Origin of the sequence: Flavobacterium silvaticum (genome assembly GCF_012911565.1) — a bacterium.
Taxonomy (GTDB): Bacteria; Bacteroidota; Bacteroidia; order Flavobacteriales; family Flavobacteriaceae; genus Flavobacterium; species Flavobacterium silvaticum.
In genome coordinates this window covers 403700-461370 of sequence record NZ_JAAMPU010000108.1, presented here as the reverse complement: position 1 = coordinate 461370, position 57671 = coordinate 403700, and the positions used below count along the sequence as shown (strand labels likewise).

58 protein-coding genes and 1 pseudogene (2 of these 59 running past the window's edge) are annotated in these 57671 nt (G+C 43.4%); 47 read left to right on the top strand and 12 right to left on the bottom strand.

The window, feature by feature from the left end; genetic code table 11:
* Positions 1–6, bottom strand: the start of a protein-coding gene (locus G6047_RS16280; RefSeq protein WP_169528682.1) for a replication-associated recombination protein A. It extends 1272 nt beyond the left edge of the window; the window shows 6 of its 1278 coding nt (coding positions 1–6); the start codon lies at positions 4–6; the stop codon falls past the left edge of the window.
* Positions 7–169: 163 nt separating this feature from the next.
* Here G6047_RS16280 and G6047_RS16275 point away from each other — a divergent pair, with 163 nt between their 5' ends.
* The gene (locus G6047_RS16275) at positions 170–937 is read left to right on the top strand and encodes a rhomboid family intramembrane serine protease (RefSeq protein ID WP_169528681.1); all 768 of its coding nucleotides are present in this window, start codon (positions 170–172) and stop codon (positions 935–937) included.
* 164 nt (positions 938–1101) lie between these two features.
* On the opposite strand, the gene rlmB is transcribed toward G6047_RS16275, so the two are convergent.
* The 4 genes from rlmB to G6047_RS16255 all read right to left on the bottom strand — a co-directional run bounded on the left by rlmB (position 1102) and on the right by G6047_RS16255 (position 8445).
* Positions 1102–1836, bottom strand: a complete 735-nt coding sequence (gene rlmB, locus G6047_RS16270; protein WP_169528680.1) for a 23S rRNA (guanosine(2251)-2'-O)-methyltransferase RlmB — start codon at positions 1834–1836, stop codon at positions 1102–1104.
* Between the two features lie 70 nt (positions 1837–1906).
* Positions 1907–3373: a SusD/RagB family nutrient-binding outer membrane lipoprotein gene (locus tag G6047_RS16265; protein ID WP_169528679.1), complete on the bottom strand. Its 1467-nt coding sequence runs from the start codon at positions 3371–3373 to the stop codon at positions 1907–1909.
* 1 nt (position 3374) lies between these two features.
* The gene (locus G6047_RS16260) at positions 3375–6593 is read right to left on the bottom strand and encodes a SusC/RagA family TonB-linked outer membrane protein (protein WP_169528678.1); all 3219 of its coding nucleotides are present in this window, start codon (positions 6591–6593) and stop codon (positions 3375–3377) included.
* A 184-nt stretch (positions 6594–6777) separates the two neighbouring features.
* Complete coding sequence (locus G6047_RS16255) at positions 6778–8445, bottom strand: BamA/TamA family outer membrane protein (protein ID WP_235946575.1); 1668 nt, start codon at positions 8443–8445, stop codon at positions 6778–6780.
* 223 nt (positions 8446–8668) lie between these two features.
* Here G6047_RS16255 and rpsL point away from each other — a divergent pair, with 223 nt between their 5' ends.
* The 33 genes and pseudogenes from rpsL to rplQ all read left to right on the top strand — a co-directional run.
* A complete protein-coding gene (gene rpsL / locus G6047_RS16250) occupies positions 8669–9052 on the top strand; it encodes a 30S ribosomal protein S12 (RefSeq protein ID WP_169528676.1) in 384 nt (127 codons plus the stop codon).
* A gap of 107 nt (positions 9053–9159) precedes the next feature.
* Entirely contained in the window at positions 9160–9636 is a 477-nt protein-coding gene (gene rpsG / locus G6047_RS16245) for a 30S ribosomal protein S7 (RefSeq protein WP_169528675.1), read from the top strand.
* Positions 9637–9642: 6 nt separating this feature from the next.
* Positions 9643–11799 carry an elongation factor G gene (fusA, locus tag G6047_RS16240; protein WP_169528674.1) on the top strand — a complete coding sequence of 719 codons (2157 nt, stop codon included), beginning with the start codon at positions 9643–9645 and terminating at the stop codon, positions 11797–11799.
* A gap of 11 nt (positions 11800–11810) precedes the next feature.
* The gene (gene rpsJ, locus G6047_RS16235) at positions 11811–12116 is read left to right on the top strand and encodes a 30S ribosomal protein S10 (protein ID WP_169528673.1); all 306 of its coding nucleotides are present in this window, start codon (positions 11811–11813) and stop codon (positions 12114–12116) included.
* An 85-nt stretch (positions 12117–12201) separates the two neighbouring features.
* Positions 12202–12921, top strand: coding sequence for a glycosyltransferase family 2 protein (locus tag G6047_RS16230; protein ID WP_169528672.1), 720 nt, complete (start codon positions 12202–12204; stop codon positions 12919–12921).
* Positions 12922–13251: 330 nt separating this feature from the next.
* A complete protein-coding gene (gene rplC, locus G6047_RS16225; protein ID WP_169528671.1) occupies positions 13252–13869 on the top strand; it encodes a 50S ribosomal protein L3 in 618 nt (205 codons plus the stop codon).
* Complete coding sequence (rplD, locus tag G6047_RS16220) at positions 13869–14498, top strand: 50S ribosomal protein L4 (RefSeq protein WP_169528670.1); 630 nt, start codon at positions 13869–13871, stop codon at positions 14496–14498. Before rplC ends, rplD begins: the two co-directional genes overlap by 1 nt.
* A gap of 7 nt (positions 14499–14505) precedes the next feature.
* Complete coding sequence (gene rplW / locus G6047_RS16215) at positions 14506–14796, top strand: 50S ribosomal protein L23 (RefSeq protein WP_169528669.1); 291 nt, start codon at positions 14506–14508, stop codon at positions 14794–14796.
* A 12-nt stretch (positions 14797–14808) separates the two neighbouring features.
* Entirely contained in the window at positions 14809–15633 is an 825-nt protein-coding gene (rplB, locus tag G6047_RS16210; protein WP_169528668.1) for a 50S ribosomal protein L2, read from the top strand.
* A gap of 6 nt (positions 15634–15639) precedes the next feature.
* The gene (gene rpsS / locus G6047_RS16205; protein WP_169528667.1) at positions 15640–15918 is read left to right on the top strand and encodes a 30S ribosomal protein S19; all 279 of its coding nucleotides are present in this window, start codon (positions 15640–15642) and stop codon (positions 15916–15918) included.
* A gap of 6 nt (positions 15919–15924) precedes the next feature.
* The gene (gene rplV, locus G6047_RS16200; RefSeq protein ID WP_169528666.1) at positions 15925–16338 is read left to right on the top strand and encodes a 50S ribosomal protein L22; all 414 of its coding nucleotides are present in this window, start codon (positions 15925–15927) and stop codon (positions 16336–16338) included.
* 6 nt (positions 16339–16344) lie between these two features.
* Positions 16345–17109: a 30S ribosomal protein S3 gene (gene rpsC, locus G6047_RS16195; protein ID WP_169528665.1), complete on the top strand. Its 765-nt coding sequence runs from the start codon at positions 16345–16347 to the stop codon at positions 17107–17109.
* A gap of 25 nt (positions 17110–17134) precedes the next feature.
* A complete protein-coding gene (gene rplP / locus G6047_RS16190; protein WP_169528664.1) occupies positions 17135–17560 on the top strand; it encodes a 50S ribosomal protein L16 in 426 nt (141 codons plus the stop codon).
* A gap of 14 nt (positions 17561–17574) precedes the next feature.
* Positions 17575–17766 carry a 50S ribosomal protein L29 gene (rpmC, locus tag G6047_RS16185; RefSeq protein WP_169528663.1) on the top strand — a complete coding sequence of 64 codons (192 nt, stop codon included), beginning with the start codon at positions 17575–17577 and terminating at the stop codon, positions 17764–17766.
* A 12-nt stretch (positions 17767–17778) separates the two neighbouring features.
* Positions 17779–18039 (top strand): 30S ribosomal protein S17, encoded by a 261-nt coding sequence (gene rpsQ / locus G6047_RS16180; RefSeq protein WP_169528662.1) that lies wholly within the window; start codon positions 17779–17781, stop codon positions 18037–18039.
* A 2-nt stretch (positions 18040–18041) separates the two neighbouring features.
* Positions 18042–18410: a 50S ribosomal protein L14 gene (gene rplN, locus G6047_RS16175; protein WP_007803649.1), complete on the top strand. Its 369-nt coding sequence runs from the start codon at positions 18042–18044 to the stop codon at positions 18408–18410.
* 11 nt (positions 18411–18421) lie between these two features.
* Entirely contained in the window at positions 18422–18736 is a 315-nt protein-coding gene (gene rplX / locus G6047_RS16170) for a 50S ribosomal protein L24 (RefSeq protein WP_169528773.1), read from the top strand.
* Positions 18736–19287, top strand: coding sequence for a 50S ribosomal protein L5 (gene rplE / locus G6047_RS16165; protein WP_169528661.1), 552 nt, complete (start codon positions 18736–18738; stop codon positions 19285–19287). The genes rplX and rplE overlap by 1 nt, the downstream gene beginning before the upstream one ends.
* A gap of 3 nt (positions 19288–19290) precedes the next feature.
* Positions 19291–19560, top strand: coding sequence for a 30S ribosomal protein S14 (gene rpsN / locus G6047_RS16160; RefSeq protein WP_169528660.1), 270 nt, complete (start codon positions 19291–19293; stop codon positions 19558–19560).
* Positions 19561–19702: 142 nt separating this feature from the next.
* The gene (gene rpsH, locus G6047_RS16155; RefSeq protein WP_169528659.1) at positions 19703–20101 is read left to right on the top strand and encodes a 30S ribosomal protein S8; all 399 of its coding nucleotides are present in this window, start codon (positions 19703–19705) and stop codon (positions 20099–20101) included.
* A 19-nt stretch (positions 20102–20120) separates the two neighbouring features.
* Positions 20121–20663, top strand: coding sequence for a 50S ribosomal protein L6 (gene rplF, locus G6047_RS16150; protein WP_169528658.1), 543 nt, complete (start codon positions 20121–20123; stop codon positions 20661–20663).
* Between the two features lie 11 nt (positions 20664–20674).
* Positions 20675–21028 carry a 50S ribosomal protein L18 gene (gene rplR, locus G6047_RS16145; RefSeq protein WP_169528657.1) on the top strand — a complete coding sequence of 118 codons (354 nt, stop codon included), beginning with the start codon at positions 20675–20677 and terminating at the stop codon, positions 21026–21028.
* Between the two features lie 5 nt (positions 21029–21033).
* Entirely contained in the window at positions 21034–21558 is a 525-nt protein-coding gene (gene rpsE / locus G6047_RS16140) for a 30S ribosomal protein S5 (protein ID WP_169528656.1), read from the top strand.
* A gap of 11 nt (positions 21559–21569) precedes the next feature.
* Positions 21570–21752, top strand: a complete 183-nt coding sequence (rpmD, locus tag G6047_RS16135; protein ID WP_169528655.1) for a 50S ribosomal protein L30 — start codon at positions 21570–21572, stop codon at positions 21750–21752.
* A 9-nt stretch (positions 21753–21761) separates the two neighbouring features.
* Positions 21762–22214 (top strand): 50S ribosomal protein L15, encoded by a 453-nt coding sequence (rplO, locus tag G6047_RS16130; RefSeq protein WP_169528654.1) that lies wholly within the window; start codon positions 21762–21764, stop codon positions 22212–22214.
* A gap of 13 nt (positions 22215–22227) precedes the next feature.
* Complete coding sequence (secY, locus tag G6047_RS16125; RefSeq protein ID WP_169528653.1) at positions 22228–23568, top strand: preprotein translocase subunit SecY; 1341 nt, start codon at positions 22228–22230, stop codon at positions 23566–23568.
* Positions 23569–23571: 3 nt separating this feature from the next.
* Positions 23572–23787 carry a translation initiation factor IF-1 gene (infA, locus tag G6047_RS16120; RefSeq protein ID WP_007136545.1) on the top strand — a complete coding sequence of 72 codons (216 nt, stop codon included), beginning with the start codon at positions 23572–23574 and terminating at the stop codon, positions 23785–23787.
* A gap of 11 nt (positions 23788–23798) precedes the next feature.
* Positions 23799–23915 carry a type B 50S ribosomal protein L36 gene (gene ykgO, locus G6047_RS16115; protein WP_002987490.1) on the top strand — a complete coding sequence of 39 codons (117 nt, stop codon included), beginning with the start codon at positions 23799–23801 and terminating at the stop codon, positions 23913–23915.
* A gap of 2 nt (positions 23916–23917) precedes the next feature.
* Positions 23918–24292 carry a 30S ribosomal protein S13 gene (gene rpsM, locus G6047_RS16110; protein WP_169528652.1) on the top strand — a complete coding sequence of 125 codons (375 nt, stop codon included), beginning with the start codon at positions 23918–23920 and terminating at the stop codon, positions 24290–24292.
* Positions 24293–24301: 9 nt separating this feature from the next.
* Positions 24302–24685: a 30S ribosomal protein S11 gene (rpsK, locus tag G6047_RS16105; protein WP_169528651.1), complete on the top strand. Its 384-nt coding sequence runs from the start codon at positions 24302–24304 to the stop codon at positions 24683–24685.
* A gap of 95 nt (positions 24686–24780) precedes the next feature.
* On the top strand, positions 24781–25386 hold the full coding sequence (gene rpsD / locus G6047_RS16100; protein WP_169528650.1) for a 30S ribosomal protein S4: 606 nt from the start codon (positions 24781–24783) through the stop codon (positions 25384–25386).
* Positions 25387–25408: 22 nt separating this feature from the next.
* On the top strand, positions 25409–26401 hold the full coding sequence (locus tag G6047_RS16095; protein WP_169528649.1) for a DNA-directed RNA polymerase subunit alpha: 993 nt from the start codon (positions 25409–25411) through the stop codon (positions 26399–26401).
* 32 nt (positions 26402–26433) lie between these two features.
* A pseudogene (gene rplQ, locus G6047_RS16090) lies at positions 26434–26907 on the top strand (50S ribosomal protein L17); the annotation flags it as partial.
* A 369-nt stretch (positions 26908–27276) separates the two neighbouring features.
* On the opposite strand, the gene G6047_RS16085 reads toward rplQ, so the two are convergent.
* Together G6047_RS16085 and G6047_RS16080 are read right to left on the bottom strand one after the other, a co-directional pair.
* On the bottom strand, positions 27277–27810 hold the full coding sequence (locus G6047_RS16085) for a hypothetical protein (RefSeq protein ID WP_169528647.1): 534 nt from the start codon (positions 27808–27810) through the stop codon (positions 27277–27279).
* 400 nt (positions 27811–28210) lie between these two features.
* Positions 28211–30097 (bottom strand): T9SS type A sorting domain-containing protein, encoded by a 1887-nt coding sequence (locus tag G6047_RS16080; RefSeq protein WP_169528646.1) that lies wholly within the window; start codon positions 30095–30097, stop codon positions 28211–28213.
* Positions 30098–30491: 394 nt separating this feature from the next.
* Between G6047_RS16080 and carA the strand changes: the two genes are divergently transcribed.
* Positions 30492–31592, top strand: coding sequence for a glutamine-hydrolyzing carbamoyl-phosphate synthase small subunit (gene carA / locus G6047_RS16075; RefSeq protein ID WP_169528645.1), 1101 nt, complete (start codon positions 30492–30494; stop codon positions 31590–31592).
* A gap of 12 nt (positions 31593–31604) precedes the next feature.
* Here the strand turns inward: carA and G6047_RS16070 are convergent, their stop codons facing one another.
* Both G6047_RS16070 and G6047_RS16065 read right to left on the bottom strand, forming a co-directional pair.
* Positions 31605–32474, bottom strand: coding sequence for a hypothetical protein (locus G6047_RS16070; RefSeq protein ID WP_169528644.1), 870 nt, complete (start codon positions 32472–32474; stop codon positions 31605–31607).
* Complete coding sequence (locus tag G6047_RS16065) at positions 32474–33904, bottom strand: MBOAT family O-acyltransferase (RefSeq protein WP_169528643.1); 1431 nt, start codon at positions 33902–33904, stop codon at positions 32474–32476. The genes G6047_RS16070 and G6047_RS16065 overlap by 1 nt, the downstream gene beginning before the upstream one ends.
* Positions 33905–34209: 305 nt before the next feature.
* Between G6047_RS16065 and eno the strand changes: the two genes are divergently transcribed.
* The 11 genes from eno to G6047_RS16010 all read left to right on the top strand — a co-directional run bounded on the left by eno (position 34210) and on the right by G6047_RS16010 (position 53662).
* On the top strand, positions 34210–35502 hold the full coding sequence (gene eno / locus G6047_RS16060) for a phosphopyruvate hydratase (RefSeq protein WP_169528642.1): 1293 nt from the start codon (positions 34210–34212) through the stop codon (positions 35500–35502).
* A 309-nt stretch (positions 35503–35811) separates the two neighbouring features.
* On the top strand, positions 35812–37776 hold the full coding sequence (locus tag G6047_RS16055; RefSeq protein ID WP_169528641.1) for a tetratricopeptide repeat-containing sensor histidine kinase: 1965 nt from the start codon (positions 35812–35814) through the stop codon (positions 37774–37776).
* Between the two features lie 25 nt (positions 37777–37801).
* On the top strand, positions 37802–38563 hold the full coding sequence (locus G6047_RS16910) for a LytR/AlgR family response regulator transcription factor (RefSeq protein ID WP_169528640.1): 762 nt from the start codon (positions 37802–37804) through the stop codon (positions 38561–38563).
* 56 nt (positions 38564–38619) lie between these two features.
* Positions 38620–41682, top strand: a complete 3063-nt coding sequence (locus tag G6047_RS16045; protein WP_169528639.1) for a DUF7619 domain-containing protein — start codon at positions 38620–38622, stop codon at positions 41680–41682.
* A 3-nt stretch (positions 41683–41685) separates the two neighbouring features.
* Positions 41686–44316 carry a T9SS type A sorting domain-containing protein gene (locus tag G6047_RS16040; protein ID WP_169528638.1) on the top strand — a complete coding sequence of 877 codons (2631 nt, stop codon included), beginning with the start codon at positions 41686–41688 and terminating at the stop codon, positions 44314–44316.
* Between the two features lie 240 nt (positions 44317–44556).
* Positions 44557–45840: a citrate synthase gene (locus tag G6047_RS16035; protein ID WP_169528637.1), complete on the top strand. Its 1284-nt coding sequence runs from the start codon at positions 44557–44559 to the stop codon at positions 45838–45840.
* Positions 45841–46038: 198 nt separating this feature from the next.
* Positions 46039–47772: an autotransporter outer membrane beta-barrel domain-containing protein gene (locus G6047_RS16030; protein ID WP_169528636.1), complete on the top strand. Its 1734-nt coding sequence runs from the start codon at positions 46039–46041 to the stop codon at positions 47770–47772.
* Positions 47773–47774: 2 nt separating this feature from the next.
* Entirely contained in the window at positions 47775–50738 is a 2964-nt protein-coding gene (locus tag G6047_RS16025; protein WP_169528635.1) for a T9SS type A sorting domain-containing protein, read from the top strand.
* 84 nt (positions 50739–50822) lie between these two features.
* The gene (locus G6047_RS16020) at positions 50823–51740 is read left to right on the top strand and encodes a dimethylarginine dimethylaminohydrolase family protein (protein WP_169528634.1); all 918 of its coding nucleotides are present in this window, start codon (positions 50823–50825) and stop codon (positions 51738–51740) included.
* A 195-nt stretch (positions 51741–51935) separates the two neighbouring features.
* Positions 51936–52871, top strand: coding sequence for a citrulline utilization hydrolase CtlX (gene ctlX, locus G6047_RS16015; protein WP_169528633.1), 936 nt, complete (start codon positions 51936–51938; stop codon positions 52869–52871).
* The gene (locus G6047_RS16010) at positions 52871–53662 is read left to right on the top strand and encodes a CPBP family intramembrane glutamic endopeptidase (RefSeq protein WP_169528632.1); all 792 of its coding nucleotides are present in this window, start codon (positions 52871–52873) and stop codon (positions 53660–53662) included. The genes ctlX and G6047_RS16010 overlap by 1 nt, the downstream gene beginning before the upstream one ends.
* On the opposite strand, the gene G6047_RS16005 is transcribed toward G6047_RS16010, so the two are convergent.
* From G6047_RS16005 to G6047_RS15995, 3 genes are all read right to left on the bottom strand, one after another.
* Positions 53652–54758 carry an OmpA family protein gene (locus G6047_RS16005; protein WP_169528631.1) on the bottom strand — a complete coding sequence of 369 codons (1107 nt, stop codon included), beginning with the start codon at positions 54756–54758 and terminating at the stop codon, positions 53652–53654. The two genes, G6047_RS16010 and G6047_RS16005, sit on opposite strands and share 11 nt — an antisense overlap.
* A gap of 52 nt (positions 54759–54810) precedes the next feature.
* Complete coding sequence (locus G6047_RS16000) at positions 54811–56043, bottom strand: hypothetical protein (protein ID WP_169528630.1); 1233 nt, start codon at positions 56041–56043, stop codon at positions 54811–54813.
* 99 nt (positions 56044–56142) lie between these two features.
* Complete coding sequence (locus G6047_RS15995) at positions 56143–57042, bottom strand: DUF6607 family protein (protein WP_169528629.1); 900 nt, start codon at positions 57040–57042, stop codon at positions 56143–56145.
* Between the two features lie 111 nt (positions 57043–57153).
* Between G6047_RS15995 and G6047_RS15990 the strand changes: the two genes are divergently transcribed.
* Positions 57154–57671 carry the start of a TonB-dependent receptor plug domain-containing protein gene (locus G6047_RS15990; RefSeq protein ID WP_169528628.1) on the top strand. 1648 nt of this gene lie beyond the right edge of the window, so only the first 518 of its 2166 coding nucleotides appear in the window; the start codon lies at positions 57154–57156; its stop codon lies off the right edge, out of view.

Below are 57671 nucleotides of genomic sequence, written 5' to 3'. Positions count from 1 at the left end.
TTCCAAAAAAAAATATTTATTGATTATTTTTATTATTTACTGAGGCGTGGAATAAACAATAAAAATAAATAATAAACTATCGACTTTTATGGCGCCTGACAAAATTGCACTACTTTTTATTTGGTCATTTTTTTGACAGGCCCCTATGCCAAACCAAACTGTTTACGCCATGAACGAAAATTATTTTAAGTATACGCCTTCAGTAATCTTATTTCCATTACTGTTCACCGGTTTTTTGTGGCTGGTGTTTTTTGTGGAAGATTGGTTCAACTTCGATTTACATTTTCTGGCCATTTTACCACGAAGCGTACAAGGCTTGCCGGGAATTTTCACAAGTGCTTTTTTACACGGAAGTCTGAGCCATATTGCCAATAATTCTGTTCCGCTGTTTGTGTTGATGGCGGCGCTGATTTATTTCTACCGAGAAGTCTCGCTCAAGGTTGTTTTTTTGGGGATTTTGTTTTCGGGTGCTTTTACGTGGATTTTTGGCCGGCAGGACTATCATTTGGGTGCCAGCGGACTCATTTATGTGTTGTTCAGCTTTATTTTCTTCAAAGGGATTTTTACTAAATATTACCGGCTGGTAGCACTTTCACTTGCTGTGATTTTGAGTTACGGCGGAATGATCTGGTATGTTTTTCCGGGAGTCGAAGAACAGATTTCATGGGAAGGACACTTAGGCGGATTCCTTGCCGGACTGGTTTTCGCTTTCGTTTTCAAGACCCCTGAGTATAAAGAGATGCTCAAATATGATTGGCAAAAACCTGATTTCAACCCGAAAGAAGATGCCTTTATGAAACGATTCGACGAGAACGGGAATTTCGTGAATCCGCCGCCGCCTGAGCCCGAAATTTTGGATGATGAGCCTGTCAGTACAGATCCTTTCAGGGTTATTTATACGTTTGTTCCGAAGGCAAAGGAAGATTCGGAAACCTGATTGCCTAGCCCCGATGCGAGCGGTTATCCTTTTTGCCGCGTTCTTGAGCGCAAAAAGATAGTAGCGGGCCAGCGGGAAAAAGCTCCAAAATAATCAGATAAACTAATCGGTTATAGCCTCAAGACAGGTTTGCCATAAAAATAAAAATAACAATAAATAATAAATTAGCCTCTTTGGCGGACGGCCTCATAAAGGAAAGCCCCGCAAGCCACCGAAACATTGAGCGACCCGATACTCCCAAACATGGGCAATTTTGCCTTTTCATCTACAATTTTAAGCACGGACGGATTGATTCCGCGGTCTTCAGAACCCATGATGATGGCGACGGGTTCTTTGAAGTTGATGTCGTAAATGCTCGATTCCGTCTTTTCGGTTGCGGCCACGGTCTTTATGCCTGAACCCTGAAGGTAAAAAATGGCATCTTTTATATGTTCGACTTTGCAGATGGGAACATTGAAAACGGCTCCCGCAGATGTTTTTACCGTGTCACCATTCACAGGAGCGGAACCGGCTTTTTGGACAATAATGCCGTTGACACCAGTACATTCGGCGGTTCTGATGATAGCTCCAAAGTTACGCGCATCGCTGAGTTGGTCGAGGATAAGGAACAATGGCATTTTTCCGGATTCGGTAACTTGTGTTATTAATGATTCCATGTCGTGGAACTTAACCGGGGAAATGGTAGCTACGGCACCCTGGTGATTGAGTTTCGTGAACCGGTTCAGTTTTTCAACAGGCACGTAAGAGAAATTGATGTTCTCTTTTTTGATGGCTTTGTGTAAGTCCCGCATCAGGTCGCCCTGAGCGTCTTTCTGTATAAAAACCTTGTCGATTTCCTGTTTGTTGCGGATGGCTTCGAGTATGGCACGTATGCCGAATATATGCTGTTCGTTTTCCATGAGGCAAAGGTAGGATAAAAAAAACCATCGGTTGATGCCGATGGTTTTTCAATAAAAACTAACTCAAACATTAGTCTGTAACTACATCCCAGAAAACATGGATACGCATACGGTCAATACCTCCAATAGCTTCTACTGCTGCCTGGTAGTTGTCCGTATTGACGGTTTGTTCGTTGATTGGGTAATACAAACGTTTTGGAATTTCTCCATCGGCTGCGGTTGAGGCGTTGGATGGGGCTTCGAGTTGCGGATAATCGAGGCGGCGATATGAATTCCATGCTTCACTTGGGCGATTAAAAAACGCATACCACATTTGCATTCCTATTTTTTGCTTGAAATCTCCGTCAGCAGTCGCATAGGCAACATCCGTACGCGCAAGATATGTATCTGCCCCGCTAACTCCCCAAAATTCAAAACTTTGCGTAATCGCTTGGTTGTAATAGAACTCATCTGAATTTCCTACACTGAAGCCACGGGCGGCCGCTTCGGCAAGATAGAAACTTATTTCTGTAGCTTCGATGAGTTGAGCCGGTAAGTCCGGTTCTTTCAAAACATCGCCAATTTGTGCAAATTCGCTCGTGGGAGTATTTAAAGCACCCAGAACTCCTCCCACAAAATCACCATCTCCATTAGGTGCAAAATACACATTCAGCCTTGGGTCTTCTTTTTCTTCAAGTGCTGTAAGAAATACTCCATCAGCTACAAAATCTATGCGTCCGCTCGCAACAAGTTCATTGTAAAGTGCACTGTAATTTGGAGCCGAAGCCGGATACCTGAAAGCTGCATTCTCGGAATTTGCCTGAATTACACCACCTGTAACGGCAGATTCAATAGTGCTTTGAGCCAATGCCGGGTTTACGTCGGAAAGATTCAACCCGAGTTTCAACTTAAGCGAATTTGCGAATTTTATCCATGAAGCAATGTCACCTTCATAGATATATTCGCCCGTGGCAAATGAAGGCTGGGAATCGTCGAATGCGGCGATATCGGCATTCAGTCTTTCGATAAGTTGAGGATAAATATCGGAATCGTTATCATATGCAGGAAGTTTATCCTGTGGGTTAAGAGCCTCTGTATACGGAATGTCACCATATGTATCTACCAGCACCTGGAATGCATATACCTGTAAAATATCGATGATAGCAAGCTTATTGGTACGTTGGATTTCCCATGCGGCGGGATCAATTTCATCCGGAGCTTCCTGGGTTTCGATATATTCTTTGGACGACTGGAGATTTCCAAGTACATCGCGGAATAGTTCGTTCCAGAAATTATCGGTTACCAAGCGGCTTGCAAAACTGAAGCGTGACTCCGTATTATACGTAGTCTGTGCCCAATAATGGTCAAAATAGCGCATTGGGTTCAGGTTTACACTTGGGGTTGACACAATGTCGGCCAGTTGCTTCTCTGCGTTTGTAAGCAATGTTTCAGGTGGCACTTCATAAAATGCATCCTGATTGTCGTTATCGCCCTCGTTAAATTCGCATGAAGCAAACAGCAAACTTGCTGCGAAGGCACTATATAATATCTTTTTCATGTCAGAAGTTGAGTTTTACATTCATGGAATATACTTTTTCGGAAGGCATTACCCCAGATTGGTAGCCTTGGATGTTTCCGGATGAGTTCCCGGCTTCGGGATCGGCATACGGGAGATTTTTGTGTATGATCCAAAGGTTGTTTCCCGTCAGGCTTACAGATAATCCCTGTAAAAATGTACGTTTGAGTACTTCGGCGGGGAAACTGTACGTAAGGGCCACTTCACGGAGTTTAACATAAGAGGCATCATAAATAAAGGCTTTTGTAGGGCGTGTGCCGTTTCCGAACGCCCCACCTGCATAAGAAGCATCGATCCTGACGTCATTCGGCTGTCCTGTTGTTTCGTTGACTCCGGGTAAAATGATACCTCCTGAATCTGCACCATCGGTCAATGGGCTTCTTACAGGATTGCCCAAGTCGTTATTGCCGACAGTTTCTCTGTACAATCCTGTGTACAATCCGTAATCCTGATCTAGTGAGAATAAATCCCCTCCTTTTTTTACGTCGATCAAAACACCGAGAGAAATTCCCTTGTAAGAAAAACGATTGTATAATCCGCCAATCCAGTCGGCTTGGATGTTTCCGATAACTTTATCATCTGCCGTAAGATAATATCCGTCATCACCGACAAGTTTATTCCCGTTATCGTCATACACGTAATCGGTGCCACGCAACGTTCCGTAAGGTTGGCCAACGGTTGCATTCAGTGAAACGCCATCCTGGAATGTGGCAAGCTGGAGATTCGAACGGCCTTCATCTAATTTGATCAGTTCGTTCTTGTTTTTAGACCAGTTTGCCGTGATGCTCCATTCGAAATCCCTGTATCTTACCGGAACTACCGTAAGCGAAACTTCTACTCCTTTATTCTGGAGTTCACCTGCATTGATTTGTGACGTGGAAAATCCGGTCGAAGTAGATTGTGGGACGTTGATGATCTGGTTTAATGTATTTGATTTGTAAATAGATGCATCAATGCTTATGCGGCGTTTGAACATAGCCAGTTCCACACCGAATTCTGTGGTTTTTTGTTTCTCAGGCTTCAGTTTGTCGAATTCAACAAATACGGAACTGTTTCCAAATGACGGATAGCTGTCAACAAGGCCATTGTTATTTCTCGCACCCAAGCGCCCGTAGGCCGGATCATTACCGACAACAGCGTAATTTGCCCGGATTTTTCCTAGTGAAAGCCAATCTTTTTTGATGAATTCGGAGAAAACCAAACTTCCGCCAAAGGAGTAATAATCGTACGTGTTGTTATTCACAGGAAGTGCCGATGAGCTATCTACGCGATATGTACCCTCAACGAACAGCGTCTGCTTCCAGTCTAACGAAGCCTGTCCGTAGACCCCGAATTTTTTATAGTTCAGTTCTTCTTCTTCTGGCGCGACAAATACATTTGAATTTGATAATGTATAGATTCCTGCCGCCGCAAGGCCGCCGGTTGTAGAACCTTCAAAAGAATCCACCTTAGCTTTTATAAAAGTTGTTCCGGCCAGGAATTTTGCACCTATTGATTCAGAGAATCTGGTATCATACGTCAAAATGAAATCATATGTCGTCTGAAGGAAATTGCGGGTGTATAAATTGTATCCGCTGGTTTCGCTGAGTTGCTGCAGTCCGAATTCTTCCGCATGGCTTCCTACGGCTTTGCGAAGTTCTTGGCGGTCATTGCTTGATTCAACGGTTACACGTGCCAAAGCATTGAATCCTTTGAAAATATCATAACTGATATTTCCGCCGCCAATGAAACGGTTGCGGTCATCTGAAGAATAATTTTCATACCGATCCCAATAAGGGTTGTTCCAGTAATATGGATTAAATTTTCCGGCAGTAGGGTCTTCATAATTCCAGGTGGCGTTAGTGCCTTCCCGGAAATAGGAATCGCGAAGTTCAAGTATATCGACGTTAGTTGGCCACCATTGCCGGAATCCTGTCATGAAGTTATCGCCATAACCAACATTGTTACGTCCGATTACGGTTTGATCTGAATATGTGAAAAAAGCAGTAGTACGCAATTTTTCATGAAGTTGACGACTGAAATTTCCATTGACCGTGTTCTTGTTCAATTGACTGTTTGGCAACGTCCCTGTTTCGTAGTTGTTGGTAAAGCCGAAATTATAAGTTCCTTTATCGTCACCTGAATTTATATTTACACTATTGACGGCTCCGAATGATTTGCGAAAGAACTTCGAAGGGTCATTTTTAGCTGCAGTCCATGGGGTTGCCTGTCCGAAATTTGGGTTTCCGGGATCGAATGCATTCCAATTGTACACGTTGAGAGACGGGTCATAGGCAACTCCGTAAGAAGCATCGTCACCTGTTGGAGTAATGAAGCCGGTTTCTTCGTCCCCGTAAAAACTGTCCGGTCCTGCGTATCCCTGTCCATATTCCTTTTGATATTTCGGAAAGGTGGACCGGTCTATCATACCCATAGATGTCGTGGTACTCAGGCTGATGCCAATGCCGGAATTCTGTTTTCCTTTCTTGGTTGTGATCATTATGGCACCATTTGCGGCTTGGCTTCCATAAAGAGCCGTTGCGGCAGCACCTTTAAGAACCGTAATCGACTCAATGTTATTCGGGTCAATATCAGATGCGGAGTTACCAAAGTCAAACCCGTCACGGCCTCTTGCGGCATCGGTAGTATTCAGGTTTGTGTTTGTAATTGGCACACCGTCGAGAACTAAAAGAGCCTGGTTGTTTCCGCCAATACTTTTTGTCCCCCGTAAAACAATATTGGTCGAACCGCCAAAGTTTGAGTTTTTTCGCACTTCAAGTCCTGCAACTTTACCGGAAAGACTGTTGGTGAAATTGTTTGTCGGGGTCTGGTTAATTTGCGTGGCATCTAACTTTTGAGAAGAATAACCGAGGGATTTTTTATCCCTTGAAATGCCCAGTGCAGTGACGACAACAGTTTCAAGTTGAACAGAATCGTCTGCCATAACAACATTTAACGTGGAATTTGCTGCCGAAACCTCCTTGGCCTGCATGCCGATAAATGTAAAAACGAGAATATCTGTTGTTGCTGCGGCAATAGTGAATTTACCGTCAATGTCTGTCATGGAACCTGTTGTGTTCCCTTTAACCACAATACTTACTCCCGGAAGCGGAAGGCCCGAATTGTCCTTAACCACACCAGAAACGGTGCGCGTTTGTGCAATAGCCAGCTGTGTGAGTAAAACAGCAAGCAAAGCAAGATAATTTTTCAATTTTGCTCTCATAATTGTTGAGTTAGTTAGAGGGCAAAAATAGAAAAAAGAGTTAAATATTAAGATTAATGTGGGAATAATGTAATATTTGATGAATTATTTGCAACAAAAAACCTTATTATTAGAAAAAAATTCAATGTTAAGATATTGTAAAGAATTGATTTCCAATATATTATGCATGCATAATAGTTGCCGATTAAAAGTTTGCTTTTAACGATAATTGGACTACAGAATTTGAGAGTTTTATGGTCTGATCGCCAGTGCTTCCGTTCGCATAGACTAAATTCAAAAGCCCAGTTTTGGTCAATAATCCAAATCCGAAACCGAGCCCGAGCAAACGTCCGGAGTTGCCTGTGGCATCATCTGCATAATATCCGTAATCCAAAATGGAATGCACATATAAATTGGGGGCAAGGATATATCTGTATTCGGTCAAAATAGAAGTCAACGCATTGCCTTGCAGACTGTTTTCATTGAATCCGCGAATGGAATTTATCCCGCCGAACCTGTATAATTCACTGATCGTGTAATCAGAACTGGCCAGGTAAAAATCCTGGCTTCGTATGTTGACGAGGTTCTTTTCATTGAGGTAGAAATTATGTCTCAAATCTGCTTCTGCGAACAATTGAGTATCTTTTTGCAAGTTGGATTTGCGTGATCCGATTCCTGTCTTTAAGGTCAATCTGGTCTTTTCCGGAAACAGGAATTCAGATGATTTATAATTCACATAACTTGTGCCTACAGTAAGGAATTGATTGTTGTAATCGTTGATCGAGAAGCTGTTTTGGTTCTGGATGTCGCTTGATTCCGTCGCTTGATAGCCTAAATAAACGCGGGTGTTGTAATTGAAAAAATAACCGAGTTCCGCCGATGTTTTTGTATTCTGGAACGTGCTGTCCTGTTTGAAAATATTCAGCTGCGCCCGGATTCCGAAACGCGATTTGAAAATATACGGCAATTCCAGGCTGACATTGAATGTGCGTTGTTCCTTCCCGTCGCTTTTCCAATAGAGATTGAATTCTTCCCCGGTATTGACAAAATTCACAAGTTGCAGGTCGAGATAACCGCTGAAAACAATTTTGGCATTTTCATCGTCGTTGGCAAAACCTATAAGTCCGTCGAACCGGCTTGGCTTTGATTTTTCGAGATAGACAAAAACCTTCGTGGTATCTGTCGTAAACAAAATCTCGGGATATTTTACCTGATTGATGAATCGGAACTTATTGAAATCTGTGTACAATTCCTGAAGTGTCTGCTGATTGAACGTACGGTTTTTATACAATCGCTTGATGGCGCGTTTGTGGCCTTCGGGAAATTTATCATATCCCTGAATCACAATATCATTGAACACGCGGGTTTTTCCGGGATCGATATCCAGATCGGCGAACAATTCATTTCCATGTTGTCGAATGTTCGAGAGTTTTATTTTTGCGAGTGAAAAACCGGTGCGTTCCAACAGCTTTAATTTGGAATCGAGCAGGTTTTCGAGAGATGCGGGAGTCGCAATTAAAGTGTCTTTTTCACCGGCAAAAAGGTTCTTTTGCAACTCAGGGTTCTTACCTATATATATATGTATGTTTTTGGTCCGATTGCCAAAGTTGTATATATAGGTAAAAGTGCTGTCGGAAGTTTTTGTGGACGATTCCAATTTGGCATTGAAAAAACCGATGTGTTGTAAGGCCGATGGAATCTTGAGTGCTTCGGCCTCAAGCGTTTTGGCATTCGGGAATTCCCGCACGTATCCGATGGAGTCGATGATGGCCGTTTCTTTTTCAGTCTGGCCGATGGCATTAAGTTTCAGTTGCTGGCTTCGCGAAGAAGTTGCAATGCAGAATGCAAGGATCAGGAAAGCCAATTTTTTCAAACGGATGCAGGTTGGGAATTGATAACGCAAAATACATCGGTTTCAGATAATTCGCGCCAAAAGATTTGCCTCAGTCATTTCGTGTGTTTGCTAAATGTTTGACTGGCAGACAGACCGGATTGAAAATTAATAAATTATGATTTGTTTCATTGATTTTTATTGCTACATTTGCAACCCCGTAAAAAGCGGGATTATTAGAACAAGAAAATTTTAGTAGTACATTATGCCAACAATTCAACAATTAGTAAGAACTGGAAGAACCCAGATAACTAAGAAGTCTAAATCGGTTGCTTTGGATTCATGTCCTCAAAGACGTGGAGTATGTACGCGTGTTTACACTACAACACCTAAAAAGCCAAACTCTGCCATGCGTAAAGTAGCGCGTGTACGTTTGACTAACGGTAATGAAGTGAACGCTTACATCCCTGGAGAAGGACATAACCTCCAAGAGCACTCGATAGTATTAGTTAGGGGCGGAAGGGTAAAAGATTTGCCAGGAGTTCGTTACCACATTGTACGCGGCGCATTAGACACTTCAGGTGTTGCAGGCCGTACACAACGTCGTTCGAAATACGGAGCAAAACGCCCGAAAGACGCAAAAAAGTAATTTAAAATTTTGACGAAAGACAAAAGACGAAAGACAAAGGACTTCGGTTTCGCGTTTCTCGTTCGTCATTAAGACACTCGTCGTTCGTCTAAAAAAAACTTTAAGAAATGAGAAAAAGACAGGCCAAGAAAAGACCTCTTTTACCGGATCCGCGTTTCAACGACCAGTTAGTAACACGTTTTGTGAACAACTTGATGTGGGACGGTAAAAAATCAACCGCTTTCAAAGTATTCTATGATGCAATCGACATCGTAGAGGCTAAGAAGCAAGATGCTGAAAAGACATCACTCGAAATCTGGAAAGATGCTTTGACCAATGTTATGCCGCACGTAGAAGTACGTAGCCGTCGTGTTGGTGGAGCTACATTCCAGATCCCAATGCAGATTCGTCCAGATCGCAAGATCTCTATGGCGATGAAATGGTTAATCCTTTATGCACGTCGCCGTAACGAGAAATCGATGGCCCAAAAGCTGGCTTCTGAAGTCCTTGCTGCTGCAAAAGAAGAAGGAGCTGCTGTTAAAAAACGTATGGATACTCACAAAATGGCAGAAGCTAACAAAGCATTCTCTCACTTTAGATTCTAATCGGAAATGGCAAGAGACTTAAAATTTACTAGAAATATCGGGATCGCTGCACACATTGATGCGGGTAAGACCACGACAACTGAGCGTATCCTATTTTACACCGGAAAGTCACACAAAATTGGTGAAGTGCACGATGGTGCTGCAACCATGGACTGGATGGCGCAGGAGCAGGAGCGTGGTATCACGATTACCTCTGCTGCGACAACCTGTGAATGGAACTTCCCTACAAACCAAGGTAAGCCAACTGCTGATAGCAAATCTTACCACTTCAACATTATCGATACCCCGGGACACGTGGACTTTACCGTAGAGGTAAACCGTTCGCTTCGTGTATTGGATGGTCTTGTTTTCCTTTTCTCTGCTGTTGATGGTGTCGAGCCACAATCTGAGACTAACTGGAGACTTGCTGACCAGTACCGCGTGCCACGTATGGGCTTCGTGAACAAGATGGACCGTCAGGGATCTAACTTCCTGGGAGTTTGCCAACAGGTTCGCGACATGTTGAAATCAAATGCTGTCGCTATCACATTGCCAATCGGTGAAGAAGCAGACTTTAAAGGGGTTGTTGACTTGGTGAAGAATCAGGCTATCGTATGGCATGATGAAACCCAGGGAGCTACTTTCGATATCGTCGAAATCCCGGCTGACATGGTTGACGAAGTAAAACAATACCGTGATATCCTTATCGAAGCGGTTGCCGATTACGACGAAAACCTGCTTGACAAGTACATGGAAGATCCGGAATCTATCACAGAAGAAGAGATCAACAATGCGTTGCGCGCTGCAACTATGGACATGGCTATCATACCGATGATCGCTGGTTCTTCTTTCAAAAACAAAGGAGTTCAGTTCATGCTTGATGCCGTTTGTAAATATTTGCCTTCTCCATTGGACAAAGAAGGTATCCAGGGAATTTCTCCTGACGATGCCGATTTGTTAGAGGAAGACCAAACCAAAATCTTGCGTCGTCCAGATGTAAAAGAGCCTTTCGCAGCTTTGGCATTTAAGATCGCAACCGATCCTTTCGTAGGTCGTCTGGCTTTCTTCCGTGCGTATTCAGGACGTCTTGATGCAGGTTCTTATGTATTGAACACGCGTTCAGGTAACAAAGAAAGAATTTCGCGTATCTACCAGATGCACGCCAACAAGCAAAACCCAATCGAGTATATCGAGGCAGGTGATATTGGAGCTGCTGTCGGGTTTAAAGATATTAAGACCGGAGATACATTGTGTGATGAAAAACACCCGATTATCCTCGAATCCATGAAATTCCCTGATCCGGTAATCGGTATCGCGATCGAGCCTAAAACAAAGGCTGACGTTGATAAAATGGGTATGGCTCTGGCTAAACTGGCCGAAGAAGATCCAACGTTCACCGTTCGTACAGACGAAGCTTCAGGTCAAACGATCATTTCTGGTATGGGTGAGCTTCACCTTGACATCCTTGTTGATCGTATGAAGCGTGAGTTCAAAGTAGAAGTAAACCAGGGCGAGCCTCAGGTTGAATATAAAGAAGCTTTCACTAAGGCAGCTCAGCACAGAGAGGTTTACAAGAAGCAATCCGGTGGTCGCGGTAAATTCGGTGACATCGTATTCAAACTGGAGCCTGCTGACGAAGTTGACGGTAAAGTTCCTGTAGGATTGCAGTTCATCAACGCTGTTAAGGGGGGTAACGTTCCTAAAGAATATATCCCATCTGTTGAAAAAGGTTTCCGCGAAGCTATGAAAGCTGGTCCTTTGGCTGGTTATCAGGTAGACAGCTTGAAAGTTACTTTGCTCGACGGATCTTTCCACCCTGTGGATTCGGATGCACTTTCTTTTGAATTGGCTGCTAAACTTGGATACCGTGAAGTAGCGAAAGCTGCAGGAGCCGTAATCCTTGAGCCAATCATGAAGATCGAGGTTATCACTCCGGAAGAAAACATGGGTGATATCGTAGGTGACTTGAACCGTCGTCGCGGTCAGGTGAACGACATGGGTGACCGTAACGGTGCGAAAACCATTAAGGCAGATGTGCCTCTTTCTGAAATGTTTGGATACGTGACAACCTTGCGTACACTTTCTTCAGGACGTGCAACATCTACAATGGAATTCTCTCACTACGAGGAAACTCCTTCGAACATCTCCGAAGCTGTAATCAAAAAAGCAAAAGGTAACGCCTAATTCTTAAGAAAATGAGTCAAAAAATCAGAATAAAACTGAAATCTTACGATCACATGCTCGTTGACAAATCGTCTGAGAAGATCGTAAAAACGGTAAAGAGCACTGGCGCTGTCGTTACAGGACCTATTCCTTTGCCAACGAACAAAAAATTGTTTACCGTATTGCGTTCCCCGCACGTAAACAAGAAAGCCCGCGAGCAGTTCGAAGTAATGTCTTATAAAAGACTTATCGACATCTACTCTTCTTCATCAAAGACAATCGACGCTCTTATGAAACTCGAATTGCCTAGCGGTGTAGAAGTTGAGATCAAAGTCTGATACTTTTTATATGCAAATAAAACAAATGACCGATTTAACGATCGGTCGTTTGTCGTTTAATTAAGACCTAACTTTAAAGCGATACATGGCTTTTTCCAAACTTTCTATTATCATTCCCGTTTATAACGAAGGGAAGACGGTATATAAAATTCTTGACAAGATAAAGCAGGTCGAATTGATTGGCGGTCTTTCCAAAGAGATAGTTATTGTTAATGATTGTAGTAAAGATGACACTGCAATGGCTATCAGGACATACATGGAAATGAATCCGGATTTGCCTATATGTTTTTTCGAACATGAAGTAAATCGCGGAAAAGGTGCGGCCCTTCGTACCGGTATCGAAAAGTGTACAGGCGATGTTGTCGTGATCCAGGATGCAGATCTTGAGTATGATCCGGGAGAATATAATCTGTTGCTGAAACCAATCCTCGATGATGTTGCCGATGTTGTCTACGGAAGCCGTTTTATGGGAGGCAAGCCACACAGAATACTCTTCTTCTGGCACAGCATCGGGAACAAATTCCTCACGTTCCTCAGTAATATGCTTACCAATCTGAATCTTACCGATATCGAAACCTGTTACAAGATTTTCAGGGTCGAGATTATAAAAAGCGTCAAATTAAAAGAGAACAGATTTGGTTTTGAACCGGAAGTAACGGCGAAAATTGCCCGGATTCCAGGTTTAAGGCTCTATGAAATTGGAATAAGTTATTACGGACGGACATTTCAGGAAGGAAAAAAAATCAATTGGAAAGACGGTTTCAGGGCTATCTACTGTATACTCAAATACAATATTTTCAGATAAACTATCGGTTAGAAATTGCTCTTTTGGAACAAAGGAAGCAAGGTTTGTAACTAAGGGGTTTCTCACTTCTTAATCGGAATTTAAATTTCTGAAAGTCAATAACTAAACCGATGATTTCTATTGTTTTAGGTGCGTCTTGCTATTTGGTTTCAAACACTTGTTTTCGCTGGTTTAAATCCAAATCGACAAATAATTGAAGTTCAGAAATTTATTTATTAGCAAGATGTTAGAATTATATTTGGTTTAATACAATGTAATCTCTACATTTGCACGCTCAAAAAATAGCGTATTGGCTATTTGAAAATCAATGTTTAATAATAATTAGTATTTATGTCTGGGTTAATTGGTAGAAAAATCGGCATGACCAGCATCTTCGACGAGAACGGGAAAAACATTCCTTGTACCGTGATCGAAGCTGGCCCGTGCGTGGTTACCCAAGTCAGAACCAACGAGGTCGACGGGTATGAAGCGTTGCAACTTGGTTTCGATGACAAGACTGACAAACATTCCACAAAAGCGGCCGCAGGTCACTTTAAGAAAGCTGGAACGGTTGCCAAGAAAAAAGTCGTTGAATTCCAGGATTTCGCAACTGAGCAAAAATTGGGTGACATCATCGATGTTTCCATTTTTGCAGAAGGTGAATTTGTAGACGTTCAAGGCGTTTCAAAAGGTAAAGGATTCCAGGGTGTTGTTAAGCGTCACGGTTTTGGCGGGGTAGGACAGTCTACCCACGGTCAGCACAACCGTTTGCGTGCACCGGGTTCTGTGGGAGCTTCCTCTTATCCGTCACGTGTATTCAAAGGAATGCGCATGGCAGGTAGAACAGGAGGTGTAAATGTTAAAGTTCAAAACCTAAGAGTATTGAAAGTCGTTGCCGACAAAAACCTGATCCTTGTTAAAGGTGCGGTTCCGGGACACAAAGACTCTTATTTAATTCTTCAGAAGTAATGGACGTAAAAGTTTTAAATATCAGCGGAAAAGAAACAGGCCGTTCAGTAAGTCTGGATGCATCTGTTTTCGGTATAGAGCCTAACAAGCACGCGGTATATCTTGACGTGAAGCAGTACCTGGCCAACCAACGTCAGGGAACGCACAAAGCGAAAGAGCGTGCAGAGGTTACCGGATCTACTCGTAAGATCAAGAAACAAAAAGGAACAGGAACGGCTCGTGCGGGATCTGTAAAATCACCGGTTTTCAAAGGTGGTGGTACTATTTTCGGCCCACGTCCTAGAAGTTATTCTTTCAAACTGAACAAAAACCTGAAGCGTCTGGCTCGTAAGTCGGTGCTGTCTCAGAAAGTTCAGGAAAGCAATCTGGTAGTCCTTGAAGATTTCAATTTCGATGCCCCGAACACAAAGAATTTTATTAATGTTTTGAAAGCCTTAGGGTTAGAAAACAAAAAATCGTTGTTCGTCTTGGGTGATGCAAATAAAAATGTATATTTGTCGTCCCGGAATTTGAAAGCCTCTAATGTCGTAACATCATCAGAATTAAGCACTTACGCTATTTTGAATGCAAATAATGTTGTGCTTTTGGAAGGTTCTTTGGAAGGAATTGTAGAGAATTTAAGCAAATAAGAACGAGATGAGTATCATAGTAAAACCAATCGTCACCGAAAAAGTAACCCGCCAGGGAGAGCTTTCAAACCGTTTCGGTTTTGTGGTAGACAAGAAGGCTAACAAGGTTCAGATTAAGAAAGCGGTTGAGGCTGCTTACAATGTGACTGTTACCGAAGTCAACACCATGAACGTTCGTCCGGACCGCACGACAAAATACACCAAGAGTGGATTGATCAGCGGAAAAACCAACGCTTACAAAAAAGCGATAGTCCAGGTTAAGGACGGAGAAACTATCGATTTTTATAATAATATCTAATTATAGGCAAACATGTCAGTTAGAAAATTAAAACCTATTACCCCGGGCCAGCGATTTAGAGTTGTGAATAGCTTTGACACTATCACGACTGACAAGCCGGAACGCTCATTGTTAGCGCCGATAAAAAACTCAGGAGGTAGAAATAGTCAAGGAAAAATGACCATGCGTTATACAGGCGGTGGTCACAAGAAAAGGTATCGTATGATCGATTTCCAACGTACTAAGGAAGGTGTTCCTGCTACTGTGAAATCAATCGAATACGATCCGAACAGAACTGCGTTCATTGCTTTGTTGTTTTATGCAGATGGAGCCAAGACGTATGTAATTGCTCAAAACGGATTGCAGGTTGGTCAGACAGTAGTGTCTGGTCCGGATGCGCAGCCGGAAATCGGAAACACGATGCCGCTTAGCAAAATTCCTTTGGGAACTGTTATCTCTTGTATCGAATTGCGCCCAGGACAAGGAGCTGTTATCGCTCGTTCGGCAGGTACATTCGCACAATTGATGGCTCGTGACGGAAAATATGCTACAATCAAAATGCCTTCAGGAGAGACTCGTTTGATTCTTTTGACTTGTTCGGCTACGATTGGTGCCGTTTCCAACTCTGACCACCAATTAGTCGTTTCAGGTAAGGCTGGACGTTCACGTTGGTTGGGCCGTCGTCCTCGTACGAGACCAGTTGCCATGAACCCTGTTGATCACCCGATGGGTGGTGGTGAAGGACGCTCTTCAGGAGGTCACCCACGCTCACGTAAAGGTCTTCCGGCTAAAGGTTACAGAACCCGTGCTAAGGCTAATCCGAGCAATAAGTATATTGTAGAACGCAGAAAGAAATAATAAGAAATGGCACGTTCATTAAAAAAGGGACCTTTCGTTCATTATAAGTTAGAAAAGAAAGTTCTGGAAAACGTCGAAAAAGGAAACAAAGGAGTGGTGAAGACCTGGTCTCGCGCTTCAATGATTACTCCTGATTTCGTTGGGCAGACTATCGCAGTCCACAACGGCCGCCAGTTCGTTCCGGTATATGTTACTGAGAACATGGTAGGTCACAAACTGGGTGAATTCTCACCAACACGGTCTTTCCGTGGTCACGCAGGTGCTAAAAACAAAGGTAAAAAATAAGAAGTCATGGGAGTTCGTAAAAGAGAAAGAGCAGAAGCCATCAAAGAAGCTAACAAGTCGTTGGCCTTTGGTAAACTGAACAATTGCCCTACTTCACCTCGCAAAATGCGCCTGGTAGCTGACCTCGTAAGAGGACAAAAGGTAGGGAATGCACTGAATATTTTAAGATTCAGCCAAAAAGAAGCGTCACGCAAACTTGAGAAACTGGTTCTTTCGGTTCTTGCCAACTGGCAGGCGAAAAACCCTGATGCAAGTATGGAAGATGCAGGGCTGTTCGTAAAAGAGATCCGCGTAGACGGAGGAATGATGCTGAAGCGTCTTCGTCCTGCACCACAGGGTCGTGCACACAGAATCAGAAAACGTTCCAACCACGTTACTGTGGTTTTGGGACAGACCGATAACACACAAGTTAATTCATAAGTAAGCATGGGACAAAAGACAAATCCAATCGGGAATCGCCTTGGTATCATCAGGGGTTGGGATTCTAACTGGTACGGAGGAAACGATTACGGCGATAAATTGGCCGAAGATTACAAAATCCGTAAGTACGTTCATGCTCGTTTATCGAAAGCTAGTGTGTCAAAAGTGATCATCGAGAGAACTTTGAAGCTTGTAACCGTTACTATCACCACTGCCCGTCCGGGTATCATCATCGGGAAAGGCGGCCAGGAGGTAGACAAGTTGAAAGAGGAACTTAAGAAAATCACCGACAAGGAAGTTCAAATCAACATCTTTGAAATCAAAAGACCGGAACTGGATGCTTTTTTAGTTGCATCAAGCATCTGTCGTCAAATCGAAAGCCGTATTTCTTACCGTCGTGCTATTAAAATGGCCATTGCTGCTTCTATGCGTATGAACGCTGAAGGTATCAAGGTTCAGATTTCAGGACGTTTGAATGGTGCTGAGATGGCGCGTTCCGAGAATTTCAAGGAAGGTCGTATTCCGTTGTCAACTTTCAGAGCTGATATTGATTATGCTTTGGCAGAAGCTCACACGACTTACGGTCGTATGGGAATCAAAGTATGGATCATGAAAGGCGAGGTTTACGGAAAGAGAGATCTTTCTCCGCTTGTAGGTATGGACAAACAACAAAAAGCAGGCGGTAAAGGCGGCGATGCTCCACGTGGAGAGCGCAGGTCTAACGACCGTCGTGGTGGAGACCGTCCAGGTGGCCCTCGTAAAAGAAAGTAATTAACTTAAGACTTAAGTAGAAAAAATGTTACAGCCAAAAAGAACCAAGTACCGCAAGGTACAGAAGGGCAGAATGAAAGGTCTGGCTCAACGCGGGCACGAACTTTCAAATGGTATGTTCGGAATTAAATCGGTGCATGAGGATGGAATGTTCCTGACTTCACGCCAAATCGAAGCAGCCCGTATCGCGGCAACCCGTTACATGAAGCGTGAAGGACAGCTTTGGATTAAGATTTTCCCGGACAAACCTATCACTAAGAAACCTCTTGAGGTACGTATGGGTAAAGGTAAGGGTGCCGTTGAATATTGGGCAGCCGTTGTAAAACCAGGAAGAATCATGTTTGAAGTAGGTGGAGTTCCATTGGCAGTTGCCAAAGAAGCACTTCGTCTTGCTGCACAGAAACTTCCGGTGAAGACCAAATTCGTTGTTGCAAGAGATTTTGAATCATAATCTGATAAAGAAAAATGAAACAATCTGAAATAAAAGATCTTTCTGCAGCACAGTTGCAAGAGAAACTTGGAGAGACTAAAAAGGCTTACGCAGATATGACATCGGCACACGCTCTTTCTCCAATTGCCAACCCGCTTCAAATTCGCAGCCTCAGAAGAACAGTTGCAAGACTGAATACTGAGATCGCTAAAAGAGAGCAACAATAATCTGCCCGAAAGATGGAAGAAACAAGAAATTTAAGAAAAGAAAGAATTGGTGTTGTGACGTCAAACAAAATGGACAAGTCTATTGTTGTGGCGCAGACTACGAAAGTAAAACACCCATTATACGGTAAGTTCGTGTTAAAGACTAAAAAGTTCCATGCACACGACGAAACAAACGACTGCAACGTTGGTGACACGGTACGTATCTCTGAGACACGTCCATTGTCAAAGACCAAATGCTGGAGATTAGTTGAAATTATTGAAAGAGCTAAGTAATTATGGTACAACAGGAATCAAGATTAAAAGTAGCAGACAACACCGGGGCAAAAGAAGTTTTGACTATCCGTGTGTTGGGCGGAACGAAACGTCGTTACGCTTCTGTAGGTGATAAGATCGTTGTATCTATCAAGGATGCCACTCCGAACGGAAACGTGAAGAAAGGCGCAGTATCGACAGCTGTTGTTGTCCGTACCAAAAAAGAGGTAAGAAGAGCCGATGGTTCTTACATCCGTTTCGACGACAATGCATGTGTTCTTTTGAACGCTGCAGGCGAAATGAGAGGAACCCGTGTTTTTGGACCGGTAGCAAGAGAACTTCGTGAAAAACAATTCATGAAAATCGTTTCACTGGCACCTGAAGTGCTTTAATTCGTACAATGATGACAAAACTGAAAATTAAATCAGGAGATATCGTTCGCGTTATCGCAGGTGACCACAAAGGTTCTGAAGGCAAAGTTGTCCGTGTTTACAAACTGACAAACAAAGCTATCGTAGAAGGTGTGAACCTGGTTTCAAAACATACCAAGCCAAGTGCAAAAAGCCCTCAGGGTGGTATCGTTAAAAAAGAAGCTGCCCTTCATATTTCCAACCTGGCGTTGGTAGATGCGAAATCAAAATCAACTACTAAAGTTGGATACCGCATGGAAGGTGACAAGAAAGTTCGTTTTTCTAAAAAATCAAATCAGGTAATCTAATGGCTTATTCACCAAGATTGAAACAGGAGTACAAAGACCGTGTTGTCTCTGCCCTGAAAGAAGAATTCGGTTACAAGAACGTAATGCAGGTTCCTAAACTTGAAAAAATCGTTCTTAGCCGTGGCGTAGGTGCTGCTGTGTCAGATAAGAAACTGATCGATTATGCAGTAGACGAGTTGACGAAAATCACTGGTCAGAAAGCAGTTTCCACTATCTCTAAGAAAGACGTTGCTTCTTTCAAACTGAGAAAAGGAATGCCGATTGGTGCTAAAGTTACCCTACGCGGAGAAAGAATGTATGAATTCCTTGATCGTCTGATCACTGCCGCTTTGCCGCGTGTTCGTGACTTCTCTGGAATCAACGCTACTGGTTTCGACGGACGCGGAAATTACAACCTCGGAGTTACCGAGCAAATCATTTTCCCGGAAATCGACATTGACAAAGTGAACAAAATCTCTGGTATGGACATCACGTTCGTGACATCTGCCCAAACCGACAAAGAGGCAAAATCACTTTTGGCTGAACTAGGATTACCATTTAAAAAGAACTAAGACATGGCTAAAGAATCAATGAAAGCCCGCGAGGTAAAGCGCGAAAAAACGGTTGCAAAATACGCTGAGAAAAGAAAAGCTTTGTTAGAAGCTGGAGATTACGTAGGTTTGCAAAAATTACCGAAAAACGCTTCTCCTGTTCGTATGCACAATCGTTGCAAATTAACCGGAAGACCACGTGGTTACATGCGCCAATTCGGCATCTCCCGCGTTACTTTCCGCGAGATGGCGAACCAAGGTTTGATACCGGGTGTTAAGAAAGCCAGTTGGTAATTTTATTTGAAAAAGATTAAATTTTTATTGTAAGAGAGTAATTTCTTACAATAAAAATTTCTCTTATTGAAAAAGAGTTTTAATTGGATACAGGTTCGTCTGATGTGGTGTCAGCGAAAACCGTTTCCGCAATTTTATATTCATGTATACAGATCCAATCGCGGATTACTTAACGCGTGTTCGTAATGCAGTTGCAGCGAACCACAAAGTAGTTGAAATCCCCGCTTCTAACTTAAAGAAGGAGATCACCAAGATTCTGTTTGACCAGGGTTATATCCTGAGCTACAAATTCGAGGAGGACAAAGTCCAGGGGACAATCAAAATTGCTCTTAAGTACGACAAAGACACTAAAGAGCCGGTTATCAAAGATATCCAGAGAATCAGTAAGCCAGGTTTGCGTAAATACGCCGGTGCTTCGAACCTTCCACGAATCCTTAACGGATTGGGGATTGCAATCGTTTCAACTTCCAGAGGTCTTATGACGGGAAAACAAGCGAAGCAACTCAATGTCGGTGGTGAGGTAATTTGCTACGTATACTAATCTATAAAAACGAAGAACGATGTCAAGAATTGGAAAAAGTCCTATCGCGATCCCGTCTGGAGTTACTGTAGATGTAGCAAACGGAGTCGTAACTGTAAAAGGTAAAAATGGTCAGCTTGCTCAGGAGTTTGCTGATATCGATGTTAAAATCGAAGATGGCCAGGTCGTAGTTGAGCGTTCAACCGACGATAAAGACCAACGTTCAAAACACGGTTTGTACCGCGCTTTGATCAACAACATGATAACCGGTGTTTCAACCGGATTCACAAAAGAACTTGAATTGGTAGGTGTAGGTTACCGTGCGTCCAACGCCGGACAAAAACTTGATCTTGCTCTTGGATTCTCTCACAACATCGTTATGGACATTGCTCCGGAGGTAAAAGTTGAGACAATCTCTGAAAAAGGTAAGAACCCTATCATCAAACTTACTTCCCACGACAAACAGCTTTTGGGTGCCGTTGCCGCTAAGATCCGCGGGTTCCGTCGTCCTGAGCCGTACAAAGGAAAAGGTATCAAGTTCGTAGGAGAAGTATTGAGAAGAAAAGCAGGTAAATCAGCTTAATAAACAGCATTATGTCATTAACTAAATCTGAAAGAAAACAGAGAATCAAGTTCCGTATCCGTAAAATCGTGAACGGTACTTCCGCTAAGCCGAGACTTTCCGTGTTCAGAAGCAACAAGGAAATTTACGTTCAGCTTATCGACGACGTGAATGGTGTGACTTTGCTGGCTGCATCTTCAAGAGATAAAGGCTTTGATGCCAAAGGGACAGCTATCGAGGTAGCTAATGCCGTTGGTAAATCAGTTGCCGAGAAAGCACAAAAGGCAGGTATATCAGAAGTTACCTTCGATCGCGGAGGAAACCTGTACCACGGCCGTATTAAATCACTAGCAGAAGGCGCGAGAGAAGCCGGGCTTAAATTCTAAGAATCATGTATCATACATACAAAAACGTAGAACTGGTTAAGCCAAGCGGACTCGAACTGAAAGACCGTCTGGTAGCTGTTAACCGTGTAACCAAAGTGACAAAAGGTGGCCGTGCCTTCGGATTTTCGGCTATCGTTGTCGTTGGTGATGAGAACGGTGTCGTAGGACACGGTTTGGGTAAATCAAAAGATGTCTCTGAAGCAATCGCGAAAGCGGTGGAAGATGCCAAGAAAAACCTCGTGAAAATCCCATTGTCCGGACAATCTGTTCCGCATGAGCAAAAAGGTAAATTCGGTGGAGCGCGCGTATTTTTGATGCCAGCGTCCCACGGTACAGGAGTTATTGCCGGTGGTGCGGTTCGTGCCGTATTGGAGTCGGTAGGAATCCACGATGTACTTTCGAAATCTCAAGGATCGTCTAACCCGCACAATGTGGTAAAAGCAACTTTCGATGCTTTGCTACAGATGAGAAGCGCTTACACTGTTGCTAAACAACGTGGTGTTTCTCTTGAAAAAGTGTTTAAAGGATAATTTCAGGAATCATGGCTAAACTAGTAGTAAAACAAGTACGCAGTCAAATCAACTGCCCTAAAACGCAGAAACTCGGCCTTGAGGCTTTGGGTCTTCGTCGTCTGGGACAAACGGTTGAGCACGAGTCGAATCCTGCAATCCTCGGGATGATCAATAAAGTTAAACACCTGGTTTCCGTTACGGAATCCAAATAACCCATAGTTATGAATTTAAGTAACTTACAACCTGCAGAAGGTTCAACCCACAACCAGAACAAACGCGTCGGACGCGGTGAAGGTTCAGGTAAAGGCGGAACTTCCGCACGTGGTCACAAAGGGGCCAAGTCCCGTTCAGGTTATTCACGTAAAATTGGTTTCGAAGGAGGTCAGATGCCTTTGCAACGCCGTGTGCCTAAGTTCGGTTTCAAGAACATCAACCGTGTGGAATATCAGGGAATCAACCTTGATACGCTTCAGGCTTTGGTAGATAACAACGTGGTTACAGATACTGTAGATTTCGCTACAATCGTATCAAGCCGCCTTGCTACTAAAAATGAAGTGGTAAAAATCCTTGGACGTGGTGAATTGAAAGCCAAACTAAAAGTAAGCGCTCATAAGTTTACTGCTTCCGCTAAAGCTGCCATCGAGGCTGCTGGTGGTGAAGCGGTAGAATTGTAATCGAAACGAAACGATGAAGAAATTTTTTGAATCAATAGCTAACGTTTGGAAGATTGAGGAACTGCGTAACCGTATCACGTTTACGTTGGGCCTGCTTCTGGTGTACCGTTTTGGTGCTCACGTTACACTTCCGGGGATAGATCCTACCCATTTGGCTGCTTTGACAAGCCAGACTAAAGACGGTATCGCATCTATCCTTGACATGTTCACCGGAGGTTCGTTTTCAAAAGCTTCAGTTTTCGCTCTGGGAATCATGCCGTACATTTCGGCATCGATCGTAGTCCAGCTCATGGGAATCGCAATTCCTTACCTGCAGAAATTGCAGAAAGAAGGAGAAAGCGGACGTAAAAAACTGAACCAGATCACGCGTTGGCTTACTATCGCCATCACGTTGGTTCAAGGTCCTGGTTATATCTATAACCTGCACCGTACGCTTCCTGCAGATGCATTCCTTATGCCGTTGGATTCGTTCTCATTCCTTTTCTCATCTGTGTTGATCCTTACAACAGGGACCATCTTCGCGATGTGGCTTGGAGAGAAAATTACCGATAAAGGTATCGGAAACGGTATTTCACTTTTGATCATGGTTGGAATCCTTGCGCGTCTGCCGCAGGCTTTCCTTCAGGAATTTACATCTACAATCACCAATAACGGTGGTGGGCCGATGATTCTTGTTATCGAAGTAATCGTTTGGTTGCTGGTAATCATATCCTGTGTATTGCTTGTAATGGCAGTCCGTAAGATTCCAGTACAATATGCGAGAAGAACCGTTTCAGGCGATTTTGAACAGGATGTCAACGGAAACCGTCAGTGGATTCCTTTGAAACTGAATGCAGCCGGTGTAATGCCGATCATCTTCGCCCAGGCGATTATGTTTATCCCTGCAGCTTTGGCCGGATTGTCCCAATCGGACACTTCACAAACCATTGCAGGTGCATTCAGTAATATGTTCGGATTGTGGTATAACCTTGTTTTCGCTTCATTGATTATTTTGTTCACGTATTTCTATACCGCAATCACGGTTCCGACCAACAAAATGGCCGATGACCTTAAGAGAAGCGGTGGTTTCATTCCAGGCATCCGTCCGGGAGTTGAAACTTCAGATTTCCTTGACAAGATCATGTCATTGATTACGTTCCCTGGTTCTTTATTCCTGGCGCTGATTGCGATTTTCCCTGCGATTGTCGTAAATCTTGGAGTACAACAGGCTTGGGCTATGTTCTTCGGAGGTACTTCACTGATCATTATGGTAGGTGTTGCCATCGATACGATTCAACAAATCAATTCATACCTGCTCAACAAGCATTATGACGGTTTGATGAAAAGCGGTAAAAACAGAAAAGCGGTAGCTTAATATATGGCGAAGCAATCAGCAATAGAGCAGGACGGAAGCATCATCGAAGCATTGTCGAATGCGATGTTCCGTGTTGAATTAGAGAACGGCCACATCGTGATCGCTCACATCTCGGGAAAAATGCGTATGCACTACATCAAGTTGCTTCCGGGCGACAAGGTGAAACTCGAAATGAGCCCTTACGATCTGTCCAAAGCAAGAATAACTTATAGATACTAAAGCTACTAGATATGAAAGTAAGAGCATCAGTAAAAAAGAGAAGCGCAGAGTGCATCATTGTGCGCAGAAAAGGAAGATTATACGTAATCAACAAAAAGAATCCTAGATTCAAACAAAGACAAGGTTAATTATGGCAAGAATAGCAGGGGTAGACATCCCAAAAAACAAGAGAGGCGTTATCGCTTTGACCTATATCTTCGGTATTGGTAAAAGCCGTGCTGCTGAAATCCTGGCTAAAGCCGGAGTTAGCGAAGACATTAAAGTTCAGGACTGGAACGACGACCAGATCGGAGCAATCCGTGACGCCGTTTCTTACTACAAGATCGAAGGTGAACTTCGTTCTGAGACGTCTTTGAACATTAAGCGTTTGATGGATATCGGTTGTTACCGTGGCATTCGTCACAGAGCTGGACTTCCACTCCGTGGTCAACGCACTAAAAACAACTCACGTACCAGAAAAGGTAAGCGTAAAACTGTTGCGAACAAGAAGAAAGCAACTAAATAATAAGTAGAAATGGCTAAAGCAACAGCAAAAAAACGTAAAGTTATAGTAGAATCTACTGGAGAAGCTCACGTAAGTGCTACTTTCAACAACATCATCATTTCTTTGACAAACAAGAAAGGTGAAGTTATTTCCTGGTCATCGGCCGGTAAAATGGGCTTCCGCGGTTCTAAGAAGAACACGCCTTACGCAGCTCAGATGGCCGCTGAAGATTGCAGCAAAGTTGCAATGGAAGCAGGTTTGAAGAAAGTGAAAGTGTATGTAAAAGGACCAGGAAACGGACGTGAATCCGCTATCCGTTCTTTGCATAACTCAGGAATTGAAGTGACAGAGATCATCGACGTTACCCCAATGCCGCACAACGGTTGCCGTCCTCCAAAGAGACGTCGCGTATAATTTTACAATTAAAGTAGTAAGTATAATCGGATAGCGCCGATGGTTATCGGAGGATCAGACCTGAATTCATAACCGCGCATCCAAAAAATTTAGAAATGGCAAGATATACTGGTCCACAAACTAAAATCGCCCGTAAATTCGGCGAGGCGATCTTCGGAGACGATAAGTCGTTCGAGAAAAAAAATTACCCACCGGGACAACACGGCCTGGCGAAAAAAAGAGGTAAAAAATCTGAATATGCAGTACAGTTGATGGAAAAGCAAAAAGCGAAGTACACGTACGGTATTCTTGAAAAACAATTCCGTGGATTGTTTGAAAAAGCGGCTGCTTCACGTGGTGTTACCGGTGAAGTATTGATTCAGCTTTGCGAGGCACGCCTTGACAATGTGGTTTTCCGTATGGGAATCGCGCCTTCAAGAAGAGCTGCCCGCCAAATCGTTTCCCACCGTCACATCACCGTGAACGGGGAATTGGTAAACATCCCATCCTATCACTTGAAAGCAGGTGACAAAGTTGCCGTTCGCGTGAAATCGAAATCTGTCGAAAGCATCGTGAACTCTCTTGCAGCTTCATCTCATGTTTATGAGTGGATCACCTGGAACAACGATACTCAAGAAGGTACGTTCGTTTCTGTTCCTGCACGTGTTCAGATCCCTGAAAACATCAAGGAACAACTTATCGTCGAATTGTACAACAAATAATAAAAACTGAGGAGTCCAAATTATGGCAATATTCAATTTTCAGAAACCTGACAAGGTTATCATGATCGATTCAACCGATTCAGAGGGCAAATTCGAATTCCGCCCGCTGGAACCTGGTTACGGATTGACTGTTGGTAACGCTTTGAGAAGGGTGCTGCTTTCCGCTTTGGAAGGTTATGCGATCACTTCGGTACGCATTGAAGGTGTAGATCACGAGTTTTCTACCATTTCAGGCGTAGTTGAAGATGTTACCGAGATCATCCTAAATTTAAAGCAGGTTCGTTTCAAGCGTCAGATCGAAGACGTGGATAATGAATCAGTAACGGTTTCGGTTTCAGGAAAAGACCAGCTTACTGCCGGTGATTTCCAGAAGTTCATTTCAGGTTTCCAGGTATTGAACCCGGAGTTGGTTATCTGCAATATCGATAGCAAAATCAACCTGAACCTTGAGCTGACCATCGAAAAAGGCCGTGGCTACGTTCCTGCAGAAGAGAACAAAAAGCAAAATGCACCAATCGGAACCATCGCTACAGATTCCATCTTTACTCCGGTAAAGAATGTGAAATATGCTATCGAGAACTTCCGTGTCGAGCAGAAGACCGACTACGAAAAACTGGTTTTCGAAATCAAGACAGACGGTTCCATCGCACCAAAAGATGCGTTGACCGAAGCTGCCAAAGTTTTGATCCACCACTTCATGTTGTTCTCTGACGAACGCATCACGCTTGAAGCAGACGAAATTGCACAGACTGAATCTTACGACGAAGAGTCATTGCATATGCGTCAGCTTTTGAAAACCAAACTTGTAGACATGGACTTGTCCGTACGTGCTTTGAACTGTTTAAAAGCAGCCGAAGTAGATACACTTGGCGACCTGGTTTCCTTCAACAAGAACGACCTGATGAAATTCCGCAACTTCGGTAAAAAGTCACTTACGGAACTTGATGAGCTTGTAGCCAACAAGAACCTGACCTTCGGAATGGATCTTAGTAAATATAAATTAGATAAAGACTAGTCCGGCACGTCCTGGATTAAATACGAATAGTAATGAGACACGGAAAGAAATTCAATCACCTAAGCCGCCAGACCGGCCACAGAAAAGCGATGTTGGCAAATATGGCTTGCTCTCTGATCGAGCACAAGCGTATCAACACGACCGTTGCCAAGGCAAAAGCGCTTAAGGTTTTCGTTGAGCCGCTTATCACCAAATCCAAAGAAGATTCTACGCACAATCGTCGTATCGTTTTCGCTTACCTGCGCAACAAATATGCGGTAACGGATTTGTTCCGCGACGTAGCTGCAAAAGTAGCTGACCGTCCGGGAGGTTATACACGTATCATCAAATTGGGCAACCGTTTGGGAGATAACGCTGATATGGCTATGATCGAACTGGTAGACTTCAACGAACTGTACAACGGAGGTAAGAAAGAAGTGAAGAAGTCAAGAAGCCGTCGTGGTGGAAAAACTTCTGGAACTGCTGCTGCTCCTGCCGCTAAAACTGAAGCTGCTCCGGCTGCTGAAGTGGAAGAAGTGGAAACACCTGAAGCTGTAGTTGAAGAAACTCCAGTAGCCGAAGCTCCTGCTGAAACTGCAAGTGAGGCGACTCCTGAGGCTCCGGCTGCAGATGACACCGACAAAAAAGAATCTGCTGAGTAATTCCGGCAATTCAGATAGAAAGGGACAAGCGAAAGTTTGTCCCTTTTTTTATGATTTCTTCGGATAACTTTCGCTGGTTTGTTTTAGTTCGTTCGAACCAAGTCGATTGATTTATTTTCAATCCGGCTTTCGGGATTCGCGAACAGAAAGAAGATTCGGACCGCACTGTGTTGTCGATAATCTAACCATTGCCGGATCTATCTGATTGTAATCTGTTTTATCCCTTGGCACTTTTTACGCTTTCCCATCTTCTGGGCTGCCTTGAATCGCCGTGATTCTGGCTTCGAGTATTTTTTTCTCCTCGCCCAAAAGTTCCAGTTTCAGTTTCAACCGCAACAGGTCGATTTCCAGTTTCTGCCAGTAATAATCTTTCGTCTGTGTGTGAAACGGATTCAGGATCGGCTGCCGCCTCTTGTCATTCCGTTCAGCCATTTCCAGGATGAGGCTGGATAAATGCCTTACTTTTTCGGTAGCAGTTACTTTTTTTTTGGCCGCGGCCATTTTCTTTATGGTAAGGTAATACTGCCGTTCAGTACGGTCCAGCTCAGATTTAAGGAAAGGTATCAGGTGTTTTCCGTTCAGAGTTCCAGACTCTGGCATTTTTTTCATGTGCGCCAGCATCTCGCCGAGCAACGCAAGCTCTTCATTCGGTAGATTCCGCTTGCCGCAATCAAACATGGAATATTGGCCATCGGTCACGCCAAGTATCATGGCCATATCATGGGTGCTCGCCCCGAACATCGTTTTAAATGAATCCTGATATTTCATATCGTTGATTTTGTTGTAAATAATCTGTTGTGAAAAATTTACAACGGATTATTTACAACAAAAGTATCTGTGGAGTTTCAGTCCGGTTTCTGCAACGAGGAAAAAGCTCCTTGCCTTAATTTAAAAAATGCCAGATCGTCTTCTTCATATCCTCATACCTCAGTAGCAAAAAGGAAATCTCGAATTCCAGTGCAAATCTGCGAAGCAGAAAGGCCTTCGTGCCATACTCAAAAAAATGAAGAAATCTTAGTGCCTTTGCGCCTTCGTGTCTTCGTGTCCAAAAAAAGGCGAAGCCGCACCGAACCTCTGCAAAAAAAACAGGGTCCCCAAAAGGAACCCCGAATTTCTCAAATATAAATAAGTCTCACACTACTCGCGACTGAGTAGTCACATCTATAAACTACCTCTTAACCACCTTCAAAGCAATTCCTTCTCCATCAACTTTCAAAAAGTAAATGCCACGGGAAACGCCGCTCATATCAATCGTATTGATTTCATTTGATAGTTTTCCGGATAAGACCATGCGTCCATTTCCGTCGAAAATCGAAAAGGATTTGCCAAGTACCGCAGCCCCGGCCTTGACATACAGCAACTCGTTCACCGGATTCGGATAGGCAAGCAGCGACGCTTGCAATTCTTGTTCAGGACTGGATAACACTCCGCCATTCAGATACACTTTCCAGTATTTGTTTGAACCGGAACCCGGGATAAGTTCGTCGCCTGCGGTCTGATTCTCATTATACACCACAAGGTCAAGTTTGTGGTCGCCGTTCATGTCCATGACAGTCCACGACTGGCTTCCCAGATCATCGACAGCGCCTGTTGCATAACCTATGGCTCGGAAGCTATAATCAGTGCCATTGTATTTCTCTCCGCCCGCCGGCATAGACCAGTTTGTCGCGGAAGTGGAAAATGCCGATCCCGTATTGAGGAAAACCTTCCAGTATTTTGTCGCACCGGAATTAAAAATCAGTACCTCATTGGGGCCGTTCGAACTATAAACCACAAGATCAGGCTTTGCATCGCCATTCATGTCCATCACGGTCCACGATTCGCTGTTCAGGTCATCGTTCGGATAGGCCTGGTCGGTGATGTGACGGAAACTGTAATCGGTGTTGTTGTCTTTTTCACCGCCGGCAGGCATGGTCCAGTTCGTCGCCGTTGCTGAAAAGCCAGAACCCGTGTTGAGGAAAACTTTCCAGTATTTCGTAGCACCGGAATTAAAGATAAGAACATCGTCTGCCCCGTTTGAACTATAAACTACCAAATCCGGTTTGGAATCTCCGTTCATATCCATTATTGTCCACGACTCGCTGTTCAGGTCATCATTCGGATAGGCTTGGTCCGTAATGTGACGGAAGCTATAATCCATATTGTTGTCTTTTTCTCCGCCGGCAGGCATGTTCCAGTTGGTGGCGGTCGTTGAAAATCCGGATCCGGTGTTGAGGAAAACTTTCCAGTATTTGGTTGCGCCCGAGCTGAAGATCAGTACATCGTCTGCCCCGTTTGCACTATACACCACCAAATCCGGTTTGGCATCGCCATTCATATCCATCACGGTCCACGATTCGCTGTTCAGGTCATCGTTTGGATAAGCCTGGTCCGATATCTGTCGGAAACTGTAATTTATGTTGTCGTCCTTTTCGCCTCCTGCAGGCAAAGTCCAGTTGGTAGCCGTTTGCGAAAACCCTGATCCGGTGTTGAGATATACTTTCCAGTAGAAGCTCGATCCGTTGGAGAAGGTACGCATGCCAGGTTCCATGTTTTCGGCATAGACTACCATATCTGGTTTGGCATCCCCGTTCATATCCATAAGCTGATAAGACTGGCTGCCAATGTCATAACCAGTACCCGTCGCTGCACTGAACTCGTGATAGCCCAGAGTCACGCCGTTATATTTCTCACCACCCGGAGGCAGTGCCCAGTTGGTGGCCGTCGTTGAAAACCCGCTGCTCGTACCCAGATATACTTTCCAGTACGGATTCAGGTTTTGGCTGAAAACCATAGCATCTCCGTCAGCTTGGTTCTCGTTGTACACTACAAGGTCCAGTTTGGAATCACCGTTCATGTCGGCGACCGTCCAGGATTGGCTGCCTAAATTATCCACGGCACCCGTGACATAGCCAATGTAACGGAAACTGTAGTTCGTGCCACTATAGGTTTCACCTCCGGCAGGTACGCCCCAGTTTGTGGGAGTTGTCCCGAAACCTTGTGCATGGGTTGATTGATTTACCAAGCCGAGTCCAAGCACCGCGCAAAGCAGTGCATAACGTAATTTTAATTTCATTGATGTTTTTATTTGTTTGTGGAAATTTGCGGCCGAAACTACTCGAAGTTTCAGTAACAGGCAATATTATTTTTGCCGAATGAACCAACGTTGGATTTCGACGGATGAATGGTCGATCTTACCCAACGAACGAAAGTGTTGGGAATCAAAAGGCGCCATCCATTACAACCATTCCTGTAACTGCTTTCCACAACCCGAAAAAAAGAGTAAATTTGCAGCGGAAAAAGGAAGTAAGCGTTAGGAAAAGGGATTTGGGCTATGCCTATGCACACAGATCTTAACAACTTAGAGATTTTTTCCAATCGAATAACGAACTACTCAACTACAACGCACAACATTAATGACCCGAGCTTGCGAACAGCATGAGTCCTTTAAAAAACAATAACTACTACGAATGAAGTACAACACCAGACCACAAGCCATTCTCCTCCTTGCCGACGGAACCGTTTTCTACGGCAAATCGATCGGAATCACCGGAACCACTTTCGGGGAAGTCTGTTTTAATACAGGAATGACTGGTTATCAGGAAATATTCACCGATCCGTCTTATTTTGGACAAATCATGGTTGCCACGAATACCCATATCGGGAACTACGGTGTGAACGGCGAAGAAGTCGAGGCAGACAGAATCATGATTTCGGGTCTTGTTGTCAAGAATTTCAGCTTCAACCATTCACGCCCTGATTCCGAATCGGACCTGATGGAATATTTCGAGAAACAAAATCTCATCTGTATTTCAGACGTGGATACACGGGCTCTCGTAAGCTACATCCGCGACCACGGAGCCATGAACGCGGCCATTTCAACAGACGGGAAATCAATCGAAGAACTGAAAGCTCTTTTAGCGGAAGTTCCTGATATGAAAGGATTGGAGCTCGCATCAAAAGTATCGACCAAAGAGCCATACTTTATCGGTAATCCGGAAGCGAAATACAAAATTGCCGCACTCGACCTGGGTATCAAAAAGAACATTTTGCGCAACCTTTCAAAACGTGAATGTTATATCAAGGTTTTTCCTTTCGATACAGCATACGAAGAAATGAAGTCATGGAATCCGGACGGGTTTTTCCTGTCAAATGGCCCCGGCGATCCCGAACCGCTGTTGCTTGCGCAGGAAGTCGCCAAAAAAATCCTTGAAGCCAACGATCCGGTTTTCGGAATCTGCCTCGGTCATCAGGTTTTGGCTCTTGCAAACGGAATACCGACGTATAAAATGTTCAACGGGCACAGAGGAATCAATCACCCGGTAAAAAACCTTTTAACCGGAAAAGGTGAAATAACGTCACAGAACCACGGATTTGCTGTCGATAAAGAAGCGCTTCTGGCCAATCCTGATTTTGAAATCACCCACCTTCACATCAACGATGAAACCGTTGCCGGAATGCGTATGAAGAGCAAAAATGCGTTCTCGGTTCAGTACCATCCCGAAGCCAGTCCCGGGCCTCATGACTCGAGTTATCTGTTCGATCAGTTTATTGAGAATATAGGAAGGTAGCATAAAACTGGCTTATTTTTCATCTGCCAGTAACAATCGGGTAAAGGCAAGGGCACCATCTGAATTTAAGTGAACGGAATTATAAAATAGACTATCGGGGATTGACGTTGAGTAATCCTGTAATTCCGGAAGTTTTTTCTTAAGGGAAATTAAGAAGTCCCGGTTTTTAAATCCCGAAGGATAAGGAGCGCAAAAAGGAATAAATTCGATACTGTTTTTTTTACAAAGCCTCTTGAATTCTGTTATTGAATGATTTTGGCTTGCGATGCTTTTAGGTAAGGAAAAGGGTAAAATTTTATGGTGGCCGTGTTGCGGATGGAATCCGTCTGAAAAATCGTCCTTAGGTCTTTTATTGGCCAGACTAAGCAAGCACTCGCGTAAGCCGAGAACCTGATCACTCATTGCATATCTGTAAAAAGGGATATGGGCGTAAGCCGGATAATTTTTCAATCGCGGTTCGAGAAAGCCCGAGACCACGGGGTCTTTTATGAAAGGAAGGGCTGCGGTGCTGCCAATCAAGGACAGGTTTTCATCGTTGTATACATAATCTACCTGAAGGTATAATTTTTTAATTCGGATTTTGCGATCCAGAAGTAGCTTGAACTGGAGCAAATTATCGGCTAAACCGGAACCTTCAATGCCTAGATTTATGGCCGGTTTTCCCGTTGTTTTTTTTACTTCGCTTGTCACAATATGATTCGCAACACGTGAGGAACCTAAAAAGACACGATCTATGGCAGTAGGTTTCATCTGAATTATGTACACCACTTTATTTCGGGGAATGCAGTGCCTGTATATAGCTGTGTATCCAATATCAGCCAATGTCATCATGATGATAAACGCAACTGTCAGCCCTGAAACAAACCAAATGAATCTTTTCATCAGAATTGAAAATAAATAAAATCGCTCGGATTCGAGTAAGCTCCCAAAACCAATATCAGAAATAATAACAGTATCGCCTTGGCATATTCAAAACGTCCGCAAACTGGGTGTTCTCTTTCGCGGGAAAACCATTCCACTGCAACAAACAAAAGTAACAGACTCATCAATTCGTACGAATATCGGTCAACTCCAAGATATTGAATCGAAAAATCCTTCAGGCGTATTATTCCATCAATGTAAGCCAAGGCCTGAGATACATTGTGTGCACGAAAAAAAATCCAGGCAAAGACGACAAGGCTAAAAGTGACCAGCATTTGCAGAAACTCTTTTGGACTTGGAACTTTTTTGCCCGATGCTGCAATTTCTATGTTGTTGCGATTGCTGCCTGTAAGTAGTAATGGCAGAAAAAACAGGGCATGGATAAATCCCCAAAGGATGAATGTCCAGTTTGCCCCATGCCAGAATCCGCTGACCAGAAAGATGATGAATGTGTTTCGGATTCTTTTTGCCTCATTCACTTTGCTGCCACCAAGCGGAATGTATAGATAATCGCGGAACCAACTTGATAGTGAAATATGCCAACGTCTCCAGAATTCGGCAATGTCGCGCGAAAAATACGGGTAATTGAAATTTCGGAGTAGTTGGATCCCAAATAATTTAGAAGTGCCGATGGCTATATCTGAATAACCTGAAAAGTCACCATATATCTGAAAGGCGAAATAAACGACACCCAAAACAAGCGTTAGTGAATTGTATTGATCCTGATGGTCAAAAATCTCGTTGGCGTAACGGGCACAGCTATCTGCAATGACCACTTTTTTAAATAGGCCCCAAAAAATCTGGTACAATCCGTCTTTTGCGGTTTCAAACGAAAATTCCCTTTTTTTCTTTAGCTGTGGGAGCAGGTGGGTCGCACGTTCGATTGGTCCCGCTACAAGAAGCGGAAAGTAACTCACGAAAAGACTGTAATCTATAATGTCCTTTTCAGGTTCGATGCGTTTTTTGTAAATGTCAATAACATACGAAAGTCCGTGGAATGTGTAAAACGATATGCCGACTGGTAAGATTACATTCAGTAACGGAAGGTTCGGTCTAAGCCCAAATCCCAATATCAAATCGGCAAACGAAGAAGCGAAAAAATTGTAGTATTTAAAAACTCCCAAAAAGCCGAGGTTTATTGAAATACTCAGCCAGAACCAGAACTTCCTGTTTTTTTCACTGGCGCCAGACATTTTCCAGCCTGTATAATAATCCAATCCGGTAGAAAATAGCAGTAAGAACAAAAAACGCCAGTCCCAACAGGCATAAAAAAAGTAACTGCATAAAAGCAACATTGCATTCTGTAGCTTGATCCCTTTTTTTGATATAGACCAATATATGGCGAATACCAAGGGGAGGAAAACAGCATATGACAATGAATTAAACAGCATATTCTGAATTTAGCAACGCTGCAAATAAAAACAATAAATGTTGGATTATGAAAGAAATTGATCGGCCCGATATTTTCATTTTGCTAATATTCAGGTATTTTGATTGTTTAACTGCGGTCGATGTATTTTGAAGGATCAAACGGAAATAGACGATTTGTAATAAGCAGATGATTTTTTGGAGACTCCTAAATCGTTTGCGTTTATAAGTTTTGGTTAATTGATGCAGACTTGCTTTTTCGGGTCTGCATTTTTTCATAATTTTCCAAAAATTAAGCACATAAAACACTAATCTAATAAAAAGGACCATGAGTATTATCGTTAAAATTCACGCCCGTCAAATTCTTGATTCACGCGGAAACCCGACAATCGAGGTTGACGTAATCACCGAAAACGGAATTCTTGGCCGTGCAGCCGTTCCATCCGGAGCATCTACCGGAGAACACGAAGCAGTGGAACTTCGCGACGGAGGAAAAGCCTACATGGGCAAAGGCGTGAGCAAAGCAGTAAAGCATGTCAATGTTCAGATTGCCGAAGAAATTGTCGGGATGTCTGTATTCGAACAGAACCTGATCGACAAGAAAATGATCGAGCTTGACGGCACACACAACAAAGGAAACCTTGGTGCAAACGCAATCCTTGGCGTTTCACTTGCCGTTGCCAAAGCTGCTGCCAATGAACTCGGAATGCCATTGTATCGCTATGTCGGCGGCGTTTCCGGAAATACGCTTCCGGTTCCAATGATGAATATCATTAACGGCGGTTCTCACTCCGATGCTCCTATCGCTTTCCAGGAATTCATGATCATGCCGGTAAAAGCAAAAGATTTCACCCACGCCATGCAAATGGGAACCGAAATCTTCCACAATCTGAAAAAAGTATTGCACGACCGTCATCTTTCTACAGCAGTCGGTGACGAAGGCGGATTTGCCCCGAACCTTGCCGGCGGAACAGAAGACGCGTTGGATTCAATCAAGACCGCCGTTGAGAATGCAGGGTATAAATTTGGTGACGATGTAATGGTCGCCCTGGATTGTGCCGCATCTGAATTCTACGTAAACGGAAATTACGACTATAAAAAGTTTGAAGGCGAAGGCGGAAAGATCCGTTCGTCAAAGGAGCAAGCTGAATATCTTGCCGAACTGGCAGCCAAATATCCTATCATCTCCATCGAAGACGGTATGTACGAAGACGATTGGGACGGATGGAAATACCTGACAGATCTTATCGGAGACAAAGTACAATTGGTAGGGGACGATTTGTTCGTGACTAACGTAGAGCGTCTCAAAACCGGAATCGACAAAGGCATCGCGAATTCCATCCTGATCAAGGTAAACCAGATTGGAACCTTGTCTGAAACCATCGCGGCCGTTAATATGGCGCACAATGCAGGTTATACGTCTGTAATGTCGCACCGTTCCGGTGAAACCGAAGATAATACCATCGCCGACCTTGCTGTAGCATTGAACTGCGGGCAAATCAAGACCGGTTCCGCTTCACGTTCCGATCGTATGGCCAAATACAACCAGCTGTTGCGTATTGAGGAAGAATTAGGCGATACGGCTTATTTTCCCGGGAAGAACGCTTTCAAGCAGAAATAAAATCTTCTAGATTTAGAAAATCAAACCCGGCAACTTGTCGGGTTTTTTTGTTGGATTGGTATCTGTAATTTCCGATATTTTTGTTTGCGACATTCTTTTGTGGCAAACAAAATGTCACGGACTATTGACAAATTACTTACGACAAAATAGTTTGTCGGGAAGCTATTGTCATGTTTTTCACAAAAATGAGTTTTGAAAATAAGATGGGGTTTGCGGAATCCGAATTCTCGCCAATTCACTTCAAATTCTCATTTCGGGTCCATCGGCACGATTGAAATACTACTTTTGTTTTATTCACTGAGTTCGCCTATGAAACGACTGATATTGCTATTTTTCTGCCTGCTTTTCCTGATGCCTGTTTTTGGGCAGAACGGAACCGCAGACAGTCTTTCGCGTTTGCTTCCTAAGGTAAAGAACGACATTGAACGTGCCGATCTTCTCAACAGGATTTCAGATGCCTACAAAACGTCCGATCCCGAAAAAATGCAGGCTTATGCCAATCAGGCACTCGGGCTTTCGCAAAAAATAAAGTATCGCCTGGCTGAAGCGACCGCACACCAGAATCTTGGAAATTCGTTCATCATCAAAGGAAGTTATGCCCAGGCGACTACGGAATTTCTTTCGGCACAAAAAATATTCGAGGCTGAAGCCAGTATTTCCGGAAATTCAAAAGCTGCAAAAATGGGACTTGCCAGATCGCTTGGCAGCCTGGGGGTGGTTTTTTCGGAACAGAGCAATTACGCAAGGGCGCTTCAATATGATTTAAAGGCAATCCAGCAGTATGAAAAATTGGAAGAACCGGTCCGTCTGGCGCATCTGTACAACAATACCGCAGTAGTTTATTCGTCCCAGAAAAACAATTTCAAGGCACTTGAATATTTGCTCAAGGCCGCCGATTTGCTTGAAAAATCAAAAGATGCCGCCATTGCGATCACGCTGACGAACATCGGTAATAATTATCTCGCACAAAAGGATTTTGAAAAAGCTTTGGAATATTACCAAAAGGCCCAAACTGCATTTACAACATATCCGGATGATCGTGCCCAAGGCGAATTGTGCAACAATTGGGGCGATTATTTTGAGCAGACGAATAAGCCCATGGAAGCCGAAACCGCCTGGCAAAAGGCACTCGGTTTTTTTGCTTCAATAGATGATGAGTTCGGGACAGCTGATACGAAAGCGCATTTGGCAAAGCATTACCTGGCCTCGGGTGATTTGCAAAAAGCTATGGCAAATGCTTCGGCTTCACTTGGTTTGGCTGAAAAACTACAGATTCCGGAACAAGTCGTGATTGCCGAAAAATTGCTGAGCGACATCTATTCCAGACAGGGCGATACTAAAAATGCGCTGCTTCATTTTGAACGCTACAGTGTGGCCAAAGACAGTCTGGCATCGAGCGAAAACATCCGCAAAAGTGTCCAGGCAGAACTCAATTACGAATTCGACAAGCGTGAAGCCATAGCCAAAAAAGAATCGGAGAAACGCGAATTGCTGTACACAGAAGCGGCAAAAAGACATACGCTGCAAACCGTTTTCATTGTGTTGTTCGTGCTGCTTTTGGCCGGAATCTGTTTCCTGGTTTACAACAGAAGGCAACTTAAACGTACTTTGACACTCCAGAAAGAACTTGCCGAATACGAGCAAAAAGCGCTGCATTTACAAATGAACCCGCATTTTGTGTTCAATTGCCTGGGGTCGATTTCGAGTTTCATCGTGCAGAATGGAACAGACCAAGCGATAAAATATTTGGCCAAGTTCTCCAAGCTGATGCGCCTCACGCTTGAATATTCAAAAGAACAGCTTATTCCGATTGATCGCGAGATAGAAGGCTTGCAGAATTATCTCGAGCTCGAACAGCTCCGGTTCAACAATATCTTTACGTTCGACATTACAAAAAGCCGTGATATTGAAGACGATGTGGCTTTGCCGCCATTATTATTGCAACCTTTTGTAGAAAATGCCATCATTCATGGAATCGTGCCAAAAAAACAGGGCGGACGCATCGATGTGGATTTTACTATAGATGCCGAATTCCTGATTTGCAGTGTGACAGACAACGGCGTCGGCATTGATAAATCTACCGAAATGAAGCAAGGTTCCGTTCCGGTGCATAAGTCGATGGCGCTTGACATCACAAGAAAAAGGCTCGATATGATACGGTCGGTAACATCAAGGCAGGCCGATGTGGAAATCACCCAAACGGCAGATAACGCAGGCAACATTACCGGAACGAAAGTCCTTTTGCGACTACCGCTCCAATACATCAATAAATAAAAAAAAATACTAATAAACAATCATCGTGATAACCGCTCTCCTAATTGACGACGACGCCAATCTCCGCTCCGGAATGAAAGGTCTTTTGGAACGATACGCTCCTGAAATACATATCCTGGGTGAAGCCGATTCGGTCGAAAGTGGCGTGACGGCCATAGAGAAATTCCAGCCCCAGGTGGTTTTTCTAGATATTCAATTGAATGACGGAAGTGGTTTTGACATTCTGGAGCAACTCGCTTTGCGTCAGGGAAAATCACAGACGAATATTGTTTTTATAACAGCCCACGAACAATATGCAATCAAAGCTTTTCGATTCAGTGCACTTGATTTTCTACTGAAGCCAGTCGATCCGGAAGAGTTGCAGAAAGTCATCAACAAGATCAAAGCGGCGGTCCAAAAAAATGATGGATTCGCGCACATCGATTTGCTTTTGGAAAACATCCGTAAAAAAGTCGATAATTTCAAACGCATTGCGTTATCTACATCAGAAGGCATCCATCTGTTCGAAATCAGTGATATCATCCGTTGTGAAAGCGATGACAATTACACCAAGTTTTACATCCGCGGCAGCAAACCTATTTTGATTTCACGCACCTTAAAGGAATATGAAGAACTTTTGGCCGAGCATGGATTTGAACGGATCCATCAATCGCATCTGATCAACCTGAGTTATCTCAAATCATACATCAAGAAAGACGGCGGTTATGTGGTGATGAGTGATAACAGCCATTTGCCGATTTCGCAGCGAAAGAAAGACAGGTTGCAGGAAGTTTTGAAAAGCATTTGAGATTTTAAATGAAAAGGCAGGGCCGATCGGCAAAAGCCTGATGAAATATACGAGGTATGAAAAAGTTGATTTTTACACTGTTGTTTTTTAATACATTGTTCTCCCAGCAGGCAAATACGCCTTCACCATTATATAGGTGCGCAGCGCCGGAGACTTATGTCACATTTGATTTGACCGTTGCCATACCTGAGATTTTGGGAAGCCAGGATCCGTTGCTATTTGGCGTGGCTTTTTATAGTAATGAGTATGATGCAGCAGCTTCAATCAACGAACTTCCAACTTCATTAACTATTGTGGCAGGTACTGCACAAACTCTTGTTACAAAAGTTACAGAACTGTCATCCGGACAATCCGCAACTACAACGCTTGATGTGTATGTAGAAGCAGGGGCTGATCTTCAGGATATTGGGCCAATAGTGATTTCTGAATATCCGTTCGACGGATTTGCGGCATTTGATTTTACGACAATCAATTCCAGCATTGATACTGACAATTACACTTTTGCTTATTATCTGACAGAAAGCGACGCTCAGTTACAGGTTAACTCAATACCAAACCAATCGTCCTTTACCAATACCCAGAATCCGCAGCAAATGTGGATAGGAGCCACAAGTTTGAGCGGCTGCTATGTGTATGCGCCATTCATGATTCAGGTGTATGACGATTCTGTCATTGTAAACATTCCCGACCCAAATTTTAAGGCGGCTCTTGTGCAATATAATGCCATAAATCCGTCGTATGCGCTGGATTTGAACGGAGATGGGGAAATCCAGGTGGGTGAAGCTGCGGCTTATCATGAATTGGATCTTGGGGGCTGGAATATTTCTGACATAACCGGGATAGAGGCTTTTACAAATCTGGAACAACTTGCCGTGTCGGATAATGATTTGATAGCACTCGACGTAAGCATGTTGCCCAATTTATGGTTGTTATATGCGAACGATAACCCTTTGACATCTGTTAGTTTGGCTCCGAAAACCAAAATCTTTGCTGCAGATAATACTGCTTTGGCATCGCTGGATCTTACAGATCTTCCATTTCTTCAGTCGGTCGTAATGTATGGCAGTTCCCAGCTGATTTCATTCAAGGCTTCCAATCTTCCGAATTTTTCAGGTTTGGATGTTCCAAATAGTCCATTGTTACAAAATATTGAAATAACGGATTGTCCACTCTTCGGATATCTTAATATCGAAAACACTCCCGTAATTGAACATATGGATTTTCACAATTCTTACAGTGATCCTGAATTGATAAATGCCAGTTTGGAACTGACATTGGACAATTCACATTTTCTACAGGATCTGAACCTTTCGGGATGTGCTGCATTATATAAAGTACAAGTAACAAACACTACGGGGCCGAACGTATTAAATACTATTGATATTAGCGGTTGTAATAATCTGGACACGCTTCTGTTGCAAGGATGTAATTTTCCTGCGCTTACAATTCCGTCCTTGCCCGAACTTCACAACTTAACATTAGCGCAAAATACGCTGCTGAACCTGACTATCGAATCTTCACCAGTATATTATTTCACGTTCAACCAAAACAACACGACACAGTTGGATTTATCACATTTGCCGGGGATTTCTTCTATTTATCTCAATGATAATCTGAATCTCACTAACCTGAATATTAAAAATGGGCATCATGATAATTTGATTGCCTCGAATAATCCAGGCCTTATTGGTGTTTGTGCCGATGAATCTGAGATAACCGAAATACAAGCTGTCGTTGGGCCTTCGGTTTCTGTAAATTCCTATTGTTCGATGGCTCCGGGCGGAAATTACAATACCATTACCGGAACCGTAAAATTTGACCAGGCTAACGACGGTTGCGAAAATGATCCTTCGTTTGCATATAAAAAAGTCGATTTATTTGACGGCACAACAACCTATTCCACGTTTACGGATGCTTCAGGAACATATGTATTTTATGTTCTTGCCGGAAATTTCACAGTTACGCCGGAATTCGAAACCACAGGGTTTACGGTAAGCCCGGCTTCTGCGTCGGTTAATTTTGCCGACGATAACAACAACACATCAATCAACGATTTCTGCATCTCCGCAAATGGAGTCAATCCCGACCTTGAAGTTATCGTTTCTCCAACCGGCGCCCCGATTCCGGGTTTTAATACAACCTATCAGGTTACGCTTCGAAATAAAGGCAACCAGATCCAATCTCAATTGTACGGGCTGACCTGTTCCTACGATTATTACCAGATGGATTATATTTCGACAAGTCCGGCATCTGATGCGTATGCAAGCGGCACCATTTACTGGAGCTATGAAAACCTCATGCCGTTTGAAACCCGCACGTTCTTTTGTACCGTGAAAGTTCATGCACCTACAGATTTGAATCCGGTCAATTCAGGCGATGCGATCCAGGTTTCAGCGGGTGTTCCCACATTTGGTGATTCACTTCCGGACGACAACAATTTTGTACTGAACCAAACAGCCGTCAATTCGCTTGACCCGAACGATATTTTATGTCTCGAAGGCGATTCCCAACCCACTTCGGAAATTGGCGAATACCTGCATTACCGAATCCGTTTTGAAAATACGGGAACGGCTCCGGCCCAGAATGTCGTGGTCAGGCTTCCGCTCAATCCAGCACAATATCAGACAGATTCAGTTCAATTGCTGTTTGCATCACATCCCGTGAAAGGTAATGTGAAAAACAATGTAGCTGAATTTATGTTCGAGAACCTGAACCTCGACTCGGGCGGACATGGAAATGTATTGCTCAAGGTGCGTTCTTTGAATACATTGCAACAAGGAGATTCGGCCATTAACGGAGCCGGAATCTATTTCGATTATAATTTTCCGGTGCAAACAAATAATGCTGAAACCGTATTTGCCGATTTGAGCTCAGGTTCGCCTGTTAAAGACGCATCTGTCCAAATCTATCCGAATCCGGTGCAAAACCAGGTTACGGTCAAAGCAGGATCGACTCTGGAAAAAATTGAATTATACGATGTGCAAGGCAGGTTATTGCAGATTTCACCTGCATCCGGAAACGAATCCATATTGGAAATGACCCAATATGCAAGCGGAAATTATTTTGTGAAAGTGGTTTCACGCAAAGGCGCATCGGTACAAAAAATCGTCAAAAAATAAGCTATGGGTAAGTTTTATATTGTTTTAGGGATAATGCTTTGTGGTCTTTCGGGGCGAAGCCAGGTTGTGAATATCCCGGATGCGAATTTTAAGGCCAGGTTACTTGGAACCGCTCCCGACGGTTCAAACGTATTTGCAAGTAACGGAGTCAACCAAATAATCATTGATGTCAATTCGGATGGGGAAATTCAACAGACGGAAGCGTTGAATATCATAGAGCTGCATATTAATGCCGATGCAGCAATGAATTGCACAGGTCTTGAGGCATTTTCGAATCTGAACGGATTGTACATTTCGGGTAGTTCTCCGCTATCTAATATTGATGTTTCCACAATGTCAAACCTGAATTATTTCAACAGTATGGGCACTTCATTAGGGAGTTTGGATTTTTCGGCGAATAGTGCGCTCACTTATCTGGATGTACATGTTTCAACCCTGAGTTCTTTGGTTTTACCTTTAACTTCGGCCCTTACTTATCTCGATGTCCGCAATACGCAGTTGACCGCTTTAGACATGACCAATCAACATGTTCTGGATCATTTTGAATGTGGAGGGACCAATATTTCATCTATGGAATTAAATGTAGGAACCATGTCGATTCTGAATATATCTGTAAACGACAATCTGGTCAGCCTGAAAATTACTGCAACGGCATTGCCTTCATTTGATATTGGCAATCCAAACCTGGCCAATGTGGAAATCCATTGCGGGGCATTTGCAGAGAATGTGACTTTAATGGGCAACAATCTTCAAACGGTAGATTTCAGCGGTTCTGATTTTAATGGCCATAGCGCGGGGATTTCGTCTGATATGCTGACCAATGTGAATTTTAGCAATTGCCAGAATCTGGTGTCAATCAACCTGCAATCTATCATTGGCGGCCCGGATGGATCCCTTGATCTGACAGGAGTCACAAGTCTGCAGTCGATTACATACTATTTGCCTGGTACGTTGTCGATTCCGCCAATGTCAGGGTTGACCAATCTGGAAGCTAGTTTGATTTCGGAACTCATAATTGGGGATTCGCCAAGCCTTACTACTGTTGGAATCGACAGCGCACAGTTGCAGGAACTTAATCTTTCACAGGCCGAAAGCCTCGTTACAGTTGGAGTCAGCTCTTGTCCGCAACTTCATCACGTAATACTAAAGAACGGTAGTATAGAAAATAGCATTGGCTTTGCACAATGTCCATTGCTTCAATCTGTTTGTGTCGATGAAGCCCAGATTGACCAGGTGACACTTTCTTTAGGTAATCCTTTGATCAGCGTAAATTCCTATTGCTCCGTCGAGCCCGGTGGTGCTTTCAACCGAATCTACGGATCAGCCATTTACGATTGGCAAAGCGACGGCTGCGGTAACGATGTGCCTCATTCCTATGTGAAGATGGTCATGAACGATGGAACTGAGGATTATGTGGATTTTACAGATTCGGCAGGCGAGTATAAATTTTATCCTGGAGCCGGAAATTTTACTGTCAGCCCTGAGCTGGAAAATCCTGCGTATTATACTGTTTCTCCTGTGAGTGCTGCAGTGAATTTTCCGGTTGTGGACGGAACCATTTCTACCAATGATTTTTGCATCACACAAAACGGAATACATCCAGATCTGGAAGTTGTCGTTTCGCCTTGGAGCGTTCCTATTCCCGGTTTTGACGCAACGTATCAGGTTACGCTTAGAAACAAAGGCAACCAAATCATGTCGCAACCGCTCGGATTAAGTTGTACGTATGACCTGGCGCAGATGGATTATATTTCCACGAGTCCGCCTGCCGACGGTTTCGGCACCGGGATTATTTATTGGAACTACACGAATCTGATGCCTTTTGAAACCCGAACGTTTTACTGTACGGTCAACATTCATCAACCAACAGATACCTATCCGGTCAATTCAGGAGATGTGATTCAGGTTTCGGCCGGCGTTCCTTCTGTTGGCGATGTGCTTCCGTCAGACAACAACTTCATACTCGAGCAAACAGCAGTCAATTCATTTGACCCGAACGATATTCTATGCCTCGAAGGCGATTCCCAACCCACATCTCAAATTGGTGAATACCTGCATTATCGTATCCGGTTTGAAAACACAGGAACGGCTCCGGCCCAAAATGTCGTGGTCAGGCTTCCGTTAAATCCGGCTCAATATGAGGTGAATTCACTTCAATTGCTATCGGCTTCGCATCCGGTAAGAGGCCGTGTGCATGGTAATGTTGCCGAATTCATTTTTGAAAACGTCAATATTGATTCAGGCGGACACGGGAATGTGCTGCTTAAAGTGCGTTCTTCTAATGTGTTGCAGCAAGGTGATTCAGCCGTTAACGGAGCAGGAATTTATTTCGATTATAACTTTCCGGTCGAAACGGAAGATGCCGAGACCGTTTTTGAAGACTTGAGCGCTACAGACAATGCTAAATTACAAATGAAACTGTATCCGAATCCGGTTCAGGAAAAGCTCTCTTTACAATCTGATTCCGAGTTGAAAAAAATCGAAATATACGATGCTTCCGGAAGATTGGTCGAAGTTCAAAATGCCGCTTTGGGTCAAACTGAATTTTCGGTAAAAAGCTTACAATCAGGAGTGTATCTTATAAAGGTAAATACACAAAAAGGTTCGAAAACCTTGAAATTCATAAAACAATAAACGTTGGGTAGGGTAAACATAAAATAGGGTGTTTCACTACCAAATGCGCTTGCCTTCAAACAGAATGTATCGCTACGTCTAGTTAAGTTAAATTGAGTTCAAAGCCCGTGGTTCATCGCACGGGCTTTGTTTTTTATGTACATTATTTTAGCAATAATTAACGAAAACGTTGCAGTTTCCATTTTTTAATTGACCCTGAATTCAATACATTTGGGAAATTATTTAATTCCCAAACACATTATGTCAAAAACTGCATCATTGGAGATTGACGGCAAGAAATATGAATTTCCGGTTTTTACGGGTTCAGAAAATGAAACTGCCATCGATATTGCCAAGTTACGCGACGTTACGGGAGCCATAACACTGGATCCCGGTTATAAAAATTCAGGTGCGTGCAAAAGTGCCATTACATTCCTTGACGGAGAAGAAGGAATTCTTCGCTACAGAGGTTACGCGATTGAAGATCTTGCTGAAAAAGCGAGTTTCCTTGAAGTTTCCTATTTGCTGATTTTCGGCGAATTGCCCACTTCACAAGAGCTGGAGCGTTTTGAGACCAACATCCGCAAATACACGCTGGTCAATGAGGAAATGAAAAACATCATTGATGGTTTTCCTAAAACGGCTCATCCGATGGGCGTTCTTTCAGCCCTGACAAGTGCATTGACAGCTTTCAATCCGAAGTCTGTAAATGTTGAAAATGAAAAAGAACTGTATGAAGGCATCTGCAAGACCATGGGTAAATTCCTTGTCATTGCAACGTGGACATATAGAAAAGCAATGGGCTATCCGCTCAATTATTATGACAACACCATAGGATACGTGGACAACTTCATGAAACTGATGTTCTCTCTTCCTACAGGTCCGTATAGTACAAACCCGAAAGTGGTGGCTGCGCTGGATAAATTGTTTATTTTGCATGCCGATCACGAACAGAATTGTTCTACTTCCACAGTCCGTATGGTAGGTTCATCACACGCCGGATTATTCGCTTCGATTTCTGCAGGTGTTTCCGCACTTTGGGGGCCGCTTCACGGAGGTGCCAACCAGGCCGTATTGGAAATGCTTGAGGAAATCCACAAAGCTGGTGGAGACGTTGAAAAATTCATCCTCAAAGCAAAAGACAAAGAAGATCCGTTTAGATTGATGGGCTTCGGTCACCGCGTTTACAAGAACTTCGATCCACGCGCCAAGATCATCAAGGTTGCTGCTGATGAAGTTCTGAGTTCACTTGGCGTGGAAGATCCGCTTCTCGACATCGCAATGAAACTTGAAAAAGCGGCTCTCGAAGACGAATACTTCAAAGCACGCTCACTTTACCCGAACGTTGATTTCTATTCCGGAATCATTTACCGCGCACTTGGAATCCCGACTGATATGTTTACCGTATTGTTTGCGATTGGACGCCTTCCGGGTTGGATTGCACAATGGGTCGAGATGCGCGCCAACAAGGAACCAATCGGTCGCCCGAGACAGGTTTACGTGGGAAGTCCATTGCGGGATTTCGTTCCTGCTGATAAACGATAAAAAAACCAATCCAATAGTTTTTAAAGCCTCTTTTTAAAGAGGCTTTCTTTATTGTTATAAAACTGTAATGTTTTATTTTTCAGTATTTTATAAGATATGAAAATATTTTTTTAAGATAACTTTAAGAATTAATTTTTATAAACATTTTTTATAGATGACTACTGATAATTTTGGTAAGAACCTTTAAAAGAAACATTTATGAAAAATTTATTCAGTTGTTTATTATTGTTTGTCTTTACAATTGGTGTGAATGCCCAAGGAGGGAATGCGATTTTTGGTATTACACCTGCTACGGGATCTTATCCAACGCCGGGGCTGTATGAAAATTTTAATTCCGTTTTTGGCTATCAGGCCATGAAAGGAATAGACGGTGTCAGCCCGACCACAACTCCCGCGGCACAAGCCAACTGTGCATTCGGGTATCAAAGTTTAATGAATAATCAATTAAGTAGTGGGAATTCTGCATTCGGAACATCGTCACTGGCCTCGGTTAGCACCAATACAGGAACAGGGGGTAACAGTGCATTTGGTAATTCTGCAATGTCAAACCTGACTTCAGGTCAACTTAATTCAGCATTCGGTCTAGAAACATTAAGGATGGCTACAGGAAACAATAATATAGCCATGGGCTACAGAGCTTTAGGAGGAGATACTTTTGCCCGGACAGCTAGTGGTAACATCGCAATAGGTATTGCAGCTTTTCAGAATGGGGTAGGCGACAATAATATAGCTATTGGAGCCGGTGCTATGTGGGCAGGAAACAATGGAACGGCTTCAGTGGGTTCCGCTAACATTGTCATCGGTAATGCTTCGGCAATAAATTTCAACAGTACATCAGTTACTAATAATGTCTTTTTAGGTAATGAAACAGGTACAAGTCTCACGACAGGTGCTCAAAATGTCCTTGTCGGATATCAAGCCGGTAAGTCTATCACTACAGGCTCTAACAACGTTATTATTGGTAGATATCATATGCCGAGCGCAGGTGACGGGACAGACTTTGGGAATAACTCCAATAATTCGATAATCCTTGCTGACGGTTCATCAAATATTGCCAGATTAACAGTCGCTAATAATGGGAATGTGGGCATAGGTTTGGGCAATACAAAGGCACAAAATAGATTAGAAATTAAAAGTGCCACAGCCAATACTTCCGGGCTTCTTTTTTCAAACTTAAAATCGACCTTTTCACCAACGTCAACAGCAAGCAAATTCCTTACTGTTGACAGTGCCGGAAATGTCATACTTCAAAATCTCCCGGCAGCTTCAAGTGGTTATACTACAATTGCTGCGGGAACAAATATAAGTTTATCAGGAAGCGCTTCTTCAGGTTATACCATAGCGGCAACTCCCTCACTTTCGGTTACTGGAACCACTTTGTCAATTTCAGGTGGAAATACGGTGAGCCTGCCCGGATTTACAGATACCGATACGAGCATATATAATTCAGATGGAAATATAAATTCTGGACGTCTGGTCAATTTGAACGCAAATCTTTTGTTCAATACAACTTCAGGAGGAAAAATTTACATCGGAGACAAAACAACGGTAGCCGGAGCTACATATACTGGTAATTACAAGCTTTTTGTAGAAGAAGGAATTATGGCGGAAAAAGTTAAGGTAGCCATAGAAGGCACCGGAAACTGGATGGATCATGTTTTTGAGACGAATTATAAACTGATGCCGTTGACAGATCTTGAGAAATTCGTGAAAAGCGAAAAGCATCTTCCTGGAATAAATTCGGCCGAAGACCTTGTTAAAAATGGTCTTGACATAGGAGAAATGCAGGCTAAACAAATGGGTAAGATCGAGGAATTAGTATTGTACACAATCGAACAGAACAAAATGATCCAAGCCCAACAGCATCAGATAGATGAATTGGAGAAAAAACTGGCTGAGCTTTTAAAAGTTTCTCAATCTGAAAAGAAATAAATATGAGGCCTTTAAATGTTGTCGGTAAAAAAGCAAAGTCTTTTTACCCGAACAGGATTTGGCTGTTATGCCTGTCCATTTTTCTGCCTTTTATTTGTCAATCCCAGGTTGTCACGTGGTCGCCTGACGGGATTTTTGACAAAGTATACGACAGGCTCGGTAACGAATATTCGTTGGATGACATAAAAATTGATTCTGTTAAAACTGTTGCCCCACTTGCTGTAAAACGCACGCAATTCCAACAATGCAATACAGGAATTTTCGACGTCTATTTTGAAGAGAACAGCGGTATGGAACTTACAGATCGCAGTGCGGTTTTATGTCAGGTACTGTCTGATATTTCAGCATTTCTGATAACGCCACTACAAAATCCGACAGTTACCCATCGTGTCAATATCTGGGTTCGGGACATCTCTAATTTGACTGTGCCTGCAGGAACTCTGGCAATGGGAACAAGTTTCTACACCGTTCCAAGTGATCAGGGGCAACCGGCCAGCGGAATTGTCGATGGTGAAGTCTGGAAAACAATCCAGGCCGGAGTCGATTCATACACTAATGTTACTTCTCCGCTCATTTCCAATGGCGTATCTGCAAGTGGTTCGGGTGCATTCTACCATGGCATGATAGCGGTTGATTTCAATACCACTACATGGCATACAGATCTGCAGTCGACACCGCCAACAGGAAGCCAGGATCTTTATTCCGCTATCCTGCATGAAATGATGCACGCTTTGGGATTGATAAGCTTAATTGACGGCGATGGAACCTCGCGCCTGAATGATTATCCGTATTTTTCCCGATACGATCTTTTCCTGCGTAATAATTCCGGAACGAATGCTTTATTGACAAACACAGGCGGTTGCAGTTTGTATCAGTATCAGTTTAATCCGGCGCTGTCTACCTCAATACTTGCTCCGGGCTGTAGTGTTGGCTATACTACAGATGAGACCATATGTTCCAGCGCTGTCAAATTTTTCGGAACCAACACCATACCTGTTTACACTCCGGCCTGTTATGAATCCGGGAGCAGCCTGAGCCATTTTGAGGATATGTGTTATGGACCACCCTATGGTAACAATGACTATTTTTTAATGAGCAATGTAGTTGCACCCGCACAAATGAGGCGATATCCAAAACCGGAAGAACGGGTAGCATTATGCGATTTGGGTTATGCGGTAAGGGATATTTTTGGAAATGATGCCAATCTGAATTTTAATGCATACAGTGGTGGTACGTGCAGCGGGAACAGGATAGCCGGTGTAAATGACGGATTGATTTCGGGAACTTTTCAATATCAGGGACTTGGAACGACGGCAAATCCAATCGTGATTTCAAACATTCTCGGAAATGATTTTTCATCCGGTCCAAAAGGATTTGAATGCCTGGAGGATGTGTACGATAATACAACCAATTTCTCCATAACCTCAAGTCTGACAAATTCAAGTATAAATATGACTACTTCTACTCCGGGTATTCACTTATTGCGGTATGTGCCGATAAACAATGCCACTGGAAAAAGAGGGAATATCACGTACATCTATGCTTATTGCAAGAGAACTTATACATGTCGCCCGGGTCTTTGTAATTTAGTTGATAATGGTAGTTTGGAAGGTAGTCCTGGTAACGGAAATGTTGCATGCGGATGGTATGCGGCTATACCGACCCCAGATCTTTTCAATTCTTCGGCAGGGAGCGGCACATTGAATGGTGTTCCATGTAATGATGCGGGTTATGAGCTTGCAAGCGAGGGGAATGGATATGCTGGAATTGCATTAGCTGATCAACAAAATAATGAGGCCATTTCCACAATATTGATTTCCCCGTTGTTAGCAGATACCGATTATTTACTGGAGTATGACATTTCGCTTGCAGAAGCCAATAGTGTATCGGCGATTAAAATGCAAGCTTATCTCGGAATTGATCCGATTAATCCTGTTGGGGGTAATTTTCCGATACAAAGCAGCATAAATGCGAATCCGGAAAATCTATTTTTTGTAAGTTCGAACGTCAATAATACTTCAAATGGATGGGAAACACTTTCTTTTTCGTTTCACACACAGAGCGGAGGCCACCAATTTTTGTACATTGGAGGATTAGAAAATCCAACATTTTATGACGTATCTGTTGCTCCATCGGTACCAGGCTGCATTTCCGGAAACGGCACTCCGAATAAGCCTTATTACTACATAGATAATGTAATAATAAGGCCAATTGTCCCTTCATCGCTCGACCTACCCGCCTTCCTCTGTGAAAATGCAACATTGGACTACCTCATCCAGTACCTGGATAACGCAGCACCAACTGGAACATTTTCCGGAGCGGGAATAACTGGGACTGGCGAAGAGACAAGTCTTGAAGGTGCTCTCGCAACACCAGGCGAACATATAATCACGTATGAGTATGTGAACAATGTCGGGTGTACCATTACACTTACCGATACCATAACCGTATTGTCGTCGGAAGACAGCCAATGTAATTGTACAAACACACTGACTGTAGACTACACGGAATCGCTAACAAGTTACTTATACCAGCGACACGAATGGATACTGGCAGATGATGGCTATTCCATTTCAGGATCAAAAGATATAACCATGAAAGCGGGATATTATATTCTGATGAATCCTACCACATCATTCCAAAGTGATATACAGTTTGAGGCCTATATTGATGATTGTTGCGAGACCTGCAGATATGCCCGGTTGGTTGATGAGGCCGATTCTCAAACTTCTGAAATGATGATAAGCCCAAATCCGGCAAAATCGTCACTCGGAATTAAATTATTGTCAGATACAGCCTCTTTTATAACCGTCACTACATATGATGGACGAACCGTATTCGAGAAGAAAATGTCTGGAGAATCTGACTACACTTTGGATACCGATGCTTTTGCCCAAGGTATGTACATTCTGTATGTAACTTGCTCCAGCGGTACTTTGCGAACGGAACAGTTTATCAAAAATTAATTCCACAACCATTTGAATTAACACAAAAAGCCTCCCCATCCGGAGGCTTTTCCTATCTTTGCCCCTGAAACGAAAACGTTTTCTATGTTGCCCTTGAATGTAAAGAATGAAACCGCCAGGCTGCGTGCCGTAGTCCTTGGAACTGCTGTCAGTAACGGCCCGACGCCCAAACCACAAGACGCTTACGATCCAAAATCACTCGAGCATATCTTTGCCGGAACGTATCCGCTTGAAAAAGACATGGTGCCGGAAATGGAGGCTTTCAACGCCGTTTTTGAAAAGTATGGCGTACAAGTCTATCGGCCGGAAATCGTCGAAAACGAAAACCAGATTTTTACGCGCGACATCGGTTTTGTTATAGACGATGTTTTTTTCAAGGCCAATATATTACCCGATCGCGAAAAAGAATTTCCCGCCATTCACAAAGTCATCGAACAGATTCCTGCTGCCAAATTCGTTGAAATTGAAGATCAAAGCATCCACATAGAAGGTGGCGATGTCATCTTGTGGAACGACTATATTTTCATAGGAACCTACTGCCGGCCAGATTATCCCGAAATCAAAACGGCGCGTACCAATGACAAAGGCGTCCAGTTCATCCGCGATTATTTCCCAAACAAAAAAGTGGTTGATTTCGATCTTGTCAAATCGACCAAAGAAGCACGCGATAATGCGTTGCATCTCGATTGTTGTTTCCAGCCGGTGGGCGAGGACAAGGCTATCATTTACAAAGAAGGTTTTTGCGATGTGGAAGATTACGAATACCTGCGCGACCTTTTCGGAGTCGAAAATCTGTTCCATATCACACGACAGGAAATGTACGATATGAACTCCAACGTGTTTTCGATTGCGCCAAATGTTGTCGTTTCTGAACGAAATTTCACACGCCTCAACAACTGGCTTCGACAAAACGGTTTTACAGTCGAGGAAATCCCATATGCCGAAATCTCCAAGCAGGAAGGTTTGCTCAGATGTTCCACATTGCCTTTGATAAGGGATTAAAGCATCACCAGATGCCTTCGTGTCTTCTTGCCTTCTTGGTAAATTTGAAATTTATCGTTTTGTCGTCAGATCAAAAAACATTTTTTCAAAAGGATTTTTTTTCGCTGTCGTCAATCGTATCCAAAAAATTACGAATATTGATTCACGGTTAACCGAATAAAAAATATAAATAAAAATAAAGAATAGCATTTCGCTATGAACCAGACTACGAATACCATCCTCATGGTACGTCCGGTATCTTTCCGGATGAATGAGCAAACTGCCATCAACAACTACTACCAAAAAGTCATAGACGGCCTGTCGCCTGAAACGGTCAACGAACGCGCCCAGGAAGAATTCGATGCTTTTGTCCACAAGCTAAAAATGGTCGGGGTCAATGTTATCGTCGTCCATGATACCAAGATTCCCGATACGCCCGATTCCATTTTCCCGAACAACTGGATTTCGTTCCATGAAAACGGTGACGTGGTTTTGTATCCGATGTTTGCCGTAAACAGACGAGCCGAAAGACGCGAAGACATTCTCGACCTGCTTGAGGAAAAAGGGTTTTTGATTGAAAATGTCGTCGATTATACCGATGCCGAAGATGAAGAGCTCTACCTCGAAGGAACCGGAAGCCTGTTGCTCGACCGCGTCCACGGAAAAGCGTATTGTGCCTTGTCCCCGCGTGCCGATGAAGAATTGTTGATCGAGTTCTGTGAGGATTTCGATCTCGGCCCGGTCATCTTCAATGCTTATCAAACCATAGATGACGACAGACGATTACTGTATCATACCAACGTTATGATGTGCCTTGGTGAAAATTTCGCCGTGATTTGCCCGGATTCGATAGATGACAAACAGGAACGCAACAATGTTCTTGACAACCTCAAAAAAGACGGGAAGGAAATCATTTCCATCACCGAAGACCAGATGAACAATTTTGCCGGAAATATGCTGCAGGTTCGCGGTTCCGAAGGCAAAAGTTACATTGTCATGAGTGCGGCCGCATACAAAAGCCTGAGAAAAGACCAAATCGAAGCACTCCAGAAACACGGAACTATTTTAAGTTCAAGCCTGGACACGATCGAAGCCTGCGGCGGTGGAAGCGCACGTTGCATGATGGCCGAAGTATTTTTACCAAAGGCCTGATGTCACAAGCCGTCCGTATACTCATAATCGTTGCGGCATTCGGATGTTATTATTTCCTGTTCACGTATTTTGATGTCATAAAAGCAAGCCTCGATTCTATTTTGAAATTGGGGCTTTTGAGTTATATCGTTACCTATTTTGTGGTTGGCAATCCGATGTTCCTTGCGACACGGGCTTTCAATCCGGGCTGGAATGCGCTCAAAAGCCTCGGGCTTGGAACCGATTTCTGGAAAGGAGCCGGGTTTGCCTTGCTTTTTGCTTTGCCGATGTTACTCGGCGGCTATTTCTTTTTCAATTTCAAACCGATAGAAAACTGGGAAAACCTTGTTGGTAAAACGGCCTGCGCCGGATTCTTTGAAGAACTCTATTTCCGCGGATTCTTGTTTGGTTTGTTGTTCCGAAACACGCGTCTCGGATTTATGCCATCGGTAGTTTTTGCGGCACTTTTATTCGCGTCCGGTCATTTGTGGCAAAGCAATGATTTGATGGAATCGGTCGGCATTTTCGGCGTGACTTTTATGGGCGGAGTCTTATTTGCCTGGCTTTTCGCCGAATGGAATTTCAACTTATGGCTGCCCGTGTTCCTTCACGCCTTCATGAACCTCGCATGGGAATTATTTGCGATGGATGAAACGGCTTTAGGCGGAATGTATGCCAATATTTTCCGCGGACTGACCATCGCGCTCGCTATCATTTTTACGCTGAGGTATAAAAAACATCGGCATTTATCACTTGAAATCAACCGGCGGACGCTTTGGTTCCGAAAGAAAGCGGTTTTGGTTACTTCGTAATCTCGAACTCCACACGTCTGTTGCGGCTCCTTCCTTCTTCTGAATCATTTGAAACGATAGGCTTTTCATCACCGAATCCATTCACTGTAATCGCATCAGCACTGATTCCATTTTGGATAAGATAATCGGCGACGGATTGGGCCCGTCTTTTTGAAATATCCAGGTTGTATTGTTTAAGTCCGATGTTGTCCGTGTGACCGGAAAGGGACACATTTGGGTTTTTAATCGGGAGCAGAAATTCGAGCAATTTGTCAAGTTCGGCTTTTGAAACCGCTGTGAGTTCTGCGCTGTCGAAGGCAAAAGTCACGTTTTCCAGAATATAGCTTTTGCCTAATTCAGGTTGTGATGAAAAAGGTTGAGGTTCGTTGACGGATGCTTTAGCTTCTGTGACAGGAATTTCAGCCATATCTGCTTCGACGCTTATCATGTCAATGAAATAGTAGGCAATTTCAAGCCGTTTGGGATACGCGAGGATTTTTTCGGTCTTTCCATTCGATTTGAAATTCCCGATTATGATAGCGGTTTCGCCACCTTTGGCCGTTATTTTTGTCTGTACATGCATCCAGTTGTTCTTGTCGTCATACGGCATTTTTCCAATAATAGGGTATAACCCGAAATTTCCCGGATTCGCCTTTTCGATTTCTTTATTTGAAAGTACTTCTTCGATGGTATTCTTGATTGGCTTTTCGCAGATCAATATGCCGAATTCCTTCAATGCATAATCTGAAGCTTCGGCCAGGCTGACCCAAAATGAAACCGTATAGGTTTTGCCTTTCTGCAAGGGTTCAGAAAATTTCCCCTGGATATATTCGCGGTAATTTTTATCGGAATACAAATAAAATCCGGCATAATTCTGACCGAAACGCGCTTCCTGGATTCCGATGAAATTTGCGGGAACACCGGCTTCTGATTTTTCACACGAGTTGAAAAAATCGGTCGATGCAAAGGTCGGCGTCGTCCAATCGGTCACATTGACATTGAACATCCCGATGGTGGCATTACATCTTTTGGATTCTTCAAAACTTGGGTTCAGTACAAGGTTTTGTGCCGATGTGATGCAAAATCCAAAAACAAGTAGAAAAACAATCAGCCGCATAGTAATTGAATGGTTACGGAATAACGGCTCTGTACGGAAAATCGTATGGATGTTATGACGGCTGATTTTTGCTTTGATGCAATCTGCCTGAATATAAAGCGACTGCCAATACGAGTACGAAAGGAAAAATGACCATATGGAATCGGTCTGCCTGATAATAGGAAACTCCGGAAACGGCTATGATATATAGTATAAACACGCTGATGAAGCTGTAAACGGTTGGTTTCCGGAAGGTTTTAAGCAGGAAAGTCACCGATAGGAAAATTCCTAAAACTGTTAGAAAAATGTTCTGATATTTTGAGAAACGGCCTGCATTGGTTTTTATCAGTTCAGAAAAACGCGTGTTTGGGCTCCTGACATAAGAGAAGTCGCCTCCGCAAGTGGCATTGTAAACGATATTTGAGAAATAGGCCTTTATCAGATTCGGCGTATTGTGGTTTATCTGTCGATGTAAATCTTTACGGGCAATGATCTTTTGCTGCGGATACGAAAAGCCGAATATATAATCGGAACGTTGCCTGATTGCCGCAATCGGATCCTGATTTTTTTCGAATGCCTCTGCTTTGCTGCCTAAATAGTTGTAATAGGTTACGCCGTCGATATAGCTTATGGTGAAATTGCCATATTCGCGTTTCATCTGGATCATCTGGAAAACCAAAAGGACAATGCTGAAGAAAATAAAGCCTGAAGCCGGTTTGGACAGATGGCGCAAAATCGACCTGGAAAAAAAGGCCAATACCAGCAACGAAAAGAAAAACATTCCGGGCTTGATCAAGGCTGTGAATATCAGAATTGCAAGTGCCAGCGACAGAAGCCGGAATGATTTAATGCGGAAATAATCATCCAGAAAAGTCATGGCAGAAAACATCAAAAAGACAAAGATGCTTTCCGTGAGCAAGTGAAAGTTGATAAGGGCCGGACTTATCAATCCGTAAAACAGTACAGATACAATAAATGCTTTTGAATCGGGAAGCCTTTTTCTGCAGAAACTAAAAATAAGTAGTGCCGATGCTATCCAGGCCGAAACATTTACCCAAAAACTGAAATCATACACAGCGGCATCTCCAAACCCAAGCAAATACGGAAGCCCAAAAATCAACGCCATTCCAAAAGGCCTGTAATAATGAGGCTTGAAGTGATGATACAAAAATTCGCCGGCTTCACGGTAATTGTCCGAATCCGGGAAAATAATGTGCTGGTTTCTCAACTGAAACAATTCGTCCAGCAAGGCAATCACCGCCAATCCGATGATGACTAAAGCGATCTGGTAGTTGTATTTCAGCACACAGTTGGGAATAGATCCTAAAAATAAGTTTTATTTCAATCTGGCGGCCATAAAAAAAAGGCGCCCGAGAGCACCTTTTCCTACTTTACAAAATCGAAATTATTTGATTACGAAGCTATCGATGATGGCATCCGTATCTGCTTTTGGCGTATTGGCTTTTTTATCGAACAACTTGGAAAAAAGCGATTGTCCGTCAACTTTAGATTGCAATTTAAGGTCTTTGTTCAAACCGTATACAACAGCCCATTTGTCGCGGACGTTTTTCCACATCGGCTTGTATTCCGCCCAATATTTCTGGGCAGCGGCACATTTGGAATCGGCTACTTTTTTATAGACATCGTATCCTTTTTCTTTGGCAACGACCACGTCTTTTCCGTCGTCCCCGCGTTTGATCTTGATATTGTCCTGATCGTGAATCCAGCCTTCTTTGGTGATTTCATGTGTATTGGTGCGGGTAAGTACATTATAGTCGTTACGGATAGTGTGCTCCCGACGCGGTAGCGGTGCATCAGTCGTGTTCGTCCAGAAATCGCGCCCGTCCACATGAACCCACGTTGCCGTTCCTTCATAGCGCGGGCTGTCGTCCACCTGGAAAACACGCTGCGTCCATTGACCTTTTACCTGAGCAGCCGGAAGCGTCTTGAATTTCCAGGTGTTGTCTTTGTAAAACTGGTAGAATTTGGTGTTTTCGTATTCCCAATCCTGACGCCAGTGTTTTACGATCATCGAATCGGATACGACCAATAAGTGCTGCATCGATATTTTGTTCGGGGTATCTTCTATCAATTCCACCCATTCCAAACCTTGTTCTGTTTTGGTTGGCGACGGTTTGTAATCGGCGGCTTTTGACTCTGGCGTGAAGGTTTCGGCGAAGTTGAACGTCACTTCATAGCATCCGCACATGGCTTTGATGGCTTTGACGTCTTCTTGTTTCTTGTTTTGTGCTGATGAAGCGATTGCCAAAAGCAGTGTAATTGAGGAAAGTATCCCGTTTCTCATGTGTTGGTAGTTTTTTTTAACGTGCCAAAGATAAAATTTATTTAGAATAATTAAAAATAGTAAAGTATCTTCGCGGCATAAAATTATCGATAATCAGTCTAAATAAAAAGAATGTCGCCCGATTTTTTCCAGAAACTTTTCTTTTCCAATCCCATCGACGCCACTAAGGTTCTACTGATTAGTTGTCTTTTTATGACTGGTTTTGCCACTGCCCAGAACGATACGCTGGTTAAAGGCGGCAAGCTATCGGAAGTAATCGTGACAGGACAATTCAATCCGCAATCGGTCGATAAATCGGTGTTCCAGGTCAAAGTGATTTCGCGTGCCGATATCGACAGGCAGGCCGGAAACAACCTCGCCGATTTGCTCAACCAAACGCTCAATATATCTGTAATGCCAAATGCATCGACCGGAAAATCCGGCGTGCAATTGTTCGGTCTCGATGCCCAATATTTCAAGATTCTCGTAGACAATGTGCCGCTTATCAATGACGAAGATTTGGGTTCGGATACAGATCTGACCCAGATCAACCTGGACGACATCCAGCAAATCGAAATCGTGGAAGGAGCCATGGGCGTGGAGTACGGAGCCAATGCCGTATCGGGCATCATCAACATCATTACCAAAAA

Bases quoted from the DNA above. Each gene is read 5' to 3' on its own strand.
- rpmD (WP_169528655.1), top strand. From the start codon at position 21,570: ATGGCTAAACTAGTAGTAAAACAAGTACGCAGTCAAATCAACTGCCCT.
- rplB (WP_169528668.1), top strand. From the start codon at position 14,809: ATGTCAGTTAGAAAATTAAAACCTATTACCCCGGGCCAGCGATTTAGA.
- rpsQ (WP_169528662.1), top strand. From the start codon at position 17,779: ATGGAAGAAACAAGAAATTTAAGAAAAGAAAGAATTGGTGTTGTGACG.
- infA (WP_007136545.1), top strand. From the start codon at position 23,572: ATGGCGAAGCAATCAGCAATAGAGCAGGACGGAAGCATCATCGAAGCA.
- rplC (WP_169528671.1), top strand. From the start codon at position 13,252: ATGTCTGGGTTAATTGGTAGAAAAATCGGCATGACCAGCATCTTCGAC.
- fusA (WP_169528674.1), top strand. From the start codon at position 9,643: ATGGCAAGAGACTTAAAATTTACTAGAAATATCGGGATCGCTGCACAC.
- rpsM (WP_169528652.1), top strand. From the start codon at position 23,918: ATGGCAAGAATAGCAGGGGTAGACATCCCAAAAAACAAGAGAGGCGTT.
- G6047_RS16275 (WP_169528681.1), top strand. From the start codon at position 170: ATGAACGAAAATTATTTTAAGTATACGCCTTCAGTAATCTTATTTCCA.
- rpsK (WP_169528651.1), top strand. From the start codon at position 24,302: ATGGCTAAAGCAACAGCAAAAAAACGTAAAGTTATAGTAGAATCTACT.
- rpsG (WP_169528675.1), top strand. From the start codon at position 9,160: ATGAGAAAAAGACAGGCCAAGAAAAGACCTCTTTTACCGGATCCGCGT.
- rpsL (WP_169528676.1), top strand. From the start codon at position 8,669: ATGCCAACAATTCAACAATTAGTAAGAACTGGAAGAACCCAGATAACT.
- rplE (WP_169528661.1), top strand. From the start codon at position 18,736: ATGGCTTATTCACCAAGATTGAAACAGGAGTACAAAGACCGTGTTGTC.
- rpsD (WP_169528650.1), top strand. From the start codon at position 24,781: ATGGCAAGATATACTGGTCCACAAACTAAAATCGCCCGTAAATTCGGC.
- G6047_RS16025 (WP_169528635.1), top strand. From the start codon at position 47,775: ATGAGGCCTTTAAATGTTGTCGGTAAAAAAGCAAAGTCTTTTTACCCG.
- carA (WP_169528645.1), top strand. From the start codon at position 30,492: ATGAAGTACAACACCAGACCACAAGCCATTCTCCTCCTTGCCGACGGA.
- rpsJ (WP_169528673.1), top strand. From the start codon at position 11,811: ATGAGTCAAAAAATCAGAATAAAACTGAAATCTTACGATCACATGCTC.
- rplN (WP_007803649.1), top strand. From the start codon at position 18,042: ATGGTACAACAGGAATCAAGATTAAAAGTAGCAGACAACACCGGGGCA.
- rpsE (WP_169528656.1), top strand. From the start codon at position 21,034: ATGTATCATACATACAAAAACGTAGAACTGGTTAAGCCAAGCGGACTC.
- G6047_RS16265 (WP_169528679.1), bottom strand. From the start codon at position 3,373: ATGAAAAAGATATTATATAGTGCCTTCGCAGCAAGTTTGCTGTTTGCT.
- rpsN (WP_169528660.1), top strand. From the start codon at position 19,291: ATGGCTAAAGAATCAATGAAAGCCCGCGAGGTAAAGCGCGAAAAAACG.
- rplX (WP_169528773.1), top strand. From the start codon at position 18,422: ATGACAAAACTGAAAATTAAATCAGGAGATATCGTTCGCGTTATCGCA.
- G6047_RS16080 (WP_169528646.1), bottom strand. From the start codon at position 30,097: ATGAAATTAAAATTACGTTATGCACTGCTTTGCGCGGTGCTTGGACTC.
- G6047_RS16040 (WP_169528638.1), top strand. From the start codon at position 41,686: ATGGGTAAGTTTTATATTGTTTTAGGGATAATGCTTTGTGGTCTTTCG.
- rplP (WP_169528664.1), top strand. From the start codon at position 17,135: ATGTTACAGCCAAAAAGAACCAAGTACCGCAAGGTACAGAAGGGCAGA.
- rpmC (WP_169528663.1), top strand. From the start codon at position 17,575: ATGAAACAATCTGAAATAAAAGATCTTTCTGCAGCACAGTTGCAAGAG.
- rpsS (WP_169528667.1), top strand. From the start codon at position 15,640: ATGGCACGTTCATTAAAAAAGGGACCTTTCGTTCATTATAAGTTAGAA.
- rplV (WP_169528666.1), top strand. From the start codon at position 15,925: ATGGGAGTTCGTAAAAGAGAAAGAGCAGAAGCCATCAAAGAAGCTAAC.
- rplO (WP_169528654.1), top strand. From the start codon at position 21,762: ATGAATTTAAGTAACTTACAACCTGCAGAAGGTTCAACCCACAACCAG.
- G6047_RS16020 (WP_169528634.1), top strand. From the start codon at position 50,823: ATGTTGCCCTTGAATGTAAAGAATGAAACCGCCAGGCTGCGTGCCGTA.
- ykgO (WP_002987490.1), top strand. From the start codon at position 23,799: ATGAAAGTAAGAGCATCAGTAAAAAAGAGAAGCGCAGAGTGCATCATT.
- G6047_RS16260 (WP_169528678.1), bottom strand. From the start codon at position 6,593: ATGAGAGCAAAATTGAAAAATTATCTTGCTTTGCTTGCTGTTTTACTC.
- G6047_RS16095 (WP_169528649.1), top strand. From the start codon at position 25,409: ATGGCAATATTCAATTTTCAGAAACCTGACAAGGTTATCATGATCGAT.
- rpsH (WP_169528659.1), top strand. From the start codon at position 19,703: ATGTATACAGATCCAATCGCGGATTACTTAACGCGTGTTCGTAATGCA.
- G6047_RS16010 (WP_169528632.1), top strand. From the start codon at position 52,871: ATGTCACAAGCCGTCCGTATACTCATAATCGTTGCGGCATTCGGATGT.
- rplW (WP_169528669.1), top strand. From the start codon at position 14,506: ATGAGTATCATAGTAAAACCAATCGTCACCGAAAAAGTAACCCGCCAG.
- rpsC (WP_169528665.1), top strand. From the start codon at position 16,345: ATGGGACAAAAGACAAATCCAATCGGGAATCGCCTTGGTATCATCAGG.
- G6047_RS16035 (WP_169528637.1), top strand. From the start codon at position 44,557: ATGTCAAAAACTGCATCATTGGAGATTGACGGCAAGAAATATGAATTT.
- ctlX (WP_169528633.1), top strand. From the start codon at position 51,936: ATGAACCAGACTACGAATACCATCCTCATGGTACGTCCGGTATCTTTC.
- G6047_RS16005 (WP_169528631.1), bottom strand. From the start codon at position 54,758: ATGCGGCTGATTGTTTTTCTACTTGTTTTTGGATTTTGCATCACATCG.
- rplD (WP_169528670.1), top strand. From the start codon at position 13,869: ATGGACGTAAAAGTTTTAAATATCAGCGGAAAAGAAACAGGCCGTTCA.
- G6047_RS15995 (WP_169528629.1), bottom strand. From the start codon at position 57,042: ATGAGAAACGGGATACTTTCCTCAATTACACTGCTTTTGGCAATCGCT.
- G6047_RS16230 (WP_169528672.1), top strand. From the start codon at position 12,202: ATGGCTTTTTCCAAACTTTCTATTATCATTCCCGTTTATAACGAAGGG.
- G6047_RS16045 (WP_169528639.1), top strand. From the start codon at position 38,620: ATGAAAAAGTTGATTTTTACACTGTTGTTTTTTAATACATTGTTCTCC.
- G6047_RS16070 (WP_169528644.1), bottom strand. From the start codon at position 32,474: ATGAAAAGATTCATTTGGTTTGTTTCAGGGCTGACAGTTGCGTTTATC.
- secY (WP_169528653.1), top strand. From the start codon at position 22,228: ATGAAGAAATTTTTTGAATCAATAGCTAACGTTTGGAAGATTGAGGAA.
- G6047_RS16055 (WP_169528641.1), top strand. From the start codon at position 35,812: ATGAAACGACTGATATTGCTATTTTTCTGCCTGCTTTTCCTGATGCCT.
- rplF (WP_169528658.1), top strand. From the start codon at position 20,121: ATGTCAAGAATTGGAAAAAGTCCTATCGCGATCCCGTCTGGAGTTACT.
- rlmB (WP_169528680.1), bottom strand. From the start codon at position 1,836: ATGGAAAACGAACAGCATATATTCGGCATACGTGCCATACTCGAAGCC.
- G6047_RS16065 (WP_169528643.1), bottom strand. From the start codon at position 33,904: ATGCTGTTTAATTCATTGTCATATGCTGTTTTCCTCCCCTTGGTATTC.
- rplR (WP_169528657.1), top strand. From the start codon at position 20,675: ATGTCATTAACTAAATCTGAAAGAAAACAGAGAATCAAGTTCCGTATC.
- eno (WP_169528642.1), top strand. From the start codon at position 34,210: ATGAGTATTATCGTTAAAATTCACGCCCGTCAAATTCTTGATTCACGC.
- G6047_RS16085 (WP_169528647.1), bottom strand. From the start codon at position 27,810: ATGAAATATCAGGATTCATTTAAAACGATGTTCGGGGCGAGCACCCAT.
- G6047_RS16030 (WP_169528636.1), top strand. From the start codon at position 46,039: ATGAAAAATTTATTCAGTTGTTTATTATTGTTTGTCTTTACAATTGGT.